We start from the raw sequence: 56,119 nt of genomic DNA, 5'->3' as shown, positions 1-56,119 counted from the left end.
GCCCGCATCCTCGACCTGCTCGCCGAGATCAAGGCCAATGGCACCGGGATCCTGCTGATCAGCCATGACCTGGCCGTCGTCAGCGCGGTCGCTGACCGCGTCCTCGTCATGAAAGACGGTCGCATTGTCGAATCCGGCGATACACGCACCCTGCTGAACCACCCACGCGAGGAGTACACACAGCGCCTGATCGCCGCCGTTCCCACCGACAAACCCCGGGGTACCCAGCTGGTGCCGGGCGCGCCGGCCGTTCGCACCCCGCCGACACTTCGAACGACGGATGCCATCACGCCGGTTCTCGAGGCGCGGTCACTTGTCAAGACGTTCCCGGCACCAGGCGGTCGGTTCCGTGCCGTGAACGGTGTCTCGTTCGACCTGGCTCGCGGCGAAACCCTGGGACTCGTCGGCGAGTCAGGGTCTGGCAAAACAACGGTTGCCCGACTGGTCCTCGCGCTCAGCACACCGGACGAGGGCAGTGTGCTGCTCGATGACCGTCCGTTCTCAGAACTCCGCGAGCGCGACCGGAGACCGTTGCGTCGGCGTATCGGAGCGATCTACCAGGACAGCCTGAGCTCATTCGATCCGCGGATGAGTGTCCGGCGCATTCTCACGGACGCGCTCGACACGGCACCGGCGGACGACCGCTCAAGCGTCGCCGAACTCCTCGACTCCGTTGGGCTGGCGCAGAGCGTCGCGAGCACCCGCCCTCTCCTGCTGTCCGGAGGCCAGCGCCAGCGGGTGTCGATTGCCCGCGCCCTCGCCGCACGCCCCGAGCTGATCGTCTGCGACGAGCCAGTGTCTGCGCTCGACGTCACCGTCCAGGCCCAGGTCCTCGATCTACTCGACCGGCTGCAGGCTGAACGCGGCCTCAGCTACCTGTTCATCTCCCATGATCTGGGCGTCGTACGCCACATGAGCGACCGGATAGCCGTAATGAAGGACGGGCGCATCGTTGAGACCGGAAACGCGACAGACGTTTTCGACAACCCGCAGCATCCGTACACCGCTCGACTCGTCGCTGACGCACCCCGACTGGCCTCGCACTCGGCCTGACTGCCCGACGATAAGTCTCGGCTCCGGTAGCATTAACCGTTCCCGACACTCAGGCACGTACACACGGTGCCGCCCATATCGAACCGGAGTTACCCATGACCTCATCAGTTCCAGACAAGCCCGTACTCGAGGGCCTCGAGGCAAAATGGGGGCCGGCATGGGAGGCAAACGGCACCTATAGCTTCAACCGCCCTGCCGCGCTCGAGGGTGGCCGCGACTGCGTCTACTCGATCGACACGCCGCCGCCGACCGCATCAGGTTCGCTGCACATCGGGCACGTTTTCAGCTACACCCACACCGACGTGGTTGCGCGCTTCCAGCGCATGCAGGGCAAGCAGGTCTTTTACCCGATGGGCTGGGACGACAACGGTCTGCCCACCGAGCGTCGTGTGCAGAACTACTACGGCGTTCGCTGCGACCCGACACTCCCCTACGACCCGGACTTCGTGCCACCGTTTGAGGGCGGCGACAACAAGAGCTCAAAGGCCGCGGACCAGAAGCCGATCTCACGACGCAACTTCATCGAGCTCTGCGAAACGCTGACGATCGAAGATGAGAAGCAGTTCGAGGCGCTGTGGCGCACCCTTGGCCTCTCGGTGGACTGGAAGCAGTCGTACCGCACGATCGGAAACGACTCCATCCGCACCAGCCAGCTCGCTTTCGTGCGCAACATCGAGCGTGGCGAGGCATACCAGGCCATGGCGCCGACGCTGTGGGATGTGACATTCCGCACGGCTGTTGCGCAGGCCGAACTCGAAGACAAGGAACAGCCGGCCGCGTACCACCGTCTCGCCTTCGCGAAGCCAGACGGCGGCACCATCGAAATCGAAACCACCCGTCCCGAGCTGCTCCCAGCCTGTGTCGCCCTTGTCGCGCACCCCGACGACGAGCGCTACCAGCAGTACTTCGGCACGACAGTGAAGACACCACTGTTCGGCGTTGACGTTCCCGTTCTAGCCCATCACCTCGCCCAGCCTGACAAAGGAGCGGGCATCGCCATGATCTGTACGTTCGGTGACGTCACCGACGTGGTCTGGTGGCGCGAGCTTGATCTGCCCAACCGCACCATCATGGGTCGGGACGGTCGCATCATTAGTGAAGCACCGGATGTCATTACGAGCGAAGAAGGACAGTCCGCGTACCGCGAACTGGCCGGCAAAACCGTCTTCAGCGCCAAGCAGGCCGTCGTTGCGCTGCTCAAGGAGTCCGGTGACCTTCTCGGAGACCCCAAGCCGATCACCCACGCCGTCAAGTTCTTCGAAAAGGGCGACAAGCCGCTCGAGATCGTGTCCACCCGCCAGTGGTACATCAAGAACGGTGCCCGCGACGAGGAGCTTCGTGCCCGCCTGATCGAACTCGGCAATGAACTCGATTGGCACCCCGACTTCATGCGGGTGCGGTACGAGAACTGGGTCGGCGGGCTGACCGGCGACTGGCTGATCTCGCGCCAGCGTTTCTTCGGCGTGCCCATCCCGCTCTGGTACCCACTCGACGCCGACGGCAACCCGGTCTACGACTCCCCCATTGTTGCTGCAGAGGCGTCGCTTCCGGTCGACCCGTCCAGCGACACCGCCCCCGGGTTCGAGGAATCGCAGCGCAACCAGCCCGGTGGCTTCATCGGCGAACTCGACGTCATGGACACCTGGGCCACATCGTCGCTCACCCCGCAGCTTGCCGGTGGCTGGGAGCGCGACCCTGAGCTGTGGAACCTTGTGTTCCCGTACTCCATGCGTCCGCAGGGACAGGACATCATCCGCACCTGGCTGTTCTCCACCATGCTGCGTTCGGTGCTCGAGTACAACGAGAAGCCGTGGGAGCACGCCGCTCTTTCCGGTTGGATCCTCGACCCCGACCGCAAGAAGATGTCGAAGTCCAAGGGCAACGTCGTTACCCCTGCTGACATCCTGGAGAAGCACGGTTCGGATGCTGTTCGGTACTGGGCGGCATCGTCTCGCCTCGGCACCGACGCAGGTTTCGACCCGCAGAACCCGACGCAGATCAAGATCGGGCGCCGTCTCGCGATCAAGGTGCTCAACGCATCCAAGTTCATCCTGAGCTTCGATGCTGCTGCTGACGCCGAGGTGACCGAGGCGATCGACCTGAGCATGCTCGCGACGTTGCGCACCGTTGTTGCTGACGCGACGAGTGCGTTCGAGTCCTACGACCACGCTCGTGCACTTGAGACGGCCGAGTCGTTCTTCTGGACGTTCTGCGACGACTACCTCGAACTGGTGAAGGAGCGCGCATACGACGTCGCCAACCCTGGCCAGGCATCCGCCGTCGCCGCACTGCGCGAGGCCCTGAGCGTCCTGCTCCGCCTGTTCGCACCGTTCATCCCGTTTGCTGTCGACGAGGCCTGGTCCTGGTGGAACGAGGGCTCCGTGCACTCGGCGTCCTGGCCCACCGTCGATGAGCTGACCCCTGAAGGCGACGCCGAACTTCTGGTCCTGGCCGGTCAGGCTCTGACAAGCATCCGTCGCGCCAAGACCGACGCGAAGGCGTCGCAGAAGGCGACACTGACTGAGGCGACGATCACGGGCACGAGCGAACAGATTGCCCTCCTGACCGCGGCAGAATCCGATCTCAAAGCGGTCGGACGTATCGTTAGACTCAGGTTCACCCCGGCGGACGAGCTCACGGTCACCGGAGTCGAATTTGCCCCGGTCGACGCCCCAGCGCCGAACGAGAGTTAGGGAGAAGCAATGACGTTCGAGATTCGACCGGCTCACGACCGCGACTTCTTCAATTGGCTGCCTCTCTTCGCTAGCTACGGCGACTTCTACGGCACTCCGGTGCCCGATGAGAAGGCGCTGCTGGTGTGGAGCTGGATCACCGACAATGCGCACGGTGTTTCCGCTCTGGTTGCGCAGGACGCCGACGGGTCGCTCGTCGGCCTCGCCCACTACCGCACCTTCGCGCGACCGCTGGCCGGCGGCACAGGAGTTTACCTCGACGACCTGTTCGTCGCTCCTGATGCACGCGGCAAAGGCATCGCCACCGCCCTAATCGAGCAGGTCACGGACATCGCGCGGTCACAGGGTGCGACGATCGTGCGCTGGATCACAGCTCCGGACAATGATGAGGCGCAGATCCTCTACGACAAGGTCGCGAATCGCACGGAATGGGTGACCTACGACCTCAAGGTACAGGGGTAGCGTCATGCAACTCGGAACGCGCTGGTCGGTTGGGGACACACCGCCCGCTGGACTGTCCGAGGTCGTCGTCGCTGCCGTGAAGACGGTCGAGGACGAACTCGTCGCTGAGGATGTCGACACGACAGGTTGGCGATGGACTCTCACCTGGCTTGAACGCTTGCCGATCGTCGAGCTCGACGATGGCACGATCATCACGTTCAACCCGTCGACGGGCTCGGCAACGATCCGTCAGCATGACGACGCCACCGAGGACGACGAAGAGTAGCAAGAGACTCTCGAGGTAAGTCGATTCTGTTACTTGCGGGCGAGAATCTCGCCGTGCGGCATGGCATACCACCCGCGATCGTCGCCAACCCATTCGGTCCACGCCGCTGATATCTCGTTGAGCTCAGCCTGGGAGGCTGCGCCGGTTTCGATCGATTGCTCGGCGAAGCTGGACTCAACGGCTCGATCCGCCCAAGCGCTCCCCCACCAGTCGCGATCCGCATCCGTGGAGAAGCACCAGATCGACGCCGAGCTCTCGACGTGGGTGAAGCCGGCCTCCATGGCCCAGGCCTTGAGCGACCGCCCTGCGTTGGGCTCGCCAGCGTTCGACCGGGCCAGAGACTGGTACACGCGCATCCACGTGTCCAGCCCTCGCAGGAGCGGGAACCAGCTGGCAGCACCATAGATGACGTCCCGAGCCGCGACGATGCCGCCCGGCTTGACCACTCGGCGCATCTCGCGGAGAACAGCAACGGGATCCCCGACGTGCTGAAGCACCTGGTGTGCGTGCACGATGTCGAATGTGTCATCCGGGTAGTCGAGCGCGTACGCGTCTCCGGGCACAAAGTCGACGTTCATGACGCCGCTGTCGCGCGCGAGCGTTGAGGCTGAAATGCAGACGTCGCTCGACGCGTCCATTCCGATAACGGATCCGGGGTTGATGCGTTCGGCAATGTCCAGGGTGATCGTTCCGGGCCCACTACCAACGTCAAGCACCTGAACGCCAGGCACGAGGTAGGGCGCGAGGTATGCCGCGGAGTTGTCAACGGTACGCCAGCTGTGCGTCCGCAGGACGCTTTCATGATGTCCCAGCGTGTAGCGCTCTGAAATTGCCATAGCTCAAGCCTATGCGTGCCGGGAGCCTGCACACGCCCACATGACAGCCCTGGGTAGTGATGCCTCGTGTGTCAGCGGTTCGCCTGTGAAGGTATTCGTCGGTTGCGAATCATGATGAGCACTGCGGGGACGAGAACCAGGCCGAGGACAATGACGAAGCTCCAGGTGCCCAGTGTTTGGCTGAGCGCGAAGCTGCCGACGACGAGGAAGCCTGCGCCGCTGCTCCGCATTGCGACGGAACCTGGCGGGATGATCGGCGGACTCCGGACGAACGGGATTCTCGTGTCGGGATTGGCGCGAAAGACCCTTGTCAATGACGCCATAAAGAGCACGGCACCGACGGTCGACGAGACCCACCCGAAAACGTCCAGGGCGTCGAGGCTAGGAATGGTTCGCACCTTCGTTCTTTCTCAGATCTTCGGCGAACATCACAATGATGCCGCTAGGCCCGCGGACGTAGGACAGCTTGTAAACGTCCTCGTAAGTCGCCACACCGCGTAGCGGATGACAGTCGTGCTTCGCCGCGATCTCCAACGCCTGATCGATGTCGTCGACGGAAAACGCGACACGGTGCATGCCGATTTCGTTCGGACGAGTGGGACGCGTCTCGATAGCTTCGGGGTGGATGTACTCGAAAAGCTCAAGACGCCCCTGACCGTCCGGCGTTTGCAGCATCGCAATCTTGGCGTGGTTGCCATCGAGACCCACAGCGGTATCGGCCCACTCACCACTGACCGTGTCACGGCCGATGACCGTGAGACCGAGGTCGGTGAAGAAGGCGATTGTTGCTTCGATGTCGCGAACCGCGATGCCGACGTTCTCCAGATGTATGGCCATGAGCTGCACGCTATCAAGCCCTGACGTGTTCGCTCCAGTGCGCGGAACAGTCCGCTCTCAGAAACTGTCCGCGCGACGACCGATCGCCAGCAGACCCCATCGAGGTGACCCCTCGGCAGTCTGGAGTGCGGTTAGGCCGACTTTTCCTGGCGACGAGCCTTGTGGGGAACGATCGTCGGTGCTGCGTTCTCGAGCACCGATTCGCGAGTGATGATGACCCGAGCGACCTCTTCGGTCGACGGCACCTCAAACATGACCGGGCCGAGCACCTCTTCGAGGATGGCCCGGAGACCACGGGCACCGGTCTTTCGGAGAACCGCGAGGTCTGCAATTGCTTCGAGGGCGCTCTGCTCGAACTCGAGCTCAACACCGTCGAGCTCGAACATGCGCTGATACTGCCGAACCAATGCGTTCTTCGGCACCGTGAGGATTTGCATGAGAGCGGTTTGGTCAAGCGGAGTGACCGTGGTGACAACGGGCAGACGGCCGATGAACTCGGGGATCAGTCCGAACTTGTGCAGGTCTTCGGGGAGAACCTCGCTGAAGAGGTTCATGTCGTCGCCCTTGGAGTGCAGCGGAGCACCGAAGCCGATGCCCTTCTTGCCTGCACGGGACGAGATGATCTCCTCGAGTCCGGCGAAAGCGCCGGCGACGATGAAGAGGACGTTCGTCGTGTCGATCTGAATGAATTCCTGGTGAGGGTGCTTACGTCCGCCCTGCGGAGGAACCGAAGCGACAGTGCCCTCAAGGATCTTCAGGAGAGCTTGCTGAACGCCCTCGCCCGAGACGTCGCGGGTGATCGACGGGTTCTCAGCCTTGCGGGCGATCTTGTCGACCTCGTCGATGTAAATGATGCCGGTCTCAGCGCGCTTGACGTCGTAGTCGGCAGCCTGGATGAGCTTGAGGAGAATGTTTTCGACGTCTTCGCCGACGTATCCTGCTTCGGTCAACGCTGTGGCGTCTGCCACAGCGAATGGCACGTTCAGCCGCTTGGCGAGAGTCTGCGCCAAATAGGTCTTGCCACAGCCGGTCGGACCGATGAGCAGGATGTTGCTCTTCGCGATCTCGATGTCGTCGCTGATGGAATCCGCGCTCGTGAGTGTCGACCGAGCACGAGTGCGCTTGTAGTGGTTGTACACCGCGACCGAGAGGGCCTTCTTCGCCGGCTCCTGGCCGATGACGTATTCTTCGAGGAAGTTGAAGATCTCGCGCGGCTTTGGCAGTTCGAACTCCGTCGCAGCGACCTCGCCAGCTTCGGCGAGACGCTCTTCGATGATCTCGTTACAGAGCTCGACGCATTCGTCGCAAATATAAACGCCTGGGCCAGCAATGAGCTGCTGAACCTGCTTCTGACTCTTGCCACAAAAGGAGCACTTGAGCAGGTCGGCGCTCTCACCGATTCGTGCCATCAGCTTTTTCTCCTCTTCTGGCTGTCCGCGTACTCGAGCCTAACCCGAACATGAGACATCGGGGTGTATCCGGCGCGCGGGGGGTCACAATCGCTCTTCGCGGGGAGCGAAAGAAAGATGGGACCCGAGAGCGTGTCTCGGGTCCCATCTTGTGAATCACTGGTTGTTAGGCACCCTTGACGAGAGCCGGCAGGCTCTTGCGGCTGGTGAGAACCTGGTCGATCAGACCGTAGTCGAGCGCCTCTGCTGCCGAGAGGATCTTGTCGCGGTCGATGTCTTTGTTGACCTGCTCGACTGTGCGGTTGGACAGCGCCGAGAGGGTTTCCTCGAGCCAGACACGCATGCGAAGGATCTCCGCCGCCTGGATCTCGATGTCGGATGCCTGCCCCTGTCCGGCCTGGCCGACAGACGGCTGGTGGATGAGGATGCGGGCGTTGGGAAGCGCGAGACGCTTTCCGGGTGTCCCCGCAGCAGTGAGCACGGCGGCAGCCGAAGCCGCCTGGCCGAGAACGACCGTCTGAATGTGCGGACGGATGTACTGCATCGTGTCGAAGATCGCCGTCATCGCCGTGAACGATCCGCCGGGAGAGTTGATGTACATGACGATGTCGCGGTCAGGGTCCATGCTCTCGAGAACGAGAAGCTGGGCCATGACGTCGTCAGCGGATGCGTCGTCGATCTGCACACCGAGGAAGATGATGCGGTCCTCGAAGAGCTTCGCGTATGGGTCCTGGCGCTTGTAGCCGTACGCCGTGCGCTCCTCGAAGCTGGGGAGGATGTATCGCGAGTTCGGCATGGCCGCCGCGGTCTGGGCGAGGTTACCTGCTGCGCGGAATGTAGGGGTTTCCATAGTCATTTTCCTTTAATCTCTCAGCGCTTAGCTCGCATCGGTGCCGCCGCCGCCGGCGACGTCCGTTGCAGATTCGCGGATGTGATCGACGAAACCGTATTCGAGGGCTTCCTGTGCGGTGAACCAGCGGTCGCGGTCGCCGTCAGCGTTGATCTGCTCGACGGTCTTACCGGTCTGCGCCGCTGTGATCTCAGCGAGGCGCTTCTTCATGTCGAGGATGAGCTGGGCCTGCGTCTGGATGTCGCTCGAGGTTCCACCGAAGCCACCGTGCGGCTGGTGCAAAAGCACACGGGCGTTCGGCGTGATGTACCGCTTGCCCTTGGTGCCCGCCGTCAGGAGCAGCTGACCCATCGATGCGGCCATTCCGATTCCGACGGTGACGATGTCGTTCGGCACGAACTGCATGGTGTCGTAGATGGCCATGCCCGCGGTGATCGATCCGCCCGGAGAGTTGATGTAGAGGTAGATGTCACGCTTCGAGTCCTCAGCCGCGAGCAGCAACAGCTTCGCGGCGATCTCGTTGGCGTTCTCATCGCGTACTTCTGCGCCGAGCCAGATGATGCGATCCTTCAGCAGTCGGTCAAAAACACTGTTCGGCAGTGCCAGTTCGGCCATGTCGCGCTCCATTTCAGTTGTTGCGTGTAATCGAATCTATCGGAGGTGCATCGTGACTTCGGCTCTGTTCGCCGTGGGCAGATATCCCGTGGCCCGGCGCCCGTCACTGTAGGAACTGAACTCGCCATTAGACAAAACGACGGATGCCCCGGAAAAGTTTCCGGGGCATCCGTCGTAAGTGCGAAAGCGGGGACTACTTCTTGGCCTTCTTGGCCGGGGCTTCGTCAGCCTCGACAGCGGAGTCAGCGTCAGCCTCGTCTGCGGCAGCTTCGTTTTCGTCAGCTTCATCCTCGTCAGTCGGGATGAATCCGCTGAGGTCGACGGCGTTACCGGCGGTGTCGACAACCTTGGTCTTGCCGAGAACGACGGCGAGGGCCTTGTTGCGGGCAACCTCTCCGACCATGGCAGGAATCTGCTGGTTCTCGTCGAGGACCTTGATGAACTCGCCCGGCTCCATGCCGTACTGAGCTGCGCCCTGGATCAGGTACTGGGTGAGCTCGTCCTGGCTGACCTGGACCTTCTCTGCCTCAGCGATCGTGTCGAGGAGAAGCTGCTGCTTGAACGTTGCCTCGCTCGAGGTCCTGACCTCCGCGCGGTGCTCGTCGTCTTCGAGACGGCCTTCGCCCTCGAGGTGACGGTGCACCTCGTCTTCAACGAGCTTCTCCGGAACGGGGATCTCGACGAGCTCGACGAGCTTTTCGATGAGCTTGGTGCGCGCCTCGGTGCCCTGGCCGAATGCCTTCTGGCGAGCGGCCTGCTCCTTGAGGCTCTCGGTCAGCTCGGCGATGGTGTCGAACTCGCTGGCGATCTGAGCGAAGTCGTCGTCGGCGGTCGGAAGCTCGCGCTCCTTGACGGCACCAACGGTGACGGTGATCTCAGCGGTCTCGCCCTCGTGGTCTCCGCCGAGCAGCGGAGCGCTGAACGTGGTGACCTCGCCGGCAGTGAGGGACTCGAGAACCTCGTCGATGCCCTCGATGAGGTCTCCTGAACCGACCTCGTAGGAGATGCCTGACGCGGTGTCGACCTCTTCACCGTTGATGGTTGCAACGAGGTCGATCTGAACGAAGTCGCCCTTGGTTGCGGGACGGTCAACCGTGACGAGCGTGCCGAAACGGGTGCGGAGCTTGTTGAGTTCTTCCTCAACGTCTGCGTCGGTGACCTCGGCCTCAGCGACCTCGATGGTGATGTCGTCGTATGCGGGGAGAGTGATCTCGGGGCGAACGTCAACCTCGATGGCCAGCTGCAGGTCTCCGGAGAAGTCCTTGTCGCTTGGCCACTCAACGATGTCTGCCTCGGGGCGACCAAGCGTGCGAATGCCGTGCTCTTCGATCGCTGCACGGTAGAAGCCGTCGAGGCCTTCGTTGACCGCGTGCTCGAGAACGGCACCCTTGCCCATGCGCTGGTCGATGATCGCCGGCGGAACCTTGCCCTTGCGGAATCCGGGAATGTTGACCTGCTCGGCGATGTGGCCGTATGCGTGGGTGATGCTCGGCTTCAGGTCTTCGGGTGTCACCGAAATGGCAACCTTGACGCGGGTGGGGCTGAGCTGTTCGACCGTGGATTTCACGTTGGTGTGTTCTCCTGATGTTGTGGATTTTTCCTCGATCTGAGGAGTTTCGGATTGTCGGGGCGACAGGATTCGAACCTGCGACCTCCCGGTCCCAAACCGGGCGCTCTACCAAGCTGAGCTACGCCCCGGTAATTTCTACCGGTGATGAACAATTCACACGATGACTCTCGTCGCTGTGTGGAAGGCCTCGGATAGTCTAATGCACGGATGCCGGACAATTCCGCCCACCGAGTGCGTGCACAAAGCACCCTCAAACGTGTACTACGATATTCGAGTGCCGGTTCTCCGGCTCAGGATCACAACTGAAATACCGAAGTTTCGGCAAGTAATGCGCCGAATTCGGGGCTGTAGCTTAGTGGTAAAGCCTCTGTCTTCCAAACAGATGATGCGAGTTCGATTCTCGTCAGCCCCTCCAAATTCCCATCCCGCCCGCACGACGAAGGCGAAGCCATGAAGTTGCTCCGCCCGTACTCCCTCTGGACTACAGCCGGTGTGGTTCTTTTCGTGCTCGCCGGCTTCGCGCTGGCGACAGGCCGATTCGGGCCAGGCGTCATGATCATGGCCGGTTCGGCACTGTGCCTCGGCACCGGCATGGCCTCGCACAAACGGTGGATCAAGAAAAACGGTTCGGCCTAAACCGAATCCGCGTCCAGCGATTCCGCGTGGTGCCGCGAGTGTTCCAGGTAGATCTCCGCATTCCGACGGATGCCATCAATCTCGTCCTCTGTCAGCTCACGTCGAACCTTTCCCGGCACCCCGGCGACGAGAGAGCGCGGCGGAATCACAGCGCCGGACAGCACGACCGCTCCCCCGGCGATCAGGCACTCGTCTCCGATCACCGCGCCGCTCAGGACGACGGCGCCCATCCCAACGAGCACCGTGTCGCCAATGGTGCAGCCGTGCACCACAGCGTTATGACCAACGGAGACACCTTTTCCGATCACAACGGGTGACGACGAGTCGACGTGCACCGCGACCCCGTCCTGAATGTTGCTGCCCTCCCCGAGCTCGATTGACGCCGAGTCGCCGCGGAGCACTGCGTTGTACCAAACGCTCGACGCCGACCCCAGCGTCACGTTGCCGATAATGCGGGCGCCAGGGGCGATGAATGCCGTCTCGGCGATCGTGGGGCCGTCGATGCCAGTAAGAGTGAGGATGGTTGCGGAACTGTCGCTCGTCATGTCGTCACACTATCGCGGAGCGGTTCGTGCACACCGGGTACTTTTCTCCACCGATTCAAAATGAGCACACACCGCGGCACAAGCTCTGCCACAATCGGGCCATGTCTTCGACCCCGGGTTCCCCTCCGCCGTCTGCATTCCCCGACTTTCCGGTGCCCGGCATTGCGGCTGGCCCGACCGGCATCTGGCCAGCACGGCCTGAATTCCTCACGGATTCAGCCCTGTGCCCGTCATGTTTCAGTTCGCTGGCGGGTGCCTCTTTCTCTCCGGGCGCTGACCAGTCGCCCGGCCCGGTATGCGGCAACTGCGGTCTCGACCTCTCCGGCGCCGAAGCATCCGAGGTTTTCCGGTCGGGTAACGACATAGTCTCCGCCGAAAGGAAGAGGCAGCAACTCCTCCGACAAATGCGTGCAAACCAGGCCGATCGCGAGATGGCGCGTGCGCGAGCGGCGGCCCACACGATGGCCGTGCGGAACTCCGCCGCGTACTACCCGGCACCGCATCATGCGGTACCGCAGCACAACGCGGCCCAAAATTTTGCACCGCAGAATGTCGCACAGCAACATGTGGCACAGCAGACCGTTGCACCACAGGGTGCTGCACCGCTGAGCGCCTGGTATCCGGAGCATCCGCCCGCGCCTCCAGCGGCCGCCTCGACCGAGCCAGCCCGACCACGACGTTCGGGCATTCAAATCCTCATGCTCACGGTCGGCGTCATCCTCGTCTCCATCATGGCGATCTTCTTTGTGCTGCTCGCCTACCTGATTGCAAGTCTCGAGGTTCGATCCGTGCTCACAGCGGTAGCGAGCGTCGCCGTGTTCGGGATCGCCTGGCTCCTGCACAGACGAAGACTCTCGGGAACCGCGCAGGGAATCGCGGCCCTGGCCGTTGTTCTGCTCCTGCTCGACCTGTGGATCATCCGCGCCAACGATCTGTTCGGCTCCGGCGGCGTGGACGGTTGGCTCTACTCCGGACTCGCCACGGGCATTTTCGCGACCCTCCTCGCTGTTGGGATTCGCGCTCTTCCGCTTCGAACCCTCAGCCTCTCGGCCGTGTTGCTGGCACCGTTCGGTGTCTTCGCCCTCACCCTCGGCATCCTGAGGGATGCGGCACCGACCACACCGGTCTGGGCAGCGCTCACCGCGGTCGGAGCAGCAGCACTTTCATGGCCGTTGATCCGCTTCGGCCCGATCGAGAGGGGCGTCGTTCGGGCGCTCGGAGTCGTCGCGGCGACATTCGCGATTCTTCCTGCGGCGATCGCGTTCCCCGGGCCGGTCGCTGGCCCTGTCATCTCTCTCACCTTGCTGGCATTCGTCTGGCTGGGTCATCTCCTCGTGTCGCCATTCCAAACTGCACCGGCGACGGCGCCCGCTGCGAACGTACCGGGCTCAAAAGCGCCGCAGGTGGCGTCGCCGGTGGCGCCACCAGCCACCTCGGTGATGCAGTTGCTGATCGCACTGGGGCTTGGATTCACCGTTGCCGCTGTGGGTCCAGCCGTGTGGCTTCGTCTCCCGGAGCTGAGCGCGACGCTGTGGGCACCAGCCGTGCTCGCGATGCTCGGCGCCGTCATACTCGCAGCCATCGCCCGACTGCCGCAGCTGGCGGCTCGATCGGGGCTTCTCAGCGCGGCGACCGTGGTACCGCTCAGCGTCGGCGCTCTGGCGACCCTTCCGGCCATCTGTGTCACGTTCGGCCAGTTCGCAGCGATTTTGAGCGTGCGAGAGTTCAGCCTCGCCGTCACCGACAACCTCCCCCTGGTGCTGCCTGATTCCCGGTGGACCGTGGTTCTGGGCCTCGTCCTCGTTACTGTGCTTATGGCATCCGCTCTCGCAATTCTGGGTCGCCTTCGCGGCACAGGATGGGTACCGGCCGCGCTCGGCGGGCTCGGACTGGTCGCCCTGTGTTTCGCCCTGTCAACGCCAACCCTGGCCGGCTTCGGTTTTCTCGCCCTTGCTGCCGGGGCGCTGGTCGCCACCTCCTCGCGGCGACTGCCCAAGCCCTACCGGATCGTCGCAGCGGCCACGGTTGCGCTCGCAACCCCCGGTGTCTTCTTCGTCGGTTTGACGAGCACCGTGACGTTCCCGTTGGCGGTGCTCGCCACTCTCGCGATTGTGATTGTGTTCCGGCAGGTTGTCGGCGGGGCGGCGCGGGCGGCGCGATGGCTCACTCCCCTGCTCGTTGCGGTGGCGATCACCGTTCTGCTTGGCAGTGTGCGGCTGGTCGCCGACTGGTTCGAAACCGTCACGGGAACGACGACGGCGCACGCGCTGCCTGCCCTTTCGGTCTCGTTCTGCGCCCTCGCGATACTCCTCGCAATCCCGCTGACAGCGCGTGTGTTCAGCCGCGCCGAATCAGCAACGGCAGGGGCCGTTACGGTTATTCCGCTTGCCGCTGGCCTTCTCGAACTCTCGTTCCGAATTGGCACGGATGCTGTGCCATTCCTTGTGATCTGCGGAATCGCCGCGGGTGCAGCGGTGCTCTGGCAGGTTGTGCGTGGCGTGGCGGCATGGCCAGAGCGGTATGTGGCGGCGCTCGTTGCGCCGGCGCTAGCCGTGATCTTCGCCGCCGTGTTGTGGGATCAATTCGACTCTCCCCGGGCACCTGTGGCCGCAGCCGCCGCCGTCGTCGTGCTCGCTGGTGCTGCGCTTGTCCTGTTCCGCCCGGAAGAACTGCCCGGTCGTTCGCCACGCTTTCGCCCTAATCAGCTGGCGCGAATCGCCTGGGACGTCGCACTCGGTTTCTGCGCGGCGGCCCTCATCGTGCGCGCGGTGCCCTCGAACGACCTCGGATGGGCAATTCTTCTGCTCCTCGCGGTCGCGGCCGTGATTGTAGCGAGCGGTGATGGTGGAGTCGTCCGAGGCTCCCGCCCCCGGCGCCACATCGCCTGGGTGGGCCTTCCTCTCGCGGTGGGTTCGCTGTGGATGGCGCTCATCCGCGCCGATGTGACCGGCATCGAGTTTTACACGTTGCCCGTGGCCGGGCTGCTCCTCACGATCTTCGGGCTTATTGTGATGCGACGCGAGCCGACGGCGAACGCAACCGGACGCACCGTGTTGTTTGCGGCGGCTCTCTCGATTGCCCTTCTTCCGACCGCTCTGGCTTCAGACCCCAACGAACCACTGCGAGGAGTATTGGTTGTCGCCGCAGCGGCAGGCCTCCTCATCGGTGGTCCGTTCCTGCCGTCCGCCTTCCGAGGCACCCCAGTCGCCATCATCGCCTGGCTCGCGGGCACGATCACCGCGACCTTGACCGTACTCGTGCTCTCGCAGCGCGGGGCATCGGAAGGCTGGCAGAACGAGACGGTCGCCTGTCTCCTTCTGATCGGTGGAATCCTCTGGCTTTACCGCCGACGGTCGCCCGCTCTTCTCGGCACCGCCGCGATTGCTCTCGCCCCTGTGCTGGTCGCTGTCCCCACGACGAATGCTCTGGTCGACGGGACCGCGGAGTTCTGGCGCTTTTTCGCGGTCTTGCTCTTCACGTCGACGCTGTCCCTTCTCGCCTCCCTTCCGCGGGTCAACTCACCGCTCGTTCGCTGGACCGCGCTCGCGGCGGCCGCGCTCGTTGCGGTGGTGGCCGTCGGCACCGGGCTCGCCGATCCGTTCGAGGAAGCGACAGTCCCCATCGCCATCGCATTGCTGATCGGGGGCGCAGTTCGAATGGCCTTCGACTTCCGGGCCCGATCGTGGCCTGAGCTCGGCGCCGGGGTCCTTTTGCTGCTCGTGCCCTCTCTCCTCGCCGATTTCGGAAACACAGAACTGTGGAGGGTCATCGCGCTCGGAGTTGTCGCCCTGGCGGTGTTCGGAGCCGGTGTCACCTTGAAGCTCAGCGCTCCGACCCTCGTTGGCGCCACCGTCCTCGTGGTCCACGCACTGGCGCAACTGTGGCCGTGGATCTCAGGCCTGTACGGCATTGTGCCGTGGTGGCTCTGGGCGGGCATCGGAGGCGTGATCCTCATCGTGGGCGGCGCGACGTACGAGAAGCGCATTCGAGACCTCCGCTCGGCAGCGCGCAGCATTTCGTCCCTGCGCTAAATTCCGCCCGTTCGCGCCTCGACGAACGACTGGACGAACCGGGTCCGGTACGTCAGGAGCGCAGGTACCGAAGCACGGCGAGAACTCGCCTGTGCTCGGAGCCGGAGGCGTCAAGTCCCAGCTTCGAAAAGATCGCCGTGACGTTCTTTTCGACGGCACCGAGCCCGATCACGAGCCGAGCCGCGACACCCTGGTTGTTCAGCCCTTCCGCCATGAGCTGCAGAACCTCTGTCTCTCGTGGCGTCAACGTGACAAGCGGGTCCCTGCGGTGGGAGAGAAGTTCTCGAACCACTTCGGGGTCAAGCACCGTGCCGCCGGCCGCAATGCGAGAAACGGCATCCTGCAGCTCATCGAGTGAGGCGACACGGTCTTTGAGCAGGTATCCGACGCCCCCGGCTGAGGCGCCGAGCAATTCCTCTGCGTAGGTTGCCTCGACGTACTGACTCAGAAGCAGGATGCCAACGCCCGGACGTGACCTTCGAATCTCGATCGCCGCCCGCACTCCCTCATCCCGGTAGGTCGGCGGCATCCGCACGTCCAGGACAACGACGTCCGCGTTCAGGGAGTCCAGCTCGGCGAGCAGGCCCTTCGCGTCACCGAACGAACCAACTGTCTCGAAACCGGCTTCCTCGAAGAGCCGGACGAGGCCCTCCCGCAGCAACACCGAGTCATCGGCGACAGCGACACGGATCGGGGGCGAAGGCTTCGTCATCACCCAGCCAGCATAGGGCTGGGTGTCACCGGTCAATTCCGGGGACGGATGCTGTCACGCGAGTACCGAACCCAGCAGGGCTGTCGACGGTCATCGTGCCGCGGAGACCATTGAGGCGATCGCGGAGTCCGCTCAGCCCGTGCCCCGCATCGAATCGAGCCCCGCCGACACCGTTGTCCACCACCAGAAGGTCCAGCCGTCTATTACCGGTTGCGTCTGTTGGTGCGGTGATGTCGACGCGCACGGCTGTGGCGCTCGAGTGCTTGGACGCGTTCGTCACCAGCTCGGCGACCACAAAGTACGCGTTGCGTTCGATCTCGGCAGGGAGCCGGGTCCCCGGCTCCAGCGAGTTTGTCACCGTGACAGGAATGCTGCTCAGAGCCGTAAACGACTCGATGGCGCTGACCAGACCGCGGTCCTCGAGGATGGGCGGCGCGAACCCGCGAGAGAGTGCCCGGAGCTCTTCAAGGGATGCTTTCGCCTGTCCTCGGGCTTCGACGATGAGGGCTTTGGCGGCTTCAGGGTCTGAGGCCATTCGGCGCTCAGCGGTCGCCAGGTCCATTTGAAGTCGAACAAGCCGCTGCTGCGGACCGTCGTGGATGTCGCGCTCGAGCCGGCGCACCGACTGGTCCTCGGCCGACACCGCTGCGCCACGAGAAGCGGCGAGCGCCGCCACCTCTGTGCGGAGGTCGTCGCTCTGCCAGCGTGACAGGAGCCCGCGCGCGATGGTGTCGTGCAGGAGGGTGAGTCCCCTGGTGACCAACGGGAGTGTTGCGAGGAACACCACTCCGATGCCCAACATGAGAAGAATGTCGGCAGCCGCCGGAGCAACGGGCAGTTCGGCCTGTGGAGCGAAGAAGTTGAAGACCACTTCGCCGAGCCAGATTTGGTCCGGGTCCTGCGGGAGGAACGGCGCCCAAACCCAGTAGGTCAGGCCGCCGAGCGCCGAGGTCAGCCAGGTGATGGTCACCGTCCAGGAGAAGACGCTGAGCACAAACCCGACAAGTCCCGTGTGGAGGAGATAGGTCCAGTAGTGCCCCTGGGCCAGAGGGCCGATCGTCTTGCGCCAGAAGCCCGCGTTCTCGCCAGCCCGGCTCCACGCCGGCCGGGGAATCGGCGCTCTCCCTGCAGCCTCAAGCCGAACAAGCTCGGAGGTGCCGAACGCGCGGGCGACGTAGAGCGCTGCGGTGAGCACGAACAAGCCGACCACAACAACCAGGAGGCCTGCGCCCGCCGAGAAGAGCGTCACGACCACCGAGAACCCGATGACCGCAATCGGCAGCGTGAGAAGAAGGAAGCCCAGTTCGCGCGGCACTCCGCGCCAGAGCGCTCCGTAGCCGTTGGCCTGACGCGGGTCCCTGGTCTCTGGTCCGGTTCCCGCAGTCATATTGTCAAGAGTGGCAGAGATCACACCGGTCTCTGCGGTCATCCCGTTCGGAACATAGTTTGTTGTCATGCATCCAGCCTCGCGATCGGGCGGGGACCCAGGTATCCAGCTGCCACCCGGATCCATCGGGGGGAAAACCCCCGCACCCTCCCCCGGGCACCGTTTTACCTTTTATCACAAGGTAAGCGGAGCCTTGTCTTGCTTGCGTAATGCGCGAGCGTGAGTAGCGTTGCACCCAGAGCGCACCTCAACCAACGCGCAAGTGAAGGGGAACACCATGACAGACATCACCACAGTTTCACAGACCTCCGTCAGCCCTGACGTCGCCGCTGGCGTCGCTCAGTTTCTGAGCCCGGTCGTTCTCGACCTCACCGCACTCGTCGTCAACGGCAAGCAGGCACACTGGCACGTTCGCGGAGCCAACTTCGTCGGAGTCCACGAACTCCTCGACACCATCGTTGAGCACGCGCAGGACTGGGCAGACAGCGCAGCCGAGCGCATCGTCGCACTTGGGCTCCCGGTCGACGCTCGACTGTCGACGGTCGCCGCGAAGACTACAACCGGCGAGCTGACCGCTGGCTTCCAGCAGTCGAACGTCACCATCGCCGAGTTCGTCGCCCAGATCGACGCCGCCCTCACCACTGTGAAGACCGCTGTTGACGAACTCGACGCCATCGACCTCACCAGCCAGGACATCGCTATTGAGATCTCCCGTGGCCTCGAGAAGGACCGCTGGTTCCTCGTCGCCCACGTCGCCAAGTAGCGCGCGTTCCCCGCTCGAGAAGAGGGTCGCCTTCGGGCGGCCCTCTTTTTGCGGTCTACAGCGCCGAGTGCGTGAACCGGCCGTTCAGCAGGGTCGCGGCCACAGGCATCCGTCTGAGTTCATCTGCTGTTGACGACAGCGGGTTCGCGTCGACGATCGCGAGGTCGGCACGGTGGCCAGTCGCGACACGATCGTTCGGAGTGCGTGTGGTCGCGGCAAGCGCTTCAGAAACGGTGATTGATTGTTCCGGATGCCACGGGGCGCGGTTCTGTCTCGACCTTCCGACCGCTGCTGACATGGCAATCCACGGATCGAGTGGAGCGACGGGAGCGTCAGAGCCCAGGGCGAGCGTTGCGCCGGCGTCGAGCAGGCTGCGGAGAACGAAGGCACGTCGTGTCCGGCCTGGCCACAACCGCTCGGCCGCATCTCGGTCGTCCATGGCGTGCTCGGGCTGCACACTGGCGGTCACACCGAGCGCGGCGAATCGAGCAACGTCGGCGTCACGAAGCAACTGCGCGTGCTCGATCGATCCTGTGGCGCCCGTGGCGGCGAATGCATCAAGCGCGAGTGCGTTGGCGCGGTCGCCGATCGCGTGGATGGCACTGTGGAGGCCCCCCGCCCGGGCCCGCCGCATAAGGTCGATGAGTTCGTCCTGCGGCACGGTGAGTACTCCGTGTGCGTCGGGTCGACCGCTCAGTCCCTCATAGTCGTCGTCACAGTAGGCGCTCCGAGTGTTGAGTGAGCCGTCGGTGATCACCTTGAGCGAGCCCACCTCGACGAGGCCGTGGGTGTGCGGAACGATCTGGCCCGTGGACAACCGCTCGGCCAGCGCCCGGTCGAGGTCAGCCGGGTAGATTCCGAAACGAACCCTGAGCGCTGTGCCGCCCGACAGCGCACGCCGCTTCCAGACCTCGAGATTCCACGCCATCTCGAAGTCGACGATACCGACGACACCGCGGGCGGCCGCAGCATCTGCGGCGTCCCTGGCCCACTCGTCGACAGCGATGTCGTCGGCGCGGAGCGCTTTGCTCACCGCGAACGCATCCTCTTCGCGGAGCATGCCTGTGGGGTGCCCAGCGTGCCCGAACCGGATGAGGGCTGCTCTGTTGAGCCAGACGCAGTGCAGGTCGGCGCCGATCAGAACGACACTTCGTCCCTGGGCCGCCCTGTCGAACTCGTCAAGGTTGGGAGGGTCCGGCCACATCGCGTCACGGAACCCGGTGCCAACGAGGGTTTCGCCTGCCGGCAGGTTCGAACCGACAGCGGAAACATACCCGTCGACCAGGCTCACAACGGACGCCGCGGAGGTACTGGTCGTGAGGTCGAGCCGCCGCGACGCGAGCGCCACCTGGGTGAAGTGAACGTGGTGGTCCCACAGCCCTGGCAGAACCCACCGGCCGTCGAGATTTGTGCGTTCCCCTGTCGGGCCTGTTGCGTTCGCCGGTCGGATAGCGGCGATCTGCGCGTCTTCGAGCTCGATGTCGACAGGCTCGCCGTTCGAGCCGACGATGCGGGCGTTCGTCAGGGTTGAGCGGATGCCTGAGCCGGGGCGAGCGGCGCTCAGCCGAAACTCCGTCATCACAAACACTCTCGCGTTGGGTGGGTCATTCCCGGCTCCATCAGCGCTGGCAGTTGGGGCACCAGTACAACTTTCGGGCGCCCATCACCTCGAGCAGGATGTGTGTTCCACAGACGCGGCACGGCAAACCCTCTCGCTTGTAGACCCAGTGCCGGTCGTCGCGGCTGGCCATCGCCCTGCGGTAGTCCTCACCCTCGAGATCGTCCATCGTCATCATCTGGCCGGTCTCGACGCCGATCGGCAACAGTCGCGCCCAGTCGCGCCACAGGCCGCGCACCAGTTCCTCCGGGATCAACTTGCCCGGAGTGTGCGGGTCGATGCGCGATCGGAAGAGCATCTCGGCGCGGTACACGTTGCCGATACCCGAGACGACAGACTGGTCCATGAGCAGAAGGCCGATGGGCGTCGCCTTCTTCCGCACGACGGCGGTGAACCGGTCTTCGGCGGCCGAGCTCGGATCGAGGAGCGGGTCTGGGCCGAGCTTCGCGATCACGGCGTTCACTGCGGTGCTGTCCAGAATTTCGCATGCCGTCGGTCCGCGAAGGTCGGCGACGGCGTGCTTGGTCAGCAGGCGCAGCCGGACCGCACCGACCGGAGGAGGCGGGAAGGTGTCCCATTCCTCACCGGCAAGTCCCTTGGTCTGCTCCGACATTCGCACCCGGGTATTCCGGGGTGCACCGATCGAGTGCAGCGAGTTCTCCCCCGCGTCGTCGAGAATTGCCGCTGCGAGATCGGTTCCGTGCTGGTTGGTCTGTCCCATCCGGCCGTTGGCGCTCGCGATGGTCGCGTCTGCCGTGATTTCACCGGCGAAGTCCCAGGCGCCGTACATGCCGAGGTGTACCCGCAGCCAGAGTTCGTCGTCAAAGTCGAGGAACATCTGCTTGCCGACGGCTTTCACATCGACGAGGGTGCGGCCGGAGAGCACTGAGGCGCCCTCGGCGAACCGCCCCTGCGGACTGGACGCTGTGACCCGCTGTCCCTGGAAGTTCGACCGGAACTGCCGCGCAATGCGGTGGACGGAGTGACCCTCAGGCACGCTAACTCCGTTCGGCGTGAGTCGCGTCGACGCCCTTGCCGACGATCGTGCCCGTCGTCTCGTACTCGGCGAGCTGCGCGATCCTACGGGCGTGGCGTTCGTCGCCCGAGAACGGTTCAGCGACGAACGCGTCGATGAACGACTTCACCTCGTCGAAGGAGTGCTGTCGTGCACCGATCGAGATCACGTTCGCGTCGTTGTGGTCTCGCGCGAGTTTTGCGGTGCTCTCATTCCAGACGAGGGCAGCACGGATGCCACGGACCTTATTCGCGGCGATCTGCTCACCGTTTCCGGAACCACCGAAGACCACTCCGAGGGCGTCCACTCCCGCCTGCTGGTCCTTCACGACGGCCTGGGCCGCATTGATGCAGAATGCCGGGTAGTCGTCGAGGGCGTCGTACTCGACCGGCCCGTGGTCGATGACCTCGTGACCATTGCTGCGGAGGTGCTCCTGGAGTTCGGTGCTGAAATCGAGGCCGGCGTGGTCGGTGGCGATGTGGATGCGCATGCTTCCATTCTGCCGTTCCCCAGCGCCGGCCGTGCTCATCGGTTTCAGTCGAAGATCGGGCCGACCGTGCGGCTGCGCTTGAGTTCGAAGAAACCCGGGAAGGACGCGGCCGCCACGATGCCGTCCCACAGTCGCACGGCGTCGTCACCCTTGGGAGCAGGCGAGAGCACCGGACCGAAGAATGCTGTGCCGTTCACGGCGATCACTGGGGTTCCGACATCCTGGCCGACACGCTCGATGCCGTCGAAGTGGCTTGCGCGCATCTGCGGGTCGTATGCGTCGCCCAAGGAGTGTTCAGCGAACTCCGGTGGCAGGCCCACCTCGGCGAGCGCCTGCGGGATCACGATGTCGGGGTCCTTCGACTCGCCCGGGTGAATCTGCATACCAAGGGCGTCGTACAGCGGCTTCACGATCGCCTGCCCGTACTCTTCCTTCGCTGCGGCTACCAGCCGGGTGTACCGAAGGGCGCGCGGGAAAAACGCCTTGTAGTCGTCCGACACATCCTTGTCCTCGTTGAGCACCGCGAGGCTCATCACGTGCCAGGTCACGTCGAGGTTGCGGGAGGTGGCAACCTCGTCCACCCATCGGGACGTCATCCAGGCCCATGGGCAGGAGGGGTCAAACCAGAAGTCGACTGCTGTAGCGGTATCGGTGCTCATGAGTCCAGCCAATCACGAATTTGGGCGCATCCTCCCCTGATTATCCCGATTGCCAGGCGGGGCCCGGCACTACGCTGGAATCTCGGACACAATCCGACTCGGTCCACAGTTCCCATTGCACTAAGGAGTTCAGCGTTGCCTGGAGAAAACCTCACCCGCGCCGAAGCACAGGAACGGGCATCGCTCGTTTCCACCTCGAGCTACTCGATCACCCTCGACCTCACAACAGGCCCGGAGACCTTCCGGTCAACGACGACCGTCCGCTTCACGGCGACGCCGGGCGCCTCAACCTTCATCGACGCGATCACTCGCACCGTGCACTCGGTGACCCTCAACGGTGTCGACCTTGATCCTGCCGTCGTGAGTGATGGCATCCGTATCGCTCTGGATAACCTGCAGGCGGAAAACGAACTCGTCGTCGACGCCGACATGATCTACATGAACACCGGCGAAGGCCTCCACCGTTTCGTCGACCCCGTCGACAACGAGGTCTACCTATACAGCCAGTTCGAGGTTCCTGACTCGCGCCGGATGTACGCAGTGTTCGAGCAGCCGGACCTCAAGGCGACCTTCCAGTTCACGGTGACCGCGCCCGAGCACTGGGACGTCATCTCGAACTCCCCCACCCCGGAACCCGTCGCCGCCGGCGAAGGCTCGAAGACCTGGACCTTCGAACCGACTCAGCGCATGTCGAGCTACATCACGGCGATCATTGCCGGACCGTACGTCTCTGTGCGCAGCGAACTGACCTCGAGCGATGGACGCACCATTCCGCTCGGTGTGTTCTGCCGTCAGAGCCTTGCCGAATATCTTGACGCTGACTACATCTTCGAGAAGACCCGCCAGGGCTTCGAATACTTCGAGAAGAACTTCGACTACCCGTACCCGTTCCCGAAGTATGACCAGCTCTTCGTTCCCGAGTACAACGCCGGTGCAATGGAGCACGCCGGTGCCGTCACGTTCACGGAGGCGTACGTCTTCCGTTCCAAGGTGACGGATGCCATCAAGGAACGTCGCGTAGTCACGATCCTGCACGAGCTCGCGCACATGTGGTTCGGCGACCTCGTCACCATGAAGTGGTGGAACGACCTCTGGCTCAACGAGTCGTTCGCCGAGTGGGCGTCGACCATCGCTGTCGCCGAGGCCACCGAGTGGACCGGCGCATGGACGACATTCAACGCCATGGAGAAGAGCTGGGCATACAAGCAGGACCAGCTGCCGTCGACGCACCCGATTGTCGCGACCATCAACGACCTTGAGGATGTGCAGGTCAACTTCGACGGCATCACCTACGCCAAGGGGGGCTCAGTACTCAAGCAGCTCGTTGCCTGGGTTGGAATCGAGGCCTTCTACGCCGGTGTCGCTGCCTACTTCAAGAAGCACGAGTACGGCAACACCGAACTCGTTGACCTGCTCAGCGAGCTTGAGGCGGCATCGGGCCGCGACCTCAGCAACTGGGGCAAGCTGTGGCTCGAGACCGCTGGTGTGAACACGTTGCGTCCCGAAATCACCGTCGACGACTCGGGGGTCATCACCTCGTTCGCGGTGCTTCAGTCCGCGGTCGAGGAATATCCGACCATCCGCCCGCACCGCCTGGCGATCGGGTTCTACAACCTCGTCGACGGAAAGCTCGTCCGCGAGCACAGGATCGAGTTGGACGTGGACGGCGAGCGCACCGACGTGACCGAGTTCGTCGGCACGAAGCGCCCCGACTTGGTGTTGCTCAACGACGATGACCTCGCCTACGCGAAGATCCGTCTCGACGACGCGTCACTCGCCGTTGCAACCGAGTCCCTCGCCGCGATCGAGGACCCGCTTGCGCGCTCGCTGGTCTGGGCGGCCGCCTGGGATGCGACTCGTGACGCAGAGACCCCTGCGCGGGACTACGTCCGGCTGGTTCTCGGCAACATCGCAACGGAGACCGAGTCGACAACGATCCGGACGACCCTCAACCAGTTGGTGCTCGCAGCAACGCAGTACGTCGCCCCCGACGCTCGTGACACGGTTCTCGTCGAGATCGGCGACGCGCTCTGGACCCTCGCCCAGGAGGCGGAGGCCGGAAGCGACGCCCAGTTCCAGTTCGTGAAGTTCTTCGCCGGTGTCGCGTCGACCGAGGCACACTTCGACGCGATCCGCGGACTCCGCTCGGGCGACATCAGCCTCGACGGACTGAAAATCGACACCGACCTCGACTGGGAGCTCCTCACAGCGCTAACGGCCGGCGGCGTGGCGGGGAACGACGATGTGAACGCTGCTTTGGCTGGCGACAACACAGCCAACGGTGCAAAGGCTGCAGCGCTCGCTCGCGCCGCCCTCCCGACGCTGGAAGCGAAACGCGCCGCGTGGGCATCCGTTGTCGACATCGACACCGCACCGAACGCCATTGTGCAGTGGACGGGCATCGGATTTCAGCGTGCACGGGACAAGGACGTGCTCGCGTCGTTCATTCCGGATTACTTCGAGATGCTGCAGCGCATCTGGGCCTCGCGCAGCTACAAGATCGCGGAGTACCTCGCTGTGGGCCTGTACCCCGCTCCTCTCGCGAACACAGAACTCCGCGACGCGACGGTGGCGTGGCTCAACCAGAACGCCGAACCGCCTGCGCTTCGCCGGATCGTCGTCGAGAACCTCGCTGGCGTCGAGCGTGCGTTGAAGGCGCAGGAGCGTGACGCGCGGGCGTAGTTCCGCATCGAGGTGCCGTGTGTGCTGTCTGGTTCCCCGGACGGTGCACACGGCACCTTTTTCGTTTAAGACACAGACGGATGCGTCGACGCACGCCACGAAATTCGGCGAGGTGATGCAGGCGGCTGGCCTCCAGCATCCGTTCAGAGCTCTAACGTAAACTCGGTCGCGATGAATATGACTGAATTTTGGCAAGGTGTTGACGCCTTCTTCAAGACCCCCCTTGGCACCCTCGTTTCCATCGTGATCATCATCGTGGGAGCGTTCGCCGCTTCGTGGTTGCTGCACTTCGTGATTCGCCGCGTCGTCGGCCAGATCGTTTCCGGTGTGAAAAAGACCCAGGGTGCTGAAGACACGCAAGCGCTCAACGTGTCTCCGCTCGCCGCGGTTCGACTCGTACAGCGCACACGAACTCTGGGCACTGTCCTCGGAAACATCGTCAACGTGACCGTTGTCGTCGTCACGATCGTTCTGATCGTGAACGAGATAGACCCACAGATTATTGGTTCACTCGCGATCCTGACGGCCGCGCTCGGTGCCGGCCTCGGTTTCGGCGCCCAGAACATCGTCAAGGACGTGCTCAACGGCCTGTTCATGGTGATGGAAGACCAGCTTGGTGTCGGCGACGTCGTCGACCTCGGACCGGCGACCGGTGTAGTTGAACGTGTTGGAATCCGGATCACTCAGGTGCGCGACGTCAACGGAACACTCTGGTTCGTGCGCAACGGTGAGATCCTGCGCGTCGGCAACATGTCACAGGGCTGGGCGCGAGTGATCATCGACCTTGCTGTGCCGTACGACACCGACATCGAGGCCGTCCAGGACACCATGCTCTCGACCGCAACCTCGCTGGCGCAGGACCCCAAGTGGCGCAGCCGAATCCTTGAGCGTCCCGAACTGTGGGGTATCGAATCGATCTCCGAGGAAGCGCTCGTTATTCGACTCGTCGTCAAGACTCGCCCGCCGGCAAAGGACGATGTCGCACGCGAGCTTCGTGCACGTCTCAAATACGCCACCGATGAGATGGGCATCCAGCTGCCGACGCTCAAGAGTGTCGTCCTTGAGGGCTTCGACGGTGCGGCATCGGTCACCGGCGCACGCCCGCCGCGCACCAAGCCGATGAAGGTTGTCAACGAGGCTCCGCACGCGGTGAAGAAAGCCCAACGGAAGGCGCCGCAGAAGCCATGACGAACCTCAATTCGAACACCTTCTACGACGAGGTCGGCGGGCGGGCGACGTTCGAGAAGCTCTCGGTCGAGTTCTATGAGGGCATCGCAAATGACCCTGTGCTCAAGCCGATGTACCCCGAAGACGATCTCGGACCGGCAACCGAGCGGCTCACGATGTTCTTCGAGCAGTACTGGGGCGGACCGTCGACCTACAGTGAGCAGCGCGGGCACCCCAGACTGCGCATGAGGCACATGCCGTTCAAGGTGAACCCGGACGCTCGCGACCGCTGGCTCACGCACATGCGCGCTGCCGTCGCAACTCTAGGACTCTCGCCGTTGCACGAGGCGACCCTCTGGGACTACCTCGAGCGCGCAGCCCAGGCGATGGTCAACACTTTCGAAGAGTAACCCCTCCTGAAGCTCTGATCTCCTACGATGGGTGGCACCGGTCGGCACCGTTGCCACCCGGGATGAAGGAGAACGGATGCCAGTCCCCCTCGATTCCGCCTCGTCCTCTGCCGATGTGATCGTCGTCGGAGCTGGGCTGGCCGGTCTGGTCACCGCTGCCGAACTCTCCGACGCCGGCAGGCAGGTCATCCTGGTCGACCAGGAGCCAGAATCCTCACTTGGCGGCCAGGCCTGGTGGTCGTTTGGCGGGCTCTTCCTCGTCGACTCGCCTGAACAACGCCGCATGGGCATCCACGACTCGCGGGAACTTGCCCTGCAGGACTGGGCGGGAAGCGCCGCTTTCGACCGGCCGGAGGATGACTGGGGCCGCCGATGGGCGGACGCTTACGTCGACTTCGCGGCTGGTGAAAAACGATCGTGGCTGACCGCGCAGGGCCTGAGCTTCTTTCCGGTCGTCGGTTGGGCTGAACGCGGTGGCTACAACGCGGGTGGTCACGGCAACTCTGTTCCGCGGTTCCACATCGTCTGGGGCACCGGTCCTGGCGTTGTCGCGCCATTCCAACGCCGCGTCAGCAACGGGGTGAGGGTCGGACGCATTCGTGTGCTTCACCGTCACCGTGTCGACGAGCTCGTGACGACCAACAGAGCAGTCACCGGTGTGCGTGGCCGTGTGCTCGCGCCATCGAGTGTTCCACGCGGAGTGGCCAGTAGCCGCGACGAGCTCAACGATTTCGAACTACGCGCGGACGCTGTGGTCGTGACAACCGGCGGAATCGGCGGCAATCATGAGCTGGTTCGATCGCAGTGGCCGGCCCACTTGGGTTCTCCGCCAACGCACATGCTGTCGGGAGTACCCGCATCCGTCGACGGCAGAGGCATCGAGATCGCATCCCGCGCGGGCGCCCGTCTGGTCAACGGCGACCGCATGTGGCACTACACGGAGGGAATCACCAATTACGATCCCGTGTGGGCGAGTCATGGCATCCGTATCCTTCCCGGACCGTCCTCGGTGTGGCTTGATGCGACAGGGAAACGACTCCCCGCTCCGCTGTTTCCCGGCTTCGACACTCTCGGCACGCTTGAGCACCTTCGTCGCACAGGACACGATCATTCCTGGTTTGTGCTCACCCAGAAAATCATCGAGAAAGAGTTTGCACTGTCGGGCAGTGAGCAGAACCCGGATCTCACCGACAAAGACCTCAGATTGCTGCTCAAACGTGTCGCTCCGGGCGCTCCAGGACCTGTGGAGGCTTTCAAACAGAAGGGCGAGGACTTCGTGGTCGCCGGCACCCTGCCAGAGCTTGTCGCCGGGATGCGGCGGATAGCGCCGGAGGCACCGCTCGACGGCGGGCAGGTCGAACGGGAGATTCGCCTGCGGGACGCGCAGCTCGACAATGACTTCTCGAAGGACCCGCAAATCACGGCGATCCGTGGTGCGCGCAAATACCTGGGCGACAAACTCATTCGTGTTGCTTCACCACACCGGATTCTGGACCCGAAAGCCGGTCCGCTTATCGCAGTGAAGCTCCACATTCTCACTCGGAAGAGCCTGGGCGGCATTCAGACGGACCTCTCCGGGCGGGCGCTCGGCGCCGCCGGTATGGCGATCCCCGGCCTGTATGCGGCAGGCGAAGCAAGCGGGTTTGGTGGCGGCGGAATGCACGGGTATCGCTCGCTCGAGGGAACGTTTCTTGGCGGATGCCTCTTCACCGGTCGGACTGTCGGCCGCGCCATCCACGCGCAACTCTCCTGACCTCGGCCGGGCATACTGAAAGGATGCCGAGCAGTCCTGTCGCAGACATCGATGTGTCACCCGAACTCGTTCGACGTCTGCTTCGAGCGCAGCATCCTGAGCTCTCTGCGCTGCCTCTCGAACTGGTCACAAACGGGTGGGACAACACGATCTACCGCCTCGGTACCGACCTCGTCGTTCGACTCCCCCGTCGGCAGGTCGCCGCTGAGCTGCTCAGGAACGAGCAGCGCTGGCTGCCCGACATCGCCGCACGGGTCGAGGTTGCGGTGCCACGCCCACTGCGCATCGGCACGCCAACGCCGTGGTTTCCCTGGTTCTGGACCGTGTCCACCTGGTTCGACGGCACCATAGCCGCTTCTCTCCCCCGTTCCGCGCGCGCCGGACTTGCCGAGTCGCTCGCTGGCTTTCTCACGAACGTGCACATACCCGCGCCAGAGGAGGCTCCGAAGAACCGTTTCCGCGGTGTTCCGCTCGAGCATCGACATGCCGACGTGATGAAGCGTCTCGACTCGGACCGCGTTCCGGACGCTGCGGCGGTCTCGGGCGTCTGGCACCGGGCGGTCGCCGCTCCGGCGTGGGACGGCCCACCGCTGTGGCTGCACGGTGATCTCCACCCGGCGAATCTGGTGACTGTCGACGGTTCGTTAGCTGCCGTCCTCGACTTCGGTGACCTGACGGCGGGCGACCCGGCCATGGACCTTGCTGCGGCCTAGCTCGTGTTCGACAGCGCGGGCCGCAAGAACTTTCGGTCGGCCATCTCGCGATCCCAAGCCGTCTCCGAGACGACGTGGCTTCGCGCGCAGGGTTGGGCCCTGTGTGTGGCTACCGCCCTTGTCGTCTACTCCGACGACGCACCTCTATTTCAGCAAATGGGGGCTGAGACCATCGCCGAGGTTCTGGCCGACCAGTCTGCCACCGGTTCGATCGAACGATCACACAACGAGTGACCGAGCGAGAACGTGCCCGCGATACGTGCTGGCTCTCAGCCACTGTCCCGAGGCGAAGAGTGGTACTTCCTCTTCGCCGGCCAGGAAACCAAGGCTCGCTGCTGCGAAGGCGACTCCGGCTGGAACGGCATCGAAGCCCGTGAGCGGCCGGGACCAGACATCCGAGCGCACTCGCTGAACGATCATGTCCCCCGTGTTCGCCGGAATGGCGCGCGCCACTTCACCTGCTCCGTCTCGGGCGGCCAATTCGAGAGCTACACCGCTCAATTCTCCGACCCGACCCCAGCCACCGCGCGGCGGCGAAATTCCGGCCCAACTCGCTGAAACGTCGCTGTCGGGCAGGCTGATCTCGAGTACACCGGCACCGTCGGATTCGATTTTGGCGATCCGATCGCTCAGAGAGGCGGGAGCGATAACACGGTCGAAGTTTGCACCGGATGTCTCGGCGAACGTTCGCAGGCCGAGAACCGTTGGGCTGCGGTCGAGGAGACCTCGCGGCGCGAGCACAGCGGAATAGACGGCGAGGACCCCGCCCCCTGCGATCACGCGAACGGCCGTATCGTCGACAAGTCGGACTCGAGAGAGATACACGGTGAGATCGGCGAGTGCGAGGGGGTCTGTAAGCGCAAATGTGTTGTTCATCTGCTGTCTAAACTACCTAAGAGGCACGGGCGGCACCCCACCCTTGCGCGCGCACCATCGATCGGAGAGCAATGACAGACCCCGTCGCATCCCTCTTGAACGCCCTCAACCTGACAGACACGGGAGCTCGCACGAGCGAAGATATCTTCACGGGGCAATCTCAGTGGATGCCGGGCGGCCGTGTTTACGGCGGGCAGGTGCTCGCTCAGGCGGTCATGGCCGCGAGCCGCACCACCGACGAGTCCCGCATCGTCCACTCGATGCACGGGTATTTCCTGCGCCCGGGCGACGTCAACCAGGACATCACCTTCAGCGTTGATCGAATTCATGATGGTCGTTCATTCTCAACGAGACGCACCCAGGCCTACCAGTCGGGTGTGCCGATTCTTTCGATGATCGCCTCGTTCCAGGACGCCGACGACGGACTGCACCACCAGGCACCGATGCCGGAGGGATACCCAGACCCGGAAAGCCTTCCCACAACGGCCGAGTTGCTCGGCCACATCGATCACCCGGCTGCACGATCATGGGCCAACGATCGTCCATTCGACATCAGGCATGTCCCCTCGCCGATCTATCTGAACGTTCAAAGCGAGCACACCGCGACGAACGCCGTCTGGATCAAGGCGTTCGGCGAGCTTCCCGACGATCCCAGCCTGCACCGTGCCGCCCTGGCGTACGCCAGCGACTACCCGCTGCTTGAGTCGATTCTGCGTAAGCACGGTCTCGCATGGGTCACCCCGAATCTCAAGGTCGCCAGCCTCGACCATGCGATGTGGTGGCACCGTCCGGTCCGCGTGGACGAGTGGCTCCTGTACGTGCAGGAATCACCGAGCGCGTCAGGAGGGCGTGGCCTCGCCCAGGGACGTTTCTACACGCGAGACGGAGTGCTCGTGGCGAGCGTCGCCCAGGAAGGCATGGTGCGAGTGCCGACCGCCCTCGCGACCGAGAGCTAACCGCGCTTGGTGAAGGCCACTGGCTCTTCGAGGTAGCGCGTCCATGCGACGCGCTCCTCGTCGGTGATCCGACGCGGTTTCGAGGTCACGGCGTTCACCAACACAATGGCGCTGGACGCACGGGCGTACAACGGCTGGTCATTTCCCGCCGGTCCGAACACCTCATAGTTCACCTCGAGGCTTGCTCGGCCGAGCTTGCCGATCCACACTTGCACGTCCAACGGCTGGCGCTGGTACGGGATCGGGCGAACATACTCGACCTCATGCCGAGCAATGAGCGTGATGGTGTCAGATCCGGCTTCGGCCTCGATCAGGGCCATGCCGGAGTCCACGTCGCCGCCCTCCTCCTCGCTGCGCCAGAACACCCGCACACGCGCCTCCTCGAGGAGGCGCATGAGCTCCACGTTGTTGACGTGGTTATAAGCGTCGAGGTCGCCCCAACGGAGATGGATCGGGACGTGGACCCGCATTAGTCGCGCGTGAGCTTGCGGTAGGCCGCGCGGCTCGGCTTTGCAGCGTCAGGGCCGAGGCGTTCGATCTTGTTCTCTTCATACGACTCGAAGTTGCCCTCGAACCAGTACCAGTTGGCCGGGTCTTCCTCGGTGCCTTCGTACGAGAGGATGTGCGTCGCAATGCGGTCGAGGAACCACCGGTCGTGGGTGATAACCACCGCACAACCGGGGAACTCGAGCAGTGCATTCTCGAGGCTGCCGAGCGTTTCGACGTCCAGGTCGTTCGTTGGTTCGTCGAGGAGGAGGAGGTTTCCGCCCTGCTTGAGCGTCAGCGCGAGGTTCAGACGGTTGCGTTCTCCACCGGAAAGCACGCCGGCCTTTTTCTGCTGGTCCGGTCCTTTGAAGCCGAACTGCGAGACGTAGGCGCGAGACGGAATCTCGGTCTTCCCGACCTGAATGTAGTCCTGTCCGTCGGAGACAACTTCCCACAGGTTCTTATTCGGGTCGATACCGCCGCGGCTCTGGTCAACATAGGAAATGTCGACCGTCTCGCCGACCTTCAGATCTCCACCGTCGAGCGGCTCAAGTCCGACAATGGTTTTGAACAACGTTGTCTTTCCGACACCGTTGGGGCCGATGACGCCGACGATTCCGTTGCGCGGCAGCGTGAAGCTCAGGTCGCTGATGAGGATGCGCTCCCCGAAGCCCTTCTTGAGGTTCTTCGCGTCGATGACCTGCGCGCCGAGGCGAGGTCCGACCGGGATGACAATCTCTTCGAAGTCGAGTTTGCGAGTGCGTTCCGCCTCGGTCACCATCTCTTCGTAACGGGCGAGACGCGCCTTGGACTTGGCCTGGCGACCCTTCGCGTTTGATCGCACCCACTCAAGCTCTTCAGCAAGTCGCTTGGAAAGCTTCTGGTCCTTTTTGCCCTGGACCTGCAGACGTTCCTGCTTCTTCTCCAGGTAGGTGGAGTAGTTGCCCTCGTATGGATAAAGGTGACCGCGGTCGACCTCCGCGATCCACTCGGCTACGTGGTCGAGGAAGTACCGGTCGTGAGTCACGGCGAGCACAGCGCCTGCGTACTTGGCCAGGTGCTGCTCGAGCCAAAGAACGCTCTCGGCGTCGAGGTGGTTAGTGGGCTCGTCGAGCAGCAGCAAATCGGGCTTCTGCAGGAGAAGCTTGCACAGAGCGACGCGGCGCTTCTCTCCACCCGAGAGGTTGGCTACAGGCAGGTCGCCCGGCGGTGTGCGGAGCGCGTCCATTGCCTGCTCAAGCTGCGAGTCGAGATCCCACGCGTCGGCATGGTCGATCTCTTCCTGAAGGGTGCCCATCTCAGCGAGGAGCGCATCGAAGTCGGCATCAGGCTCCGCCATGGCAAGGGAGATCTCGTTGAAGCGATCAACCTTGGCCTTGATCTCGCCGACGCCCTCCTGGACGTTCTCGAGAACAGTCTTGGTTTCGTCGAGTTCCGGCTCCTGCATCAAGATGCCGACGGAGAATCCGGGGGTCAGCTTGGCTTCACCGTTGCTCGGGGTGTCGAGGCCGGCCATGATCTTCAGGATCGTGGACTTTCCGGCACCGTTTGGTCCCACGACGCCGATTTTGGCGCCGGGGAAGAACGACATTGTGACGTCGTCAAGAATCAGTTTGTCTCCGACGGCCTTGCGAGCCCGGACCATGGAATAAATGTATTCGGCCATATTGCTACCAGTCTATTGGCCTTGTCTTGCCAATGAGACATGTGCCAGTGCCGAGGACCCGACCTACCGTCGAGTGGTAACCGCCAACACCATCTCCGTTTTGCCCGATCAGGCAGTACTCATTCCACTTCACGGAGAACTGGATCGAGTCAGCCGGCTTACCGATGGTAGTTGTGTCAAGCGTCACCTCCATCGCTGCCTTGTCGAAACCGGCAGCGACGAGACCATCAACGAAGGCCCGCCCGTCTGAGGCCGGGTTCGCGGCCAGGGTCTGAGCGTTGACGTGGTCGAAGTACGGCAGGTTCTCTTCTGCGGAGCCCGACGGCAACAGCACCGGCGTTGTCGGCTCTGCGACCGGAGCCTCGGTCGTCGTCGGCGGCTTCGCAGGGGTCGACGACGTTGCTGCGTCCGGAGTTGAGCATCCGGTAAGTACCAAGCCAGCGATCAGAACGGCGCCAATCCCAGATACTGCTCGGGTCCTGAATCGCACGCCCTGATTCGCCACGCCATCTCCCCTATGTCTGTCGTGATCGACCCATCCCAGTAGACGCGCCGCTTGCCTTCGAGTCTAGAACGGGAACCCGACGGGGGAATTGCGTCTGTGTTGTGCACCGCCGCGGACCTGGCAGGCCCCGCCGCTTGTGTGTCTTTCGGCGGTCAAGCGGGGAACTCAGCGTGCGATGCCGCCGGGCGTCTCTCTTCATCCGTATACGACTGTGCCTCTTCGTCGGGGAAAGGCGGTGCGTCTTCATCTGCATAAACCGGTGTTTCATCGCCAGTGTATGGCTGGTGCGTTCCGGCCTCCGTGGGAGCGCCCAGGCTGCCCGGCACTGCGACGTCCCAGGGGCCCTGGTCGCTGTTCGGAGTCGTGGATCGCGGTTCCGATTGACCCACTTCGGGTCTGTGATACCCGTCAACGATCGCCTGTTCCTCGGGCTGCTCATCCGTTCCGGAGTCTGGGGTCAGGGCTGAGTCTTTCGCTGGGGTCCGTATATATCGCGCTGTGCCCCACGCGAGGTCGTGGCCGACACACTCTGCATCGATATCGACGGCAAGACCACTCCTGTCCTCCTTCTCCCACCGACGCACGCGCAGCCGACCTTTCACGATCACACGGTCGCCCTTGTTGACCGACTGGTGAACGTTGTTGGCGAGGTACCGGAAAGTGGAAACCGTGTACCAGTTGGTGTCACTGTCCACCCACGTTCGAGTGTTCCTGTCGAAGTACCGCTGGGGGGACCCCAATCGAAAGCTGACCATGTCAACGCCGTCGCGGATCCTCCGATGTACGGGAACCGTTGCGACAAAGCCGGTGAAACTAATGCTGTCTGTCATGAAGATCTCCCAACTCGACTACACACGCAGAACCTCTGGTGCGAACGATCCCGGGGACGACCCTCGTGCCGGACCGCCATCCCCGGGACCATGCATTCGAGTGTGCGTGGAAGCTTCCGCGCCGTCACGCCTCTCCCCGCATCAGTGGGAAACGTGCGTCTCGGGTGGGAGTGGGGAGGAGTTCCATGGATTCCCACTACGACATCCTCGCCACCACTAGCATTTCCTCATGACTTACGAGCCAGCTGGGAATCGATACGACGAAATGCAGTACGCGAGAACCGGAAGAAGCGGACTACTGCTCCCCCGCGTTTCCTTGGGTTTTTGGCACAATTTCGGCGATAGTCGTGGAATCGAAGCCCAGCGGGCGATCGTTCGTCGCGCATTCGATCTGGGCATCACCCACTTCGACCTCGCAAACAACTACGGACCGCCACCCGGTTCAGCCGAGCGAAACTTCGGACGCATACTGGCTGAGGACCTCCGTGCGCACCGCGACGAGATCATCATCTCGACCAAGGCGGGCTACGACATGTGGTCGGGGCCTTACGGGCAGTGGGGCTCACGGAAGTCGCTCCTTGCATCACTTGATCAAAGCCTCAACCGCATGGGCATCGACTACGTCGACATTTTCTACTCGCACCGTCCCGACCCCGAGACCCCGATCGAGGAAACGATGGGGGCCCTTGCCTCCGCGGTCCAGTTGGGGAAGGCTCTCTACGCGGGCGTCTCGAACTATTCACCCGAACAGACGAAACGCGCCGCCGCGGCACTCGCTGAACACAAGGTGCCGCTTCTCATCCATCAACCGAGCTATTCGATGTTCAACCGCCACGTCGAAGACGGCTTGTTGCAGGTACTCGACGAGGTGGGTGCTGGCTCAATCGTGTTCTCACCCCTTGCGCAGGGGATGTTGACTGACCGTTACCTCGACGGCACAGTCCCGGCTGGGTCGCGGGCCGCCACGAGCCATTTCCTGCCTGCGGAACGCATCTCGGCGACTTACCTTGAACGAGCACGCGCTTTGAACGCCGTGGCGTCCGATCGCGGACAAACTCTGGCGCAGATGGCGCTGACCTGGGTGCTCCGACACCCGCAGGTGACCTCGGCGCTCATCGGTGCGAGCTCTGTCGCCCAGTTGGAGCAGAACGTGGCAGCGCTCTCGGCCCCGGCGCTCAGCACCGAAGAACTTGCTGCCATCGAGCCGCACGCCGTCGACGGCACGGGACTCAACTAGCCATCCCCGCGGCCGTCCTCGCCGATGTCAGTGGTGACCCATACCGTGTAGTTACCACATCAGCGACGGGGCCGGCCGCAAACAGGGAGGCATCATGGGCATTGCAACTGGCACACCGCAGGCAGAAACACTTCGCACATACGCGGGCGTCGAACTCGTGAGCGTGCACGACGGCCTGTGGCGCGTTCGCCGCAGGGACGGTCGCATTCTCGGACACGTTGAACGCTCAAACACGGCCGCAGGGGACGTTTATATCGCCAAGCGCTTCCACGCTGTTCGGGCTTCGTTCCTTTCGCTTGGACAATTCTGGAACATTCAGGACGCCGTTGACTGCCTCCGATAGAGATCCAGCCCGGACGCCGAACCTCCTAAAAGTGCGACACGGCGCGGAATTGCCCGCCTAGCACCCCTCGCGAAGGTAGCCTTCGGCACATGGAATGGCTGAATGAATTCGTAAGCTGGCTCACCGCAACTGATACGCGACCGGTGCTCTTCACCGCCGCTGTCATCTTTATTGCGATCATCGTCTCGGCGTTGCTGGCAGCGTCGATTACCAAGGCCGCCGTTCGCCGGCTCATCGCTCAGCGCGATCGCGATCTCAAGACAGCAGCGATTGCTGCACTCGTGGACGCCTCGACCGAAGCGGCAGCGTGGAACTCGCTGACGCTGCAGGAGCAGGCGCTCGCTGACCGCGCTGTCGCCCAGGCTGATATTCAGTTGCGCTTGCTGCCGATCAAGGGCGCATCGACCGCCGCGAACTGGTCTGCTCACCAGCTCGCCGAGATGAAGCGTAACTCCGCAACGTTCGGTTACGAGCTCGGACCTGTCGTCGCCGAGTTCCGCGATCGCCTTGTTGAGTGGCAGAACAAACCGAACCGCGCCAAGCGCGTCTTCGAGAGCGACCTCGAGCGTTGGCGGTTCGAAAACACGGCGAACGAAAAGACGTTGCTCGCCGAGCAGGATGCCTGGGCTACCCGCCAGCACCACGAGAAGTACGCAGCCGAAGAGTCGGTTGATAAGTCGATAACCGCGGAATCACCCGTTGCACCCGCGGCGTTCTCCCGTACGGAGACCGACGTTCCCGACACGACAACACAGAAACTCATCGACGACGTTGCGGCCATGGACGTCGCGCGCTCGACCGCTACCGGAACCGACGAGAAGAAGCTGGCCTAGCCACCCACGCCGTTCCAAAATGAAAGCCGGTTCCGCCTGTTCGCGGAGCCGGCTTTCATATGTCGGTGAACTATCGCCACCAGCCGTCGGCTGGCTCGACCGGCGTCGTGCGCTTGTGCCGGGTGGCAAGGAAGCGCGCTTCAAGGGCTTCGGCAACGTGCCCCGGAATGTCGCGACCCTCGAGGTAGTCGTCGATGTGCTCGTAGCTCAAGCCCAGGTTCGCCTCATCGGTCTGGCCAGGCTGCTCGTCAAGCAGGTCCGCCGTTGGGAGCTTTTCGTAGAGTCGAGCGGGCGCACCGAGGAACTTCAACAGCTCCTTACCCTGCCGCTTCGTCAGACCAGACAGCGGAACGATGTCCGCACCGCCGTCGCCGAACTTCGTAAAAAATCCCGTGACCGCCTCCGCCGCGTGGTCGGTGCCGACGACCAGCATTCCGTCCTGACCGGCGAGGGCATACTGCGCGATCATGCGTGCTCGCGCCTTGACGTTACCTTTGTTGAAGTCTGTGATGGCAGCCCCCGTGGCGTCTATGAACTCCGCTTCGAAGCCGTCGACTCCCCGCTTCACGTTGAAAGTGACCACCCGCTGCGGTTGGATGAATTCCAGGGCGAGCTGCGCGTCTTCCTCGTCGTGTTGCACACCGTAGGGCAGGCGCACGGCGACGAACGAGACCTTCACGTCGTCCTCGGCCAGTTGCTCGACCGCAAGTTGGCAGAGCCTCCCTGCGAGGGAGGAGTCCTGGCCCCCGCTGATTCCGAGGACAAGCCCGCGAGCACCGGATGCCGTCAGATAGTCAGCGAGGAAGTCCACACGCCTGCGCGCCTCTGCCTCGGGATCGATCTCGGGACGAACGTGCAGTTCGGAAATGATCTGTTTCTGGAGTTCTCGCATGACAGTAATCTACCCATCCGTCGTTACAGCCGAATGACAAATTCGATGCTCGGACGGGCGCACTCGCGGCGCGGCATATTTCGCATGGCGAGCGAGCGTCGCCGATGATTTGGTGCCCCCGGCAGGATTCGAACCTGCGACCAAGAGATTAGAAGGCTCCTGCTCTATCCCCTGAGCTACGGAGGCGGGCGTTCCTCAGGATACCGCAGGCCGACGGGCCACAGCACCGGCACGACGGCCGTGCTTCGCGGTCACGGATACCATGGAGACCATGAGCACTGTGAGCGACCGACTTGTATGGATCGACTGCGAAATGACGGGACTCGACATCGACAACGACGAACTCGTCGAAATCGCTGTCGTGATCACCGACTACGACCTCAAGCCGGTCGACGACGGACTTGACATTGTGATCAAGCCCGATGACTCTGCCCTGGCGAACATGGGTGAGTTCGTCACCAACATGCACACGTCCTCCGGTCTTCTCGAAGAGATCCCCCACGGCATCAGCGTCGCAGACGCCGAGTACCAGGTCCTCGAATATGTGCTGTCGCACATCCCCGCGGAACAACGTGCGCCCCTCGCGGGAAACTCGATCGGAACGGACCGTGCGTTTCTGACCAAGTTCATGCCGCGGCTCGACGCGCAGCTGCATTACCGCAACGTCGACGTGTCGTCGATCAAAGAACTTGCTCGCCGTTGGTACCCCCGTGCGTATTTCAATGCTCCGTCCAAGGACGGCGGGCACCGGGCCCTCGCTGACATTCTCGAGTCGATCCGCGAGCTTGCCTACTACCGGGAAGCGGTCTTCGTTCCGCAGCCCGGACCAACATCCGATCAAGCAAAATCGGCCGCAGAGGGCGTTGTGAACAAATACGCTCCAATCATGTAATAGACTTTCAGGGTTGCAATCGCCAGGTTGAAAAACCAGACGATGCGCATGGTGGGTATAGCTCAGTTGGTAGAGCGCCTGGTTGTGGTCCAGGAGGTCGCGGGTTCAAGCCCCGTTACTCACCCCAAGGAAGACCCGCGCGGATACAGCGCATTCGGGTCGGATCGGCCGCAGTTTCGTGTATGACCTCGACGCCGACAGGTTCGAAGCCCTCGTGGGCGAGATTTTTGATGAGCTTCCAGACGATATGGTCGACGGACTCGACAACGTCGCGATCGTGATCGAGGATCTGCCAGAGGACGGCTCACTCGACCTTCTCGGTCTGTACTCAGGCATCGCTCTCACGGATCGTGGACAATACGGGTTTGGCGAGTTGCCAGACATGATCAGCATCTACCGTGAACCGCTCCTCGCCATCGTCGACACCGAAGACGAACTGCGGACACAGGTCCGAATCACCCTTGTGCACGAGATCGCCCATTTTTACGGCATCGACGACGAGGAATTGCATTCGCTCGGCTGGGGCTAACAGCTAAAGCGTTCCCGCCGGGTTAGCCTGAATTCCGTGACAAAGTCAGGCGGTACAAAATGGGCGTAGCTCGAGGTTTCGGAATCTTCGCCGGAACGCTGGTTATTCTCGGGGCTGGAGTCTACGGACCGGCAACGCTCGTGGGTCCGCTACCGGCAGCATCCGTCAGCAATCTTCCCGCAGCATCGCCGGACGCCACTGCCGTCCCGCCGGCGCTCCCGATGACCGGCGCGAGTGCCGTAGTCGAGGGCGCGGATTTGGCCCCGATCGCCGTCGCCGGGGAAGCAACTCCCGTACCGATGGCTGGCATCACCAAAACCATCACCGCGCTCGTAGTCCTCGATGCGAAACCACTCGCCGATGGTGAGCCGGGTGGAACCGTTCCGATCACCACAGATGACTACCTGGCTTACATCGACTACCGCGACGCGGGCACCCGGACCGTGACGGTGTACACGGAAGATCAGTGGACCGAGCGCGAGATGCTGCAGGCCATGCTTCTTGGTTCGAGCAATAACCACGCAGACACATTCGCCCGGTGGGCTTTCGGTTCAACCGAGGCCTATGTGGAGGCCGCGAACGCGTGGCTGGACGAGAACGGAATGACCGAAACGACGGTCGTCGACGCGACCGGCCTCGACGAGGGCAGCGTCGGCACTGCGGCGGATCTGTCCCGCCTCGCTGCGCTCGCGCTCACCGACCCAGCAATTTCTTCGGTACTCGCAGAGCCGGTCACCGGCCTGCCAAGTCGCCGTGGGATCACGAATACGACAACCTACCTGCCGGAGCAGCAGGTTGTTGGAATCTCGCGCAGCTATACGGACGCCGCCGGAATCTGCCTGCTGTTTGCCGGGGACGTTTCGGTCGAGGGAGAGTCGTACCGGTTCTATGGTGCCTTCCTCCGACAGCCCGACTGGGAGAGCCTGGAAAGCGGCGTCGTAGCGCTGATGGAGAGCGCGCGCGCCGGCGTGACCCCGACTCCCGTTCTGCCCGAGAACAGTCCGGTTGTGACCTTCACGACCCCCTGGGGCGAGTCCGCGAACGGCGTGTCAGGCGCCACCCCGGCCCGGCTCCGATGGGGAGCAGCCGCCCCGACGATCGAGGTCAACGCCGATCGGGTCACGATCGGCGGTACCGGTGCGAAGGTTGGGAGCATTACGGTCGTCGACGGATCGACCTCAGCGAAAACCTCGCTGACACTGGATCGAGCCATTACCGACCCCGGAGTGTTCTGGCGGTTGTCCCACCCCGTCCCCGTGATCAGTTCGCTGATCGATTCTCTGAAGGACTAGCTCGCACGCAGGACGAGCTTCGCTGAGGACACCGGGTCTTCGTCTCGAACGAATCGAGCGAACTGCTGATCCCAGTCGTCCCAGTGTGCGTCGAACGCACCGTCATCGCGGGCAAGCGCGCGTTCCTTGCGCACTGCGTCATCGGCGTCGAGCCAGACCGTGACCGTCGCCAGTGCGGCTGAGGCCCGGGTCAGGACACCGCAGCCCTCAACAAGCAACGGAAGGGCCGACGGAACGTCGTGCCACTCAGCCGGAGCGTCCAGTGTCCAGTCGTGCCGCTGCCAGCGCGCGTTCTGATTCAGGCTCCGCGGCTCGAGCACCCGGGTTCGCACGTGCTCACCGGCCGCGGCCAGGCCACCCCAGCCTGGGTAGATGTCATCCATGCGTATGAGTGTCGGTTTCTCGGCCGCTGGCCAGTTCTCAACGATCGCGTCGGCCAGCGTCGACTTCCCTGCCCCGCTTGGGCCGTCGATAAGGAGCACATCGGCTCCCTGAACATCAACACGGGACAGAATGTGTGCGACAGCGAGGTCCATCGCCGAATCACGCAAGGATGAACTGCCAGGTTCCGGCGAGCACGGCCGCGGTAATGGACACACCGGCAATACCCGCGCCGATGAGCACAAGCAGCAGTTCCGGGCGACCAACCGTCGACGGGCGAGCCCAGGTCCGTTCGAGATCGGAACCGAATCCCTTCGCTTCCATCGCCGTTGCAAGCTTGCTCCCTCGGCGAATGGCGAGCACGAGTAGTGCAAAGGCCTGACTACAGAATCGGGCGAAAAAGTTCGCGTCGCCGACACCCCGAGCACGCCGCGCCTGGCCAAGCGCACGCCAGTCGTCCACAAAGAGTCCAACCATCCGGAGCCCGGCGAGCCCTCCAAGCACGAAGCGGGATGGGAGCTTCAGGACCTGCGCGAGTCCGTCAGCCAGATCGGTCGGGTCAGTGGTGGCGAACAGCACGATGCTCGGCAGCCCGATCGCCAGGACACGAAGGGTGATCGCGACCCCGAGAGCGAGTGAACCCTCGGTGATCGTCGCGAAGCCCAGCGACGCCAGGACGGCGCCGGAGTCCTCTCCGTAGAGCACGGTCGTCAGGCCGGCGAAGGGCGCAGCCAGCCACAGCGGCGCCGTCCGCAACCAGAACCCGCGCGCGTCGAGGCCGGACCAGAAGAGCAGGATGCCGACGAGAAGCAGGGCGACCGACGCCGACACCACGTCGATCGACAGCAACAGGGTCACGCTGATGAGCACCGCGACGGCCAACTTCGCGACGGGATTCACGCGCGCGATGGCAGAATCGCGCACAGCCGGGATCAGACCTGTCATGACAGGACCGCCGACTGCGCGTCGAGCACGAATGTCCGATCCGACAGCGCCCGGACAAGCTCGTCATCGTGCGTCACCGTCACGATCGAGCTGCCCGAGTCGACCAGCTCACCAAGCAGGCCGACAAGCTCCCGCCACGTCGTGGCATCCTGACCGAAAGTAGGCTCATCGAGAAAAAGGATTTGCGGGCGGGTCGCAAGGATGGTCGCGACGCTCAGGCGACGTTTTTCGCCCCCTGACAGCGTGAATGGATTGGCGTCGGCGAGGCGATCGAGCCGGAGCCGACCGAGCAGTTCGTCGACCCGCGAGCGGATCTCCGGCTCGGACAGCCCGAGCGCGGCAGGCCCGATCGCCAGTTCCTTGCGCACGCTCGACGTGAGGAATTGGTGTTCGGGGTCCTGAAACACTGTGCCCATGCGGGTGAGCAAGTTGCGTGATTTCCAGCGAATCGGCTCAGGTCTGAGGCCGCGGCTCAGGGCGGGGCGCGCGGTCACTGTGCCGTTCAGCGGGGCGAGCAGTCCGGCGAGGGTGAGGGCGAGGGTCGACTTGCCTGCACCGTTTGGCCCCGTGAGAGCAAGACTTTCCGATTCGAACAGTGAGATATCGAGAGCGGATGCCACGGGCAGCGTCGTTCGTGAGGCGAACGGTGTTCTCCCCACCGTCAGGCCGTGCGAAGCAAGGAGCTCTCCGCCCCTGGCCGCACGCGTGGGCCGGGGAGGAGCCGTCGGCGGGAACGCGGGAACCCAGACACCGGCATGCGCGAGTCGCTGCCCGTGGACGCGCAGGACATCGGAGGGGGAACCGTCAGCCAGTACTCCCCCGGCCGGATCGAGGACGATCACCCGGTCGACGAGGTCCTGCCAGACGGCCACGCGGTGCTCGACGACGATGAGCGTCGCGCCGGTGTCTTCGATCACCTGTGCGACGACGTCCCGCACCTCGGCCACACCGGCAGGGTCGAGGTTCGCCGTCGGCTCATCAAGAAGAACGAGACCCGGGCGCATGGCAAGAACGCCGGCGAGGGCGAGCCGCTGTTTCTGGCCACCGGACAGCCGCGATGACGGATGCTCCAATGGGAGTCGGAGTCCGACCGCGTCGAGCGCCCAACGCACCCGTGGCCAAATCTGGTCGCGCGGTACACCGAGGTTTTCGCACGCGAATGCCACGTCGTCGCCGACTCGCGCGAGCACAACCTGCGATTCCGGATCCTGGAGAACGAGGCCGGCTCTCCCCCGAACGTCAGCGGGCCGCCTGCCGTCAATCCTCAGGTCGCCGAATGCGTCGCCCTCCTCGTCACCACCCAGGACACCGGCGAGGCCGGCCAAGAGGGTCGACTTGCCCGCGCCGGACGGTCCGAGGAGGAGGACACGTTCCCCTGGCTCGATAGTGAGGGTCAGCTCGGACACCGCTGGCGCCGAGCGTCCAGCATGCCGCCACCCCCACCCCGAAGCCGAGACCTGAGCTCCACGGACTATTCCCGCAGGGAAGCTGTCCCTCATTTAGATCGCCCGGCCTGCCCGAGCCTCATTGCCGGCAGCGAACCGTGACAGAGCGCCGGTTGCGGCGAGGCCGCGAACAGCGAACCACGGCAGCAGTCCGGCCAGAACGGTGCCTGACACGACGGCGCTGAGAAAATAGGTCATCTTCGCCCCGGCGTCGAGCGCCGCGTAGCTGGTGAATGTCGTGTCGAGCAACCCGACAGCGACGCCAGCGCCGGCGCCGGCAAGAAGCGCCACCCAGATTCGGAAGCTGCGGTAGAAGAAGAGTGCGAGCACCAGTTCAGCGCCGGCACCCTGGATAAGGCCCCAGATAAGGGTCTCGAAACCCCAAACCGTTCCGATGAGTGCCGAGACGGCGGCCGCGACCAGTTCGGTGTAGATGGCGGCACCGGGTTTACGAATGATGAGCCCGCCGAGAACGCCGGCGAACAACCAGCCGCCTGCGAGGAGACCGCCGAGTCCCGGGGTGAAGGCGAGGGCCGCGCTGAGCGGTCCCCAGGCCAGGCCCCAGGCCCAGAAGATGACGCCGGCCGCAACACCAAGAACGCTCGCGGTCACGATGTCCACGACGCGCCAACGTCCAGGTCGCTTCGCGAGCCCGCGCGTAGCGCCTGGAACCGTTTCAGGGTCGGTTGAAGTGGTGGATTCTGTTGATGTGAAATGCACTTTCGCGCCCTCCGTTAGGAAACAGGGCACGGGTAGCGAGAAGGTTGCCTCCCTGCGCTGGCATGACCCAGATCAGGTTCGACGGTCGAAGATTATGGAATCTTCCTCTCAGCCCGGTTCACCGGACTCCCGTGTTACTCAGGCGAGTATAACTCGAACGCTACTTCTTCAGTGCTTTGATGACGAAAGAGAGGGCCTTGCCTGCTGCCCAAACGAAGGGGATGCCAACGGCCAGGAGGGAGACAACGTTCGGTTCAAAGCGCAGCCCGCCGCCGGTCTTGAGATAGGCGCCGATCGGCAGGGCGAATCCGCCTCCACCGCCGCCGGAACCGGTTCCCTTGCCAGAGACCGCAGACGACGATGTATCGCCTTCGCCCTCCCCCTCGCCGACGCCGAAGCCGTACCACGCAAGTGCAACAGGAACGAGTTTCGCTCCGTCGACGTCTACCGGGTCCCCATAGACGGAGGTCACTCCGATTGACTTGAACCGGTCTGCCATTTCCAACGCGAGATTTGTCATGGCACTCACGCTACCGGCCTGAGCGAAGGCGCGCCACGGGTTGCTTTTGCTCTGGGCGAATCAGGACGACGGCGCGCGCGTTCCGCCAGCCGTGTCGTTTCCCTTTCGTCCGAGGAGCGAAGCGCGTCTCACCGCTTCACCACCGAACCGCGCGCGGAGCGAGTCGATGGTGGTCTCAGCCTCTCGCCATTCCTCGTCCGGATCCCACAGCGCCGCCATGGCGTCCTGCTCTCCGGTCAGCTGTTCCGCTCGCACGCCGATCAGTCGAACCGCCCTGCCGTTGAGCTGCAGTGCGGTGAGGAGTTCGTTTGCTTCCTCAAAGAGCCGCCGACCAACATTCGACGGCTCCGAAAGGGTTCGTGACCGAGTCACCGTGGTGAAGTCTTCGAATCGGACCTTGATGGCGACGGTCTTGGCGAACAGTTCCGCACGCCGAAGGCGAGCAGCTACCTGGTCGGCGAGTCGCAGCAGTTCGAGTCGCACCCGGGCGGGATCAGTCACGTCGACGTGGAAGGTGACCTCGTGGCCGATGCTCTTTTCCGATGTGGCCGTGACAACGCTGCGCGCGTCGCGCCCGTGTGCCAGTTCGTGCAGTTTGTGCCCGGTTGCCTCACCGACGGCTCGGGTCAAGGTGGTGAGCGGAGTTGCGGCGACGTCACCGACCGTATGCAGGCCGATGCGCAGCAGCGATTCTTCGGTCTTCGCTCCGACTCCCCACAGTGCGCGGATTGGCAGGGGGTGAAGGAAGGCCAAGGTTTGGGCTGGCGGGATGACGAGGAGCCCGTCGGGCTTCGCCCGGCCGGACGCGACCTTCGCGACGAACTTGGTGGCTGCCGCTCCGACTGAGCAGGTCAGTCCGGTTTCACGCTGTACCCGGTCTCGGATGTGCTGGCCGACGACGGCAGGAGAGCCGATCAGTCGGCGTGCTCCGGACACGTCGAGGAAGGCCTCGTCGATGCTCAGAGGTTCGACAAGCGGGGTGGCATCACGGAAGATGCCCATCACCTGGCGGGAGTACTCGGTGTAGCGCTCGTGGTGAGGGGGAAGAATCGTGGCCTGTGGGCACAGCCGAATGGCCTTCGAAACCGGCATCGCCGCTGTCACACCGAATCGTCTGGCCTCGTAGGTGGCGCTGGTGACGACACTGCGGCCCTCCGCATGGCCGATGATGACTGGCTTCCCGCGGAGTTCGGGATGATCGAGCAACTCGACAGAGGCGAAGAACGCATCCATGTCGATGTGGAGGATGTTCGCGCCGTCGTCGTCGGCGACGCCGTGCGTCACCTGCCGCGCGCTTCCATCCTGCTTGCTCATGGGTTCTATTCTCCCAGCTTTGACCGGGCACGAACCCCTGTCAGACGAGCGCGATGACGACCGGCTTGAGCCACTCGCGGAATGCGTTTGGGTCGTCGCGGAGTGACTCGGAGATGATCACGGTGTCTGGCGCGACCACCCATGCGCCCGGCTCCGCGACGGGAAGCACCTCGAGGTCGAGTCGGAACGACCCCGTCTGTCGACGCAATTCGAATTGTCGTCGTTGCACGAGTTCGTAGGCGTCAGCGAGCGGGTGTTCACGTGCCTTCACGGCGGCGAGATACTCGGCGTGCCGCTCCTCCACCCACGCGGTCACCGAGTCGTAGCAGCAGTAGACCAGGTCCTGCAGTTCGAGCGCTCGATCGAAAACCTCGAAGTGCGGCGGCCGGACCTGGCTGATGAATGGCCGGGTTTCCCGGCGAACGATACCCGCCCACCAGCCGCGCCATTGGGCTGCCAGTGCTCGCCTGTCGATGTCGGGCAGCGTGACCGGGTCCGGCTCGGGAATGACAGGAGGGACCTGTTCCTCGCACTCCCCTGACAGACCAGCGAGGTCTCTCAGGGCAAGCGCGAGGAGCAGATCCCTCGGGCAATCCTCTGTGATCTGCCAGCGAATCGAACCCTCGACCAGCATGGCAAGATGGTACCCCCGACATTTTAGGTTCGGAAGTGGGTAGCCAGCGTCAGCTCTGCGCGCGTTCCAAAACCAGTTCACGCACGCGGGCGGCGTCGGCCTGACCCTTCATGGCCTTCATCACAGCGCCGATGACCGCACCGGCTGCCTGCACCTTGCCGTCGCGGATCTTGGCGAGAACGTCGGGCTGCGAGGCCAGAGCGTCGTCGATGGCGGCGATGAGCGCTCCGTCGTCGGAAACAACGGCCAGTCCGCGAGCGTCGACAACCTCCTGCGGGGTGCCTTCTCCGGCGATGACGCCTTCGAGGACCTGCCGTGCGAGCTTGTCCGTGAGCGTTCCAGTATCGACGAGTCCCGCAAGCGCAGCGACGTTCTCAGGCGAAACGAGAGCGGATGCTTCAACTCCCTGAACGTTCGCTACCCGGCTGATTTCCCCTGTCCACCACTTGCGCGCAGCGGCGGGGGTCGCTCCTGCGGCGACCGTCTCCGTGATCTCGACGAGGAGGCCACCATTGACGACGTCCTGGAACTCGAGGTCGGTGAAGCCCCAGTCCGCCTTGAGCCGACGCCGACGCGCGGCGGGCGGCTCAGGCAGGGCGGCGCGCAGTTCCTCGATGAGTTCAACGCTCGGCTCAACGGGAAGCAGGTCCGGCTCCGGGAAGTACCGGTAGTCGTCAGCATCGCTCTTGGGCCGACCTGCGCTCGTGCGCCCGGTGTCTTCATGCCAGTGGCGCGTCTCCTGGATGATCGTGCCACCGGAGGCGAGGATCGCGGCCTGGCGCTGGATCTCGTAACGGATGGCGCGCTCGACCGAACGCAGGGAGTTGACGTTCTTCGTCTCTGTCCGAGTTCCGAGCGGTGCAGGCGGCTCGCCCGCTGCCGTTCGCGGACGCAGCGAGATGTTGGCGTCGCAGCGCAAGTTGCCGCGCTCCATCTTCGCGTCAGAGATTCCGAGGCTGGTGACGATGTCGCGGATCGTCGCGACATACGCTTTGGCCAGCTCCGGAGCATCCGCTTCGGCACCGTAAATGATGTCAGTCACGATTTCGACAAGCGGCACACCCGCGCGGTTGTAGTCGACGAGGGAATATTCAGCACCCTGGATACGACCGGTGGATCCGCCGACGTGGGTCAGCTTGCCCGCGTCCTCTTCCATGTGAGCGCGCTCGATCGGCACAGTGACGATTCGACCGTCTGGCATTTCCACGTCGACGGAACCCTCGAAGGCGATCGGCTCGTCGTACTGCGAGATCTGGTAGTTCTTCGCGAGGTCCGGGTAGAAGTAGTTCTTCCGAGCGAATCGCGACGACGGCGCAATGGAGCAGCCGAGCGCGAGGCCAAGGCTGATGGCGTAGCGCACAGCCTGTTCGTTGACGACAGGAAGCGCTCCTGGCAGGCCGAGGCACACCGGGCTGACATTTGTGTTCGCCGCTGAGCCGAACTCGTTCGGAGCAGACGAGAACATCTTCGTTTTGGTGTTCAGTTCTACGTGGACCTCGAAGCCAAGGACCGGCTCGAACAGTTCGAGCGCCTTGTCGTAGTCCATCAGGGCGTCTTTCGCCATTATTTTCCTCCCAGTGCCGGAGCCTGCGAGATCAGCGTGTGACCCCACTGTTGCTCGAGCAGAGCTTCGATTGCCGCGCCAACGCGGTAGAGCCGGGCATCCTCGCGCTGCGGCGCCATGACCTGGATACCAACGGGCAGACCGTCCTCGGGAGCGAGCCCGATCGGAACGCTGATGCCGGGGATGCCAGCGAGGTTGGCGGGGATGGTTGTGATGTCGTTGAGGTACATCGCCATCGGGTCTTCGAGCTTCTCACCGAATTTGAACGCGGTTGTCGGTGCGCTCGGTGTGACGAGAACGTCGACCTTCTCGAAAGCTGTGTTGAAGTCGCGCTGGATGAGCGTGCGGACTTTCTGCGCGCTTCCGTAGTATGCGTCGTAGTACCCGGCGCTCAGCGCGTAGGTGCCGAGGATGATGCGGCGCTTGACCTCTGGACCGAATCCGGCCTCGCGGGTTGCTGCCATGACCTGCTCGACGGTGCCGCCACCCTCGGGCTGCACACGCATGCCGAATCGAACCGAGTCGAACTTGGCGAGGTTGCTCGACGCCTCAGCCGGGAGGATGAGGTAGTAGGCGGCAACGGCGTACTCGAAGTGCGGCGCGCTGACCTCGATCACCTCGGCACCCTGCTGTGTCAGCAGAGCGACCGTCTCGTCGAAGCGGCTCTGCACGCCGGCCTGGAATCCGTTTCCGGTGAGCTCACGAACCACGCCGACCTTGAGTCCAGCGAGGCCCTCTCCGCGGGCGCCCGACCGGGCAGCGTCCGCCATCGAGGGCCACACGTCTTTCAGCGACGTGGAGTCGTGCGGGTCGTGGTGCGCGATCACGTCGTGCAGGAGTCCTGCGTCGAGGACGGTGCGGGTCACTGGCCCGACCTGGTCGAGGGAGGACGCGAGCGCGATCGCGCCGTAGCGGCTGACAGCTCCGTAGGTCGGCTTGACACCGACGGTGCCCGTGACGTGCGCGGGCTGGCGGATCGATCCGCCGGTGTCGCTTCCGAGGGCGAGCGGTGCTTCGAACGCGGCAACCGCTGCGGCCGATCCGCCACCCGAGCCGCCAGGGATCCGGTCCAGGTCCCACGGGTTGCGGGTCGGGCCGTATGCGGAGTGCTCGGTGGACGAGCCCATGGCGAATTCGTCCATGTTGGTCTTGCCGATGGGGATCAACCCGGCTTCACGTGACAGCCGCACCACTGTGGCGTCGAACGGTGACATGTAGCCCTCGAGGATTTTGCTTCCCGATGTCGACGGCATGTCGGTGGTCACGAGGACGTCCTTGACCGCGAGCGGAACACCAGCGAGGGGGCCGAGTTTCTCACCTGCGGCGCGGCGCTCATCGATACGGCGAGCGGTGTCGAGGGCGTCTGACGAAACCGCGAGGAACGCGTGCACGTCGGTGTCGACCGCCTCAATGCGGTCGAGGTGGGCCTGGGTCGCGTCGACGGCGCTGATCTCGCCGCTTTGAAGGTGCGTCGCCAGGTCAGCAGCGGTCATCCGAATGATGTCATTCACTACTGCTCCTCCCCCAGGATCGCCGAGACCTTGAATCGGTTGTCGGCGTGCTCGGGCGCATTCTGCAGCGTCTGCTCGATCGTCAGAGTGTTGCCGACGACGTCGGGACGGAAGACGTTGGACAGCGGAACGGGGTGGCTTGTCGCCGGGACGTCGGGGGTTGCGACCTCCTGAACCTTGGCGATGCTGTCGACGATCTGGTCGAGCTCGGTCGTGAGACTCGAGATCTCTTCGGGAGTGAGGGCGATTCGGGCAAGGTTCGCCAGATGCGCCACCTGCTCCTCAGAAATTTCAGACATGGGTCTCCGTCATATAAGTACTGGGGTGTCCTCCCATTCTATTGCGGCCCGGTGTCCAGGAACGTCGCCGAGCACCCTCCCCGGTTAGAGTGGGACGAGTGACCGATACCTCTACGCGTCCCTGGCTGGCTAACTATGCATCGGATGTCCCATTCGACATCCCGGTTCAGAACGGAACCCTCGGCGACCTCGTCAACTCATCGGCTGAAGCGCACCCCTCGCTCGTCGCCCTCGAGTTTTTCGGCGCCACGACCACGTATCGCCAGCTGCAGCGTGCCATCCAGCGGGTTGCAGAAGGGCTTCGCGAGCTCGGCGTGAAGAAGGGTGACCCTGTCGCCATCGTTCTGCCGAACTGCCCCGAACACATCGTCGCGTTTTACGCGATTCTCCGACTCGGTGCGATCGTCGTGGAACACAATCCGTTGTACACGCCGCGGGAACTTCGACACCAGTTCGAAGACCACGGCGCCAAGGTCGCCATCGTCTGGAACAAGGTAGTTGCGACGGTGCAGGACTTCCCCGAGGACATTGCGGTCGAGTCGCTCATCGATGTGGACATCACCCGGTCGATGACGATCGGAATGCGCATCGCACTGACGTTGCCGATTGCGAAGGCACGTGAGTCCCGCGACGCGCTCACCACGAAGACCAGGAACACCATCAGCTGGTCGCGCCTGGGCGCGGCGCACCCCATCGACCCCGCGCACCCGCACCCTGACGCCACAGACGTCGCCATCATCCAGTACACCTCAGGGACGACTGGACTCCCCAAGGGTGCGGTCCTCACCCACGCCAATCTGTTGGCCAACGCGGTGCAGGCACGCGCATGGACACCGACAATCACCCATGTCGGCTGCACCATTTACGCGGTGCTTCCCATGTTCCACGCCTACGGTCTCACCCTGTGCCTGACGTTTGCGATGAGCCTCGGCGCGCGGCTGGTCCTGTTTCCCAAGTTCGACCCGGACCTCGTCCTCAAAGCGGCAAAAAAGCATCCGCCCACGTTCTTGCCAGCGGTGCCACCGATTGCCGAGCGACTGCTCGCGCGGGCGAAAGAAAAAGATATCTCACTCCAAGGACTCGAGATCGGGATCACGGGCGCTATGGCGCTGCCACACGACCTCGTTGTGCCTTTCGAGGAAGCTACAGGCGGGTACCTGATCGAGGGCTACGGACTCAGCGAATGTTCGCCCGTGTTGATGGCCAACCCGGTGTCTGACGGGCGAAAGGCCGGCACAGTCGGGCTTCCCCTGCCCAGCACGGAAATCCGCATCGTCGACCCCGAGGACCCAACCGTTGACGTCGAGCCCGGAACCCCTGGCGAGTTGCTCGTTCGTGGGCCTCAGGTGTTCTCGGGTTACTACCGCAAACCCGAGGAGACAAATGCGGTCTTCGTCGGCGGCTGGTTTCGTACGGGCGACATCGTCACCATGGATTCGGATGGCTTCGTCAGCGTCGTCGACAGGATCAAGGAACTGATCATCACCGGCGGTTTCAACGTGGCACCGACCGAGGTTGAGAACACGTTGCGTCTGCACCCGGCCATCGCGAACGTCGCTGTTGTCGGAATGCCAAGTGCGCACTCCGGCGAGGACGTTGTCGCTGCGGTTGTGCTCAAGAAAGGCGAAAAAGCCGACCGAGAGTCGATCAGGCAGTTCGCCCGCGACAACCTGACGCCGTACAAGGTTCCCCGCCGCATCATGTTCATCGAAGAACTGCCGACGTCGCTGATCGGCAAGGTTCTGCGGAAGCAGGTGCGTGAGCAACTGCTGCACAAGGAATCCGGTCGTTCAGGACCGATCCCCTCCTAATCAGGCGAGGGCGTCGGGTCCTTTCGACACGAGCAGAGCGAACTGCTCAGCGTTGATGATTCGAAGACCGAGCTCCTCAGCCTTTGCGAGTTTGGAGCCAGCGCCCGGTCCTGCCGCAACAAAGTCCGTCTTCTTCGACACGCTAGATGCGGCCTTGCCGCCGGCCGCCATGATTGCCTCGAGCGCACCCTCGCGGGTGAAACCCTCAAGCGACCCTGTCGCGACAACGGTGACCCCAGCGAGGACGCCGCCCGCTTCGCCGGCGGCCCCGGGGCCGGGGTGCCCCGGCGTGGCGAATTGGACGCCAGCTTCGGTCCATTCGTCGATGATCTGACGGTGCCAATCAACCTCAAACCAGTCGATCACCGCGTCAGCGATGATGCCGCCAACACCCTCTGTCTCGGCGAGCTCGTCTCGTGTCGCGGCGCGGATGGCGTCGAGCGAGCCGAAGTAGTTGGCGAGGGCGCGCGCAGCGACCGGGCCAACGTGACGAATGTTGAGCGCGACGAGAATACGCCAGAGCGGTTTCGTCTTTGACGCGGCAAGATTGTCGAGGAGCTCGATAGCACTCTTTGACGGCACGGAGAATTCGTCACCGGAGAAGGTTTCCGATGTGGGGTCGAACGGACCGTCCTTCTTCGACCGGCGTCGACGGAACGGTGTGACCCGCTTGACCTCTCCGTCGTCTGTGACCTTGGGCAGTCCTGTCTCGAAGTCGAAGACCGTGACAGTGACCGGGAACAGGTCCTCGATGGTCATCGAGAACAGTCGCGCCTCTGACACGTCTCCGTTCTCGTCGGCAAGCGGAGGACGCGTCGGGTCAAGCGGCTGGCTGAGTGCGGCCGCAGCGACCTCACCCAAACCTTCAACATCGAGCGCCCCGCGAGAGCCGACGTGCTCGACCCGGCCGCGCACCTGAGCCGGGCAGGACCGTGAGTTCGGGCAGCGGAGGTCTTTGTCGCCCTCCTTCGCGGGCCGAAGCGGTGTGTCACAGGATGGGCACAGTTCCGGCATGACGAATGCGCGCTCGGTTCCGTCGCGTAGCTCGACGACCGGGCCAAGGATTTCCGGGATCACGTCGCCAGCCTTGCGGAGCACGACCATGTCTCCGATGAGGACACCTTTCGCTTTCACAACGTCCTGGTTGTGCAGTGTGGCCTGGCTGACCGTTGACCCGGCGACCCGGACCGGCTCGACCTGGGCAAACGGGGTCGCTCGCCCGGTTCTGCCGACGCTGACCACAATGTTAAGCAGCTTGGTGTTGACCTGTTCTGGCGGGTACTTGAATGCCGTCGCCCACCGGGGCGCCCTGCTTGTTGCACCGAGTTCGTCATGCAGCGCGAGCTCGTCGACTTTGATGACGATTCCGTCGATCTCGTGCTCGACACTGGCCCTGTGCTCGCCGAAGTAGTCGATGAACTCAATCACACCGTCGATGTTCTCGAAGACGCGATAGTGCGTCGATGTTGGCAGCCCCCAGCCAGCGAGGAGGTCGTACACCTCGCTTTGCGCGGCGACAGGAGGATTCGGCCAGGCACCGACGCCGTGCACCAGCATCTGCAGTCGACCCAGTCGGTTCTTCATCAGTTGCAGAGCGGCGGCGCTCTTACCTTCTGACTTCTGGCGAAGGCTGCCGCTTGCCGCGTTGCGCGGATTGGCGAAGACCTTCTCGCCTGCTGCCAACTGCAGTTCGTTGAGTTCGCGGAAGGATTCGACGGGGAAGAAGATCTCTCCGCGCACCTCCACGCGGTCGGGGTGCCCCGTGCCGCTGAGCCGACTGGGGATGGAGGTGATCGCCGCGATGTTCTCGGTGACGTCTTCGCCGACGACACCATCTCCGCGGGTCGCCGCGCTGACCAGTCGACCCTTCTCGTACCGAAGGTTGATGGCGAGCCCGTCGATTTTGAGCTCGGTGAGATAGTGAACGGACCGGCCAGACGCGCGTTCGACCCGCTCGCTCCAGCTCCGAAGCTCGTCGGCTGAGAACACGTTGTCGAGGCTCAGCATGCGCTCAACGTGAGTCACCGGGTCGAAGAGCGACGCCTGGGCACGGCCACCGACGGTCTGCGTCGGGCTGTCCTGACCCTGCAATTCAGGGAAGAGGTGCTCAAGCTGTTCGAGTCGATGCATCATTGCGTCGTACTCAGCGTCTGACACGAGCGAGGTGTCGCGCTCGTAGTAGGCATCGCGGAGTTCGATGATGCGAGTCGTCAATGCGTCGGATTCGGCTGCGGCCTGTTCGAGGTCGGCCGGAGTTCTCTGCGTGTCGGTGCTGTCAGTCACTCGTTCAGTCTAGGGAAAGCCACCGACGCTGCCCGAGGGGCTTGCGGACCGGGGACTCACCGCACCGATCGCACCGGAAGGATCGCTAAAGCACCGAGGATCGCGGCTGCACCGGCAGCCACGAACAGCGCGGGGAAGCTCCCAAATGTCGCCACAATCATCGCGCCGAACAGCGGGGCGAACGCCTGCGGCGCGGCCATGGCAATGTTCATGATCCCGAGGTCCTTACCTCGATCCTCCTGTGCAGGAAGCACCTGCGTCGCGAGCGCCTGGTCGACCGAGAGGAAACATCCGTAGCCCATGCCGAGCAGCCCCGCGGCCAGCAGCGCCGCGTCGAAACTCGGCACGAAGGCCAGAATGAGTGCGGCAATGCCCTGCAGTCCCGCCGCGGCGACGATGAATGACTTTCGTCGTCCGAGGCGATCGGAGAGATTCCCGAGGATAACCGAAGCCAGAATGACGAAGATCATGTAAACGAGTGTCAGCGCGAGCAGTCCGTCTTCCGCTTGCTCGATTTTCAGACCGTATTGCAGGAAGTAGAGCAAAAGCGTCGTGCCAAGCGCGTTGCCCAGGTTGACGAGCACTCGCCCGAGCAGAGTCCAGCCAAAATCCGGATGGGTGCGCGGGTCAATCCAGAATCCGGAGACCAGGGTGCGAAACGTCAGCCGAGCGCGGGCGCCAACGGGGAGCACCTCATCGGAGAAAGCGAAGAGCAGCGGAAGCACAAGCACAACGAGCGCGACCGACACCACAAGGTAACCGAGCAGTTGGCCGAGCGAGAGGAACGTCACCAGGGCCACACCGAGGATGATTCCGACCGCCTGTGGGGCGCTCATCCACCCCGAAACCGTCCCACGCTGGGTCACGGGCACCTGATCGGAGATCACCGCGGTCAGGGCGGCGGTCAGCATGCAGAACCCAGACAGGGCTGCGCACCAGGCCACACCTATCCCGACGATGTTTCCCTGAAACGCCAGCACCGCAAGCGATCCGGCGAACAGCACAGTCCCAGCGGCGATCCACGGCCGCCGCCGCCCGAAACGAGAGGTCGTGCGGTCCGAGAGCGCCCCGGTGAGGGGGTACACCACAAGAGCGCAGAGCCCGGCCGCACCCGAAATAATCCCGAACGCCACAACACTGTCGACCCAGTTGTCGGGAGAAACCGCCGCATCCACCTGTAGTGGAAGCAGAAGCTGAATCGGCGTCAGCTGGGCCATCCAGATGCCGAGCCACGCAGCGGCGAACAGCGCAATCCAACGGGAGGTTACCCGTCGGATGGGTTCGGCAACCGGGGTCTGGGGTCCTTCGGTAGTCGTGGACACGCAGTCAAGATAGCGCAGCTTTGCTTCGAGCGGGGCGGATGTTGCGCCCCCTCTTCGCGCGGACGTTACCTTCGGCAGGTCAAGCGTCGGCCGGAACGGCGCTTACTGTGCGGTCGATGGTGCACTGTCCGAGCACCCGTGTGCCCACGTACACGACAGCCGTTTGCCCGGGAGCGACGCCGTCGAGCGGCGTCCGCGGACGGATCATCAGCTCGGGCTCCCCGGTCTCGGCGTGCGGCTGGACGACAGCGACAGCGGGAACCGGGTCGGCGTGCGCCCGGATCTGAACGTCGCACTCGAAGGCGAGGTCGGGGTGTTCGGGGGCGAGACCGGCCCAGGTGAACCGGGAGCCGGCGATCTCGCCGATCGCCAGTGCTTCCTTCGGGCCGACGACGACCTCGTTGGTCTTGGGGCGAACCTCGAGGACGAACCGTGGCCGACCGTCAGGGTCAGGCACTCCGAGGTTGAGCCCGCGGCGCTGGCCAACAGTGAACGCCTGTGCGCCTTCGTGTGAACCGACGACGGAGCCGGTCCGGTCGAGGATCTGGCCCTTCTCTGCGCCGACCCGGTCGGCCAGCCAGCCACGGGTGTCTCCGTCCGGGATGAAGCAGATGTCGTGGCTGTCGGGCTTGTTTGCGACGCTGAAGCCTCGTTCCGCTGCTTCTGCCCGCACCTCGGCCTTGGACGGGGTCGCGCCGAGCGGGAACATGGAGTGTTCGATCTGCTCGGCGGTGAGCACACCGAGCACGTAACTCTGGTCTTTCGCCCACGCGCTGGCGCGGTGCAGTTCACGGTTACCGTCGGCGTCTGTGAGGATGGTGGCGTAGTGCCCGGTGCAGACAGCGTCGAAGCCGAGGTCGAG

The 56,119-nt window shown here is 63.7% G+C and carries 54 protein-coding genes, 4 tRNA genes and 1 riboswitch (2 of these 59 running past the window's edge); of the genes, 23 read left to right on the top strand and 35 right to left on the bottom strand.

The genetic code is table 11. From position 1 onward, the window contains the following. The 4 genes from D9V28_RS03570 to D9V28_RS03555 all read left to right on the top strand — a co-directional run. Positions 1 to 1,053, top strand: partial view of a dipeptide ABC transporter ATP-binding protein gene (locus D9V28_RS03570; RefSeq protein ID WP_121658296.1) — the 3' portion only. Its footprint begins 561 nt before the window's first position; only the last 1,053 of its 1,614 coding nucleotides appear in the window; its start codon lies off the left edge, out of view; its stop codon occupies positions 1,051 to 1,053. 95 nt (positions 1,054 to 1,148) lie between these two features. Further along, on the top strand, positions 1,149 to 3,746 hold the full coding sequence (gene valS, locus D9V28_RS03565; protein WP_121658295.1) for a valine--tRNA ligase: 2,598 nt from the start codon (positions 1,149 to 1,151) through the stop codon (positions 3,744 to 3,746). A gap of 9 nt (positions 3,747 to 3,755) precedes the next feature. Beyond that, complete coding sequence (locus tag D9V28_RS03560; RefSeq protein ID WP_121658294.1) at positions 3,756 to 4,208, top strand: GNAT family N-acetyltransferase; 453 nt, start codon at positions 3,756 to 3,758, stop codon at positions 4,206 to 4,208. Positions 4,209 to 4,212: 4 nt separating this feature from the next. Further along, positions 4,213 to 4,473: a hypothetical protein gene (locus tag D9V28_RS03555; protein WP_121658293.1), complete on the top strand. Its 261-nt coding sequence runs from the start codon at positions 4,213 to 4,215 to the stop codon at positions 4,471 to 4,473. A gap of 29 nt (positions 4,474 to 4,502) precedes the next feature. Here D9V28_RS03555 and D9V28_RS03550 read toward each other — a convergent pair whose 3' ends face one another. The 8 genes from D9V28_RS03550 to D9V28_RS03515 all read right to left on the bottom strand — a co-directional run bounded on the left by D9V28_RS03550 (position 4,503) and on the right by D9V28_RS03515 (position 10,718). Then, positions 4,503 to 5,309 (bottom strand): class I SAM-dependent methyltransferase, encoded by an 807-nt coding sequence (locus D9V28_RS03550; RefSeq protein ID WP_121658292.1) that lies wholly within the window; start codon positions 5,307 to 5,309, stop codon positions 4,503 to 4,505. A gap of 71 nt (positions 5,310 to 5,380) precedes the next feature. Continuing rightward, complete coding sequence (locus tag D9V28_RS03545; protein WP_121658291.1) at positions 5,381 to 5,707, bottom strand: hypothetical protein; 327 nt, start codon at positions 5,705 to 5,707, stop codon at positions 5,381 to 5,383. After that, complete coding sequence (locus tag D9V28_RS03540) at positions 5,691 to 6,146, bottom strand: VOC family protein (protein WP_121658290.1); 456 nt, start codon at positions 6,144 to 6,146, stop codon at positions 5,691 to 5,693. Before D9V28_RS03540 ends, D9V28_RS03545 begins: the two co-directional genes overlap by 17 nt. 131 nt (positions 6,147 to 6,277) lie before the next feature. Beyond that, positions 6,278 to 7,555, bottom strand: a complete 1,278-nt coding sequence (gene clpX, locus D9V28_RS03535; protein ID WP_121658289.1) for an ATP-dependent Clp protease ATP-binding subunit ClpX — start codon at positions 7,553 to 7,555, stop codon at positions 6,278 to 6,280. A gap of 166 nt (positions 7,556 to 7,721) precedes the next feature. After that, a complete protein-coding gene (locus tag D9V28_RS03530) occupies positions 7,722 to 8,405 on the bottom strand; it encodes an ATP-dependent Clp protease proteolytic subunit (RefSeq protein WP_280524731.1) in 684 nt (227 codons plus the stop codon). 27 nt (positions 8,406 to 8,432) lie between these two features. Beyond that, positions 8,433 to 9,020: an ATP-dependent Clp protease proteolytic subunit gene (locus tag D9V28_RS03525; protein WP_121658885.1), complete on the bottom strand. Its 588-nt coding sequence runs from the start codon at positions 9,018 to 9,020 to the stop codon at positions 8,433 to 8,435. A 193-nt stretch (positions 9,021 to 9,213) separates the two neighbouring features. Continuing rightward, entirely contained in the window at positions 9,214 to 10,587 is a 1,374-nt protein-coding gene (gene tig, locus D9V28_RS03520) for a trigger factor (RefSeq protein WP_121658288.1), read from the bottom strand. Positions 10,588 to 10,644: 57 nt separating this feature from the next. Then, a tRNA-Pro gene (locus tag D9V28_RS03515) sits at positions 10,645 to 10,718 on the bottom strand. Positions 10,719 to 10,931: 213 nt separating this feature from the next. Here D9V28_RS03515 and D9V28_RS03510 point away from each other — a divergent pair. Both D9V28_RS03510 and D9V28_RS03505 read left to right on the top strand, forming a co-directional pair. Then, positions 10,932 to 11,005 (top strand) — tRNA-Gly (locus D9V28_RS03510). Positions 11,006 to 11,040: 35 nt separating this feature from the next. Beyond that, positions 11,041 to 11,226, top strand: a complete 186-nt coding sequence (locus tag D9V28_RS03505) for a hypothetical protein (RefSeq protein WP_121658287.1) — start codon at positions 11,041 to 11,043, stop codon at positions 11,224 to 11,226. On the opposite strand, the gene D9V28_RS03500 is transcribed toward D9V28_RS03505, so the two are convergent. Further along, positions 11,223 to 11,771, bottom strand: coding sequence for a gamma carbonic anhydrase family protein (locus D9V28_RS03500; RefSeq protein ID WP_121658286.1), 549 nt, complete (start codon positions 11,769 to 11,771; stop codon positions 11,223 to 11,225). The genes D9V28_RS03505 and D9V28_RS03500 overlap by 4 nt on opposite strands. Before the next feature lie 101 nt (positions 11,772 to 11,872). Here D9V28_RS03500 and D9V28_RS03495 point away from each other — a divergent pair, with 101 nt between their 5' ends. Next, positions 11,873 to 15,802: an SCO7613 C-terminal domain-containing membrane protein gene (locus tag D9V28_RS03495; protein ID WP_147440900.1), complete on the top strand. Its 3,930-nt coding sequence runs from the start codon at positions 11,873 to 11,875 to the stop codon at positions 15,800 to 15,802. A gap of 52 nt (positions 15,803 to 15,854) precedes the next feature. Here D9V28_RS03495 and D9V28_RS03490 read toward each other — a convergent pair whose 3' ends face one another. Together D9V28_RS03490 and D9V28_RS03485 are read right to left on the bottom strand one after the other, a co-directional pair. After that, a complete protein-coding gene (locus D9V28_RS03490; RefSeq protein WP_121658884.1) occupies positions 15,855 to 16,514 on the bottom strand; it encodes a response regulator transcription factor in 660 nt (219 codons plus the stop codon). 25 nt (positions 16,515 to 16,539) lie between these two features. Then, complete coding sequence (locus tag D9V28_RS03485) at positions 16,540 to 17,970, bottom strand: sensor histidine kinase (RefSeq protein WP_229727714.1); 1,431 nt, start codon at positions 17,968 to 17,970, stop codon at positions 16,540 to 16,542. Between the two features lie 208 nt (positions 17,971 to 18,178). Here D9V28_RS03485 and D9V28_RS03480 point away from each other — a divergent pair, with 208 nt between their 5' ends. Next, positions 18,179 to 18,664 carry a Dps family protein gene (locus tag D9V28_RS03480; protein WP_121658284.1) on the top strand — a complete coding sequence of 162 codons (486 nt, stop codon included), beginning with the start codon at positions 18,179 to 18,181 and terminating at the stop codon, positions 18,662 to 18,664. Positions 18,665 to 18,719: 55 nt separating this feature from the next. Here D9V28_RS03480 and D9V28_RS03475 read toward each other — a convergent pair whose 3' ends face one another. Genes D9V28_RS03475 through D9V28_RS03460 form a run of 4 tightly spaced genes read right to left on the bottom strand, consistent with a single transcriptional unit; the run spans position 18,720 to position 22,446 of the window. Further along, the gene (locus D9V28_RS03475) at positions 18,720 to 20,243 is read right to left on the bottom strand and encodes an amidohydrolase (RefSeq protein ID WP_121658283.1); all 1,524 of its coding nucleotides are present in this window, start codon (positions 20,241 to 20,243) and stop codon (positions 18,720 to 18,722) included. A 40-nt stretch (positions 20,244 to 20,283) separates the two neighbouring features. Continuing rightward, a complete protein-coding gene (locus D9V28_RS03470) occupies positions 20,284 to 21,279 on the bottom strand; it encodes an Fpg/Nei family DNA glycosylase (protein ID WP_121658282.1) in 996 nt (331 codons plus the stop codon). A 1-nt stretch (position 21,280) separates the two neighbouring features. After that, positions 21,281 to 21,787 carry a ribose-5-phosphate isomerase gene (locus D9V28_RS03465; RefSeq protein ID WP_121658882.1) on the bottom strand — a complete coding sequence of 169 codons (507 nt, stop codon included), beginning with the start codon at positions 21,785 to 21,787 and terminating at the stop codon, positions 21,281 to 21,283. A gap of 44 nt (positions 21,788 to 21,831) precedes the next feature. Next, positions 21,832 to 22,446: a mycothiol-dependent nitroreductase Rv2466c family protein gene (locus tag D9V28_RS03460; protein ID WP_121658281.1), complete on the bottom strand. Its 615-nt coding sequence runs from the start codon at positions 22,444 to 22,446 to the stop codon at positions 21,832 to 21,834. A 135-nt stretch (positions 22,447 to 22,581) separates the two neighbouring features. Between D9V28_RS03460 and pepN the strand changes: the two genes are divergently transcribed. The 6 genes from pepN to D9V28_RS16215 all read left to right on the top strand — a co-directional run bounded on the left by pepN (position 22,582) and on the right by D9V28_RS16215 (position 29,405). Beyond that, entirely contained in the window at positions 22,582 to 25,128 is a 2,547-nt protein-coding gene (pepN, locus tag D9V28_RS03455; protein ID WP_121658280.1) for an aminopeptidase N, read from the top strand. 177 nt (positions 25,129 to 25,305) lie between these two features. Further along, a complete protein-coding gene (locus D9V28_RS03450; RefSeq protein ID WP_229727713.1) occupies positions 25,306 to 26,316 on the top strand; it encodes a mechanosensitive ion channel family protein in 1,011 nt (336 codons plus the stop codon). Beyond that, positions 26,313 to 26,705: a globin gene (locus D9V28_RS03445; protein ID WP_121658278.1), complete on the top strand. Its 393-nt coding sequence runs from the start codon at positions 26,313 to 26,315 to the stop codon at positions 26,703 to 26,705. Before D9V28_RS03450 ends, D9V28_RS03445 begins: the two co-directional genes overlap by 4 nt. Positions 26,706 to 26,781: 76 nt before the next feature. Then, a complete protein-coding gene (locus D9V28_RS03440) occupies positions 26,782 to 28,458 on the top strand; it encodes an FAD-binding dehydrogenase (RefSeq protein WP_121658277.1) in 1,677 nt (558 codons plus the stop codon). Between the two features lie 23 nt (positions 28,459 to 28,481). Beyond that, complete coding sequence (locus D9V28_RS03435) at positions 28,482 to 29,171, top strand: aminoglycoside phosphotransferase family protein (RefSeq protein ID WP_229727712.1); 690 nt, start codon at positions 28,482 to 28,484, stop codon at positions 29,169 to 29,171. A 3-nt stretch (positions 29,172 to 29,174) separates the two neighbouring features. Continuing rightward, positions 29,175 to 29,405, top strand: coding sequence for a hypothetical protein (locus tag D9V28_RS16215; protein ID WP_229727711.1), 231 nt, complete (start codon positions 29,175 to 29,177; stop codon positions 29,403 to 29,405). On the opposite strand, the gene D9V28_RS03430 is transcribed toward D9V28_RS16215, so the two are convergent. Further along, positions 29,391 to 30,047, bottom strand: a complete 657-nt coding sequence (locus D9V28_RS03430) for a DUF8185 domain-containing protein (RefSeq protein ID WP_121658276.1) — start codon at positions 30,045 to 30,047, stop codon at positions 29,391 to 29,393. The genes D9V28_RS16215 and D9V28_RS03430 overlap by 15 nt on opposite strands. A 71-nt stretch (positions 30,048 to 30,118) precedes the next feature. Between D9V28_RS03430 and D9V28_RS03425 the strand changes: the two genes are divergently transcribed. Then, positions 30,119 to 31,003: an acyl-CoA thioesterase gene (locus D9V28_RS03425; protein ID WP_121658275.1), complete on the top strand. Its 885-nt coding sequence runs from the start codon at positions 30,119 to 30,121 to the stop codon at positions 31,001 to 31,003. Here D9V28_RS03425 and D9V28_RS03420 read toward each other — a convergent pair. The 4 genes from D9V28_RS03420 to D9V28_RS03405 all read right to left on the bottom strand — a co-directional run bounded on the left by D9V28_RS03420 (position 31,000) and on the right by D9V28_RS03405 (position 34,490). Continuing rightward, entirely contained in the window at positions 31,000 to 31,473 is a 474-nt protein-coding gene (locus tag D9V28_RS03420; protein WP_121658274.1) for an acyl-CoA thioesterase, read from the bottom strand. The genes D9V28_RS03425 and D9V28_RS03420 overlap by 4 nt on opposite strands. Continuing rightward, complete coding sequence (ettA, locus tag D9V28_RS03415; protein ID WP_121658273.1) at positions 31,473 to 33,155, bottom strand: energy-dependent translational throttle protein EttA; 1,683 nt, start codon at positions 33,153 to 33,155, stop codon at positions 31,473 to 31,475. The genes D9V28_RS03420 and ettA overlap by 1 nt, the downstream gene beginning before the upstream one ends. A gap of 4 nt (positions 33,156 to 33,159) precedes the next feature. Next, positions 33,160 to 33,660: a DUF6993 domain-containing protein gene (locus D9V28_RS03410; RefSeq protein WP_229727710.1), complete on the bottom strand. Its 501-nt coding sequence runs from the start codon at positions 33,658 to 33,660 to the stop codon at positions 33,160 to 33,162. A gap of 152 nt (positions 33,661 to 33,812) precedes the next feature. Next, positions 33,813 to 34,490 (bottom strand): single-stranded DNA-binding protein, encoded by a 678-nt coding sequence (locus D9V28_RS03405; RefSeq protein WP_121658272.1) that lies wholly within the window; start codon positions 34,488 to 34,490, stop codon positions 33,813 to 33,815. Between the two features lie 229 nt (positions 34,491 to 34,719). Here D9V28_RS03405 and mgrA point away from each other — a divergent pair, with 229 nt between their 5' ends. From mgrA to D9V28_RS03390, 3 genes are all read left to right on the top strand, one after another. After that, the gene (gene mgrA, locus D9V28_RS03400) at positions 34,720 to 35,727 is read left to right on the top strand and encodes an L-glyceraldehyde 3-phosphate reductase (RefSeq protein ID WP_121658271.1); all 1,008 of its coding nucleotides are present in this window, start codon (positions 34,720 to 34,722) and stop codon (positions 35,725 to 35,727) included. Between the two features lie 94 nt (positions 35,728 to 35,821). Then, positions 35,822 to 36,070, top strand: coding sequence for a hypothetical protein (locus tag D9V28_RS03395; protein WP_121658270.1), 249 nt, complete (start codon positions 35,822 to 35,824; stop codon positions 36,068 to 36,070). Positions 36,071 to 36,159: 89 nt separating this feature from the next. After that, entirely contained in the window at positions 36,160 to 36,903 is a 744-nt protein-coding gene (locus D9V28_RS03390) for a hypothetical protein (RefSeq protein ID WP_121658269.1), read from the top strand. 70 nt (positions 36,904 to 36,973) lie between these two features. On the opposite strand, the gene nadE is transcribed toward D9V28_RS03390, so the two are convergent. Then, the gene (nadE, locus tag D9V28_RS03385) at positions 36,974 to 37,795 is read right to left on the bottom strand and encodes an ammonia-dependent NAD(+) synthetase (RefSeq protein WP_121658268.1); all 822 of its coding nucleotides are present in this window, start codon (positions 37,793 to 37,795) and stop codon (positions 36,974 to 36,976) included. Between the two features lie 110 nt (positions 37,796 to 37,905). Beyond that, positions 37,906 to 37,981, bottom strand: a tRNA-Arg gene (locus tag D9V28_RS03380). A gap of 85 nt (positions 37,982 to 38,066) precedes the next feature. Here D9V28_RS03380 and orn point away from each other — a divergent pair. From orn to D9V28_RS03360, 4 genes are all read left to right on the top strand, one after another. Further along, a complete protein-coding gene (gene orn / locus D9V28_RS03375; RefSeq protein ID WP_121658880.1) occupies positions 38,067 to 38,687 on the top strand; it encodes an oligoribonuclease in 621 nt (206 codons plus the stop codon). Between the two features lie 51 nt (positions 38,688 to 38,738). Then, positions 38,739 to 38,814 (top strand) — tRNA-His (locus D9V28_RS03370). Positions 38,815 to 38,865: 51 nt separating this feature from the next. Then, entirely contained in the window at positions 38,866 to 39,216 is a 351-nt protein-coding gene (locus tag D9V28_RS03365) for a metallopeptidase family protein (protein WP_229727709.1), read from the top strand. 59 nt (positions 39,217 to 39,275) lie between these two features. Next, positions 39,276 to 40,508 (top strand): D-alanyl-D-alanine carboxypeptidase family protein, encoded by a 1,233-nt coding sequence (locus D9V28_RS03360; RefSeq protein ID WP_121658267.1) that lies wholly within the window; start codon positions 39,276 to 39,278, stop codon positions 40,506 to 40,508. Here the strand turns inward: D9V28_RS03360 and D9V28_RS03355 are convergent. The 10 genes from D9V28_RS03355 to gatC form a co-directional block, all read right to left on the bottom strand. After that, positions 40,505 to 41,044, bottom strand: coding sequence for a nucleoside/nucleotide kinase family protein (locus D9V28_RS03355; protein WP_121658266.1), 540 nt, complete (start codon positions 41,042 to 41,044; stop codon positions 40,505 to 40,507). The genes D9V28_RS03360 and D9V28_RS03355 overlap by 4 nt on opposite strands. Before the next feature lie 7 nt (positions 41,045 to 41,051). Beyond that, on the bottom strand, positions 41,052 to 41,834 hold the full coding sequence (locus D9V28_RS03350; protein WP_121658265.1) for an energy-coupling factor transporter transmembrane component T family protein: 783 nt from the start codon (positions 41,832 to 41,834) through the stop codon (positions 41,052 to 41,054). Next, on the bottom strand, positions 41,831 to 43,240 hold the full coding sequence (locus D9V28_RS03345; protein ID WP_371869987.1) for an ABC transporter ATP-binding protein: 1,410 nt from the start codon (positions 43,238 to 43,240) through the stop codon (positions 41,831 to 41,833). The genes D9V28_RS03350 and D9V28_RS03345 overlap by 4 nt, the downstream gene beginning before the upstream one ends. 93 nt (positions 43,241 to 43,333) lie before the next feature. Next, positions 43,334 to 43,900 (bottom strand): ECF transporter S component, encoded by a 567-nt coding sequence (locus D9V28_RS03340; RefSeq protein WP_229727708.1) that lies wholly within the window; start codon positions 43,898 to 43,900, stop codon positions 43,334 to 43,336. 130 nt (positions 43,901 to 44,030) lie between these two features. Continuing rightward, positions 44,031 to 44,142: riboswitch (TPP riboswitch) on the bottom strand. A gap of 17 nt (positions 44,143 to 44,159) precedes the next feature. After that, positions 44,160 to 44,519, bottom strand: a complete 360-nt coding sequence (locus tag D9V28_RS03335) for a hypothetical protein (RefSeq protein ID WP_121658262.1) — start codon at positions 44,517 to 44,519, stop codon at positions 44,160 to 44,162. 60 nt (positions 44,520 to 44,579) lie between these two features. Then, positions 44,580 to 45,833, bottom strand: a complete 1,254-nt coding sequence (locus tag D9V28_RS03330; protein WP_121658261.1) for a DNA polymerase IV — start codon at positions 45,831 to 45,833, stop codon at positions 44,580 to 44,582. A gap of 40 nt (positions 45,834 to 45,873) precedes the next feature. Next, entirely contained in the window at positions 45,874 to 46,467 is a 594-nt protein-coding gene (locus D9V28_RS03325; RefSeq protein ID WP_121658260.1) for a hypothetical protein, read from the bottom strand. Between the two features lie 49 nt (positions 46,468 to 46,516). Further along, positions 46,517 to 48,031 carry an Asp-tRNA(Asn)/Glu-tRNA(Gln) amidotransferase subunit GatB gene (gene gatB / locus D9V28_RS03320; protein ID WP_121658259.1) on the bottom strand — a complete coding sequence of 505 codons (1,515 nt, stop codon included), beginning with the start codon at positions 48,029 to 48,031 and terminating at the stop codon, positions 46,517 to 46,519. After that, a complete protein-coding gene (gatA, locus tag D9V28_RS03315; RefSeq protein ID WP_121658258.1) occupies positions 48,031 to 49,542 on the bottom strand; it encodes an Asp-tRNA(Asn)/Glu-tRNA(Gln) amidotransferase subunit GatA in 1,512 nt (503 codons plus the stop codon). Before gatA ends, gatB begins: the two co-directional genes overlap by 1 nt. Further along, positions 49,542 to 49,841 (bottom strand): Asp-tRNA(Asn)/Glu-tRNA(Gln) amidotransferase subunit GatC, encoded by a 300-nt coding sequence (gatC, locus tag D9V28_RS03310; RefSeq protein WP_121658257.1) that lies wholly within the window; start codon positions 49,839 to 49,841, stop codon positions 49,542 to 49,544. Before gatC ends, gatA begins: the two co-directional genes overlap by 1 nt. A 98-nt stretch (positions 49,842 to 49,939) precedes the next feature. On the opposite strand from gatC, the gene D9V28_RS03305 reads away from it, so the two are divergent. After that, positions 49,940 to 51,652: a long-chain-fatty-acid--CoA ligase gene (locus tag D9V28_RS03305; RefSeq protein WP_121658878.1), complete on the top strand. Its 1,713-nt coding sequence runs from the start codon at positions 49,940 to 49,942 to the stop codon at positions 51,650 to 51,652. On the opposite strand, the gene ligA is transcribed toward D9V28_RS03305, so the two are convergent. The 3 genes from ligA to mnmA form a co-directional block, all read right to left on the bottom strand. Further along, positions 51,653 to 53,935 (bottom strand): NAD-dependent DNA ligase LigA, encoded by a 2,283-nt coding sequence (ligA, locus tag D9V28_RS03300; protein ID WP_121658256.1) that lies wholly within the window; start codon positions 53,933 to 53,935, stop codon positions 51,653 to 51,655. A 56-nt stretch (positions 53,936 to 53,991) separates the two neighbouring features. Continuing rightward, on the bottom strand, positions 53,992 to 55,257 hold the full coding sequence (locus D9V28_RS03295; RefSeq protein WP_229727707.1) for an MFS transporter: 1,266 nt from the start codon (positions 55,255 to 55,257) through the stop codon (positions 53,992 to 53,994). Positions 55,258 to 55,336: 79 nt separating this feature from the next. After that, positions 55,337 to 56,119, bottom strand: partial view of a tRNA 2-thiouridine(34) synthase MnmA gene (gene mnmA, locus D9V28_RS03290; RefSeq protein WP_183086413.1) — the 3' portion only. Its footprint extends 342 nt past the window's final position; the window shows 783 of its 1,125 coding nt (coding positions 343-1,125); its start codon lies off the right edge, out of view; it ends in the stop codon at positions 55,337 to 55,339.

The organism is Mycetocola zhadangensis, assembly GCF_003668565.1.
In the GTDB taxonomy this organism is placed as follows: Bacteria; Actinomycetota; Actinomycetes; order Actinomycetales; family Microbacteriaceae; genus Mycetocola_A; species Mycetocola_A zhadangensis.
This window is presented reverse-complemented; position numbering and strand designations above follow the sequence as displayed.

What these genes read in the sequence shown, in the direction of transcription:
- D9V28_RS03430 (WP_121658276.1), bottom strand. Translation starts at nt 30,047, where the DNA reads ATGAACAACACATTTGCGCTTACAGACCCCCTCGCACTCGCCGATCTC.
- D9V28_RS03390 (WP_121658269.1), top strand. Translation starts at nt 36,160, where the DNA reads ATGGAATGGCTGAATGAATTCGTAAGCTGGCTCACCGCAACTGATACG.
- D9V28_RS03495 (WP_147440900.1), top strand. Translation starts at nt 11,873, where the DNA reads ATGTCTTCGACCCCGGGTTCCCCTCCGCCGTCTGCATTCCCCGACTTT.
- D9V28_RS03555 (WP_121658293.1), top strand. Translation starts at nt 4,213, where the DNA reads ATGCAACTCGGAACGCGCTGGTCGGTTGGGGACACACCGCCCGCTGGA.
- D9V28_RS03425 (WP_121658275.1), top strand. Translation starts at nt 30,119, where the DNA reads ATGACAGACCCCGTCGCATCCCTCTTGAACGCCCTCAACCTGACAGAC.
- D9V28_RS03450 (WP_229727713.1), top strand. Translation starts at nt 25,306, where the DNA reads ATGACTGAATTTTGGCAAGGTGTTGACGCCTTCTTCAAGACCCCCCTT.
- D9V28_RS03525 (WP_121658885.1), bottom strand. Translation starts at nt 9,020, where the DNA reads ATGGCCGAACTGGCACTGCCGAACAGTGTTTTTGACCGACTGCTGAAG.
- D9V28_RS03355 (WP_121658266.1), bottom strand. Translation starts at nt 41,044, where the DNA reads ATGGACCTCGCTGTCGCACACATTCTGTCCCGTGTTGATGTTCAGGGA.
- D9V28_RS03405 (WP_121658272.1), bottom strand. Translation starts at nt 34,490, where the DNA reads ATGACAGACAGCATTAGTTTCACCGGCTTTGTCGCAACGGTTCCCGTA.
- clpX (WP_121658289.1), bottom strand. Translation starts at nt 7,555, where the DNA reads ATGGCACGAATCGGTGAGAGCGCCGACCTGCTCAAGTGCTCCTTTTGT.
- D9V28_RS03420 (WP_121658274.1), bottom strand. Translation starts at nt 31,473, where the DNA reads ATGCGGGTCCACGTCCCGATCCATCTCCGTTGGGGCGACCTCGACGCT.
- D9V28_RS03490 (WP_121658884.1), bottom strand. Translation starts at nt 16,514, where the DNA reads ATGACGAAGCCTTCGCCCCCGATCCGTGTCGCTGTCGCCGATGACTCG.
- D9V28_RS03350 (WP_121658265.1), bottom strand. Translation starts at nt 41,834, where the DNA reads ATGACAGGTCTGATCCCGGCTGTGCGCGATTCTGCCATCGCGCGCGTG.
- D9V28_RS03485 (WP_229727714.1), bottom strand. Translation starts at nt 17,970, where the DNA reads ATGACAACAAACTATGTTCCGAACGGGATGACCGCAGAGACCGGTGTG.
- valS (WP_121658295.1), top strand. Translation starts at nt 1,149, where the DNA reads ATGACCTCATCAGTTCCAGACAAGCCCGTACTCGAGGGCCTCGAGGCA.
- D9V28_RS03440 (WP_121658277.1), top strand. Translation starts at nt 26,782, where the DNA reads ATGCCAGTCCCCCTCGATTCCGCCTCGTCCTCTGCCGATGTGATCGTC.
- D9V28_RS03500 (WP_121658286.1), bottom strand. Translation starts at nt 11,771, where the DNA reads ATGACGAGCGACAGTTCCGCAACCATCCTCACTCTTACTGGCATCGAC.
- D9V28_RS03505 (WP_121658287.1), top strand. Translation starts at nt 11,041, where the DNA reads ATGAAGTTGCTCCGCCCGTACTCCCTCTGGACTACAGCCGGTGTGGTT.
- D9V28_RS03480 (WP_121658284.1), top strand. Translation starts at nt 18,179, where the DNA reads ATGACAGACATCACCACAGTTTCACAGACCTCCGTCAGCCCTGACGTC.
- gatB (WP_121658259.1), bottom strand. Translation starts at nt 48,031, where the DNA reads ATGGCGAAAGACGCCCTGATGGACTACGACAAGGCGCTCGAACTGTTC.
- D9V28_RS03465 (WP_121658882.1), bottom strand. Translation starts at nt 21,787, where the DNA reads ATGCGCATCCACATCGCCACCGACCACGCCGGCCTCGATTTCAGCACC.
- D9V28_RS03560 (WP_121658294.1), top strand. Translation starts at nt 3,756, where the DNA reads ATGACGTTCGAGATTCGACCGGCTCACGACCGCGACTTCTTCAATTGG.
- D9V28_RS03325 (WP_121658260.1), bottom strand. Translation starts at nt 46,467, where the DNA reads ATGCTGGTCGAGGGTTCGATTCGCTGGCAGATCACAGAGGATTGCCCG.
- gatC (WP_121658257.1), bottom strand. Translation starts at nt 49,841, where the DNA reads ATGTCTGAAATTTCTGAGGAGCAGGTGGCGCATCTGGCGAACCTTGCC.
- D9V28_RS03330 (WP_121658261.1), bottom strand. Translation starts at nt 45,833, where the DNA reads ATGAGCAAGCAGGATGGAAGCGCGCGGCAGGTGACGCACGGCGTCGCC.
- D9V28_RS03475 (WP_121658283.1), bottom strand. Translation starts at nt 20,243, where the DNA reads ATGACGGAGTTTCGGCTGAGCGCCGCTCGCCCCGGCTCAGGCATCCGC.
- D9V28_RS03460 (WP_121658281.1), bottom strand. Translation starts at nt 22,446, where the DNA reads ATGAGCACCGATACCGCTACAGCAGTCGACTTCTGGTTTGACCCCTCC.
- D9V28_RS03395 (WP_121658270.1), top strand. Translation starts at nt 35,822, where the DNA reads ATGGGCATTGCAACTGGCACACCGCAGGCAGAAACACTTCGCACATAC.
- ettA (WP_121658273.1), bottom strand. Translation starts at nt 33,155, where the DNA reads ATGGCCGAATACATTTATTCCATGGTCCGGGCTCGCAAGGCCGTCGGA.
- nadE (WP_121658268.1), bottom strand. Translation starts at nt 37,795, where the DNA reads ATGCGAGAACTCCAGAAACAGATCATTTCCGAACTGCACGTTCGTCCC.
- D9V28_RS03335 (WP_121658262.1), bottom strand. Translation starts at nt 44,519, where the DNA reads ATGACAAATCTCGCGTTGGAAATGGCAGACCGGTTCAAGTCAATCGGA.
- orn (WP_121658880.1), top strand. Translation starts at nt 38,067, where the DNA reads ATGAGCACTGTGAGCGACCGACTTGTATGGATCGACTGCGAAATGACG.
- mgrA (WP_121658271.1), top strand. Translation starts at nt 34,720, where the DNA reads ATGACTTACGAGCCAGCTGGGAATCGATACGACGAAATGCAGTACGCG.
- D9V28_RS03540 (WP_121658290.1), bottom strand. Translation starts at nt 6,146, where the DNA reads ATGGCCATACATCTGGAGAACGTCGGCATCGCGGTTCGCGACATCGAA.
- D9V28_RS03530 (WP_280524731.1), bottom strand. Translation starts at nt 8,405, where the DNA reads ATGGAAACCCCTACATTCCGCGCAGCAGGTAACCTCGCCCAGACCGCG.
- D9V28_RS03360 (WP_121658267.1), top strand. Translation starts at nt 39,276, where the DNA reads ATGGGCGTAGCTCGAGGTTTCGGAATCTTCGCCGGAACGCTGGTTATT.
- D9V28_RS03550 (WP_121658292.1), bottom strand. Translation starts at nt 5,309, where the DNA reads ATGGCAATTTCAGAGCGCTACACGCTGGGACATCATGAAAGCGTCCTG.
- D9V28_RS03435 (WP_229727712.1), top strand. Translation starts at nt 28,482, where the DNA reads ATGCCGAGCAGTCCTGTCGCAGACATCGATGTGTCACCCGAACTCGTT.
- D9V28_RS03445 (WP_121658278.1), top strand. Translation starts at nt 26,313, where the DNA reads ATGACGAACCTCAATTCGAACACCTTCTACGACGAGGTCGGCGGGCGG.